Raw genomic sequence first — 57,671 nt, forward strand, 5'->3', positions numbered from 1 at the left:
TTGCAGGTCCTTCAATAAAAATATCTAATAAGGAGCTAATAATTGAGTAAGTACGATCTTTAAAGGCTAAGATTTCCGAAATTTTGGAATCTGAGATTTCATAATCTTCTTTGCTACTATTTATTGCTTCAATCAATAAAGAAATACGCTCAACTAATGACAGGAGAGGTGTTATTACATTTCGTTGCAATAAGTTAATAGTCTGATTTTCATTAATTATTTTAGTAATTTTACCTATAATTATAAAATTTCCATCATTTAACTGAGATTTAATTTTATTCGGTTGATGATTCTCCAAATCTAGATCAATTACTCCGATACATTTACCATCAATACTCATTAGCATCTCTAATAAGTTGGATTCCAAATAATTTGTTTCTAGTTCAGAGATTAAGTTTTTAATAATTTCTATTAGATCATTATTAAGCTGATTTTGTACAGGTGACTGTTTTTTTGTTTGTTGACTAGAGCTATTTTTATTAAGAAAAGCTGTTATATATTTCAATTGTGGAGTTAGCATTTTTAAAATTTGCAACAATTCAAAGAAGTCTACTGGTTGCAAATCAGCTTTAATTCCGATGTAAGGGCTTTGTTTTAAATCTTTATTAAAATCATAAAAGTTTAGAATTAATTTTTCTTCTTGTAATTTTTTCAGTACTTTCATATGTAAAGCACCAAGAGTTAAATATTTACTTGTATTCTTTGAATAACTATTAGTATTTTGTAGATCTAATTTACCTTCTAAACTCCCTTCGGCTTTAGCTAACCATTCAAGAATTCCACTAGCTCCTATGCCACCAGAGCCTGATACAGTTTTAGTGGATTGATCATTGTTGGATTCAGAAATATTTGTAGATGTTTCAACTCCATCAAATAAGTATCCAGCGCAGTTAAGTAGCATTTTTTCATTGAGATAAATGGGTTCTAATAATTCTTTCATTTGAAATCATAAAGGGCTGAATAATCAGCCCTTTATACTACAAATTAGATTAAATTAACAACACCTTAAAGCGCTGCAATCTGATCCATATTCGCTTTAATCTTCACTAATTGGTCAGCAAACTCAGCCAGTTTCACTTTTTCACCTTCAACCACAGCCACAGGTGCTTTCGCCACAAAACCTTCATTGCTCAATTTAGTCGCAATTTGGTCATGCTGTTTTTGCACTTTGTCTAAGTCTTTCTGTAGACGACCCAATTCCGCTTTCGGGTCAATCAAGCCCTTCATTGGAACGAATACAGACGCATGTCCAACCACAGATGAAGAAGACAATGGAGGTTGCTCGCCGTCAGCCAAGAAGGTAATGCTTTCTACTTTCGCCAAGGCTTTAAACAACGCTTCAATACGAGTGATTTGTGCTTTTTCAGCTTCCGTCGTGTTTTGTAGAAGCACTGGTAATAAACGCGCATTACCTAAGCCCATTTCACCACGGATGTTACGTACCGCACCAATCAAACCTTGAAGCCATTGCATATCGGCTTCAGCCTGTTCGTTTACACGCTCAGGGTTGGCAACAGGGTATTGCGCCAGCATGATGGTTTCGCCAGAAATACCAAGCTTCGGCGCAAGCGTCTGCCAAATTTCTTCAGTCAAATACGGCATGATTGGGTGTGCAAGACGTAAAGACGCTTCCATCACAGCAAGGAGTACACGACGAACTTCAGCTTTACGCTCAACCGATACATTTTCATCATTCAGAACAGGTTTGGTCAGCTCAACATACCAGTCACAGTATTCATTCCAAATGAACTCGTAAATTGCTTGTGCAGCCAAGTCTAAACGGTAAGTCGCAAAAGCTTGTTGTACCGCAGCTTCGGCTTTTTGCAGACGGCTCACGATCCACTGTTCAGGCAATTCCCAAAGGTCTTGGCGAACTTCAGTGCCAATCACTTGCTCTTCACAGTTCATCATCACGAAACGGGTTGCGTTCCAGATTTTGTTGGCAAAGTTACGGTAACCTTCAACACGTTTCATGTCGAACTTAATGTCACGACCCGTGTTCGCAAGCGCACAGAACGTGAAACGAACCGCATCCGTACCATAGGCTTGAATGCCTTCTGGGAATTCTTTACGGGTTGATTTTTCAATCTTCGCCGCTTGTTTCGGATTCATCAGACCTGTAGTACGTTTTTGTACTAAAGTCTCAAGGTCAACACCGTCAATCAAATCTAATGGGTCAAGCACGTTGCCTTTCGACTTCGACATTTTTTGACCTTCGCCATCACGGACTAGACCGTGAACATAGACCGTTTTAAACGGAACTTGTGGCGTACCATCTTCATTTTTCATGAAGTGCATCGTAAACATAATCATACGAGCAACCCAGAAGAAGATGATGTCAAAACCAGTCACCAATACATCCGTTGGGTGGAAGGTATTGAGGAAATAGTTTTCCGCATCTTTCTTGGCATCGCCAGTCCAACCTAAAGTTGAGAACGTCCATAGCGCAGAAGAGAACCATGTGTCGAGTACGTCTTCGTCTTGGCTAAGCGCAACATCAGCAGGGATGTTATTTTTGGTACGTACTTCAGCTTCGTCACGACCGACATAGATGTTACCTTCAGCATCGTACCAAGCTGGGATACGGTGACCCCACCAAAGTTGACGAGAGATACACCAGTCTTGGATGTTGTTCATCCACGCCATGTACATGTTGCTGTATTGCTCAGGCACGAACTTGATGCGACCGTCTTGAACCGCTTCAATGGCAGGTTGAGCCAATGGTGCAATTTTCACATACCATTGATCGGTCAATAATGGCTCAACGATTACGCCTGAACGGTCACCGCGAGGTGGTTTAAGCGTATAAGGTTGGATTTGATCTAACCAGCCTTCAGCTTCGGCTTGTTCAACCAGTTTTTTACGTGCTTCAAAACGCTCTAAACCAATATAGTCCGCAGGCGCAGGGATGGTTTTAGAAATTTGCTCACCCGCTTTGGCGATGTATTCAAACTCAGCCAATATTTCTGCATTTTTGTTGAAGATATTGATGATCGGCAATTCACAACGCTTACCAACTTCATAGTCGTTAAAGTCATGAGCAGGCGTGATTTTCACACAGCCTGTACCGAATTCTTTATCGACATATTCGTCTTTCACGATTGGAACAGCACGACCTGTAATTGGCAGGATAATGTTCTGACCCACAAGGTGCGTATAGCGTTCATCATCCAGTGCCACAGCAACCGCAGTATCACCGAGCAATGTTTCAGGGCGTGTGGTCGCTACAACGATGTGGTCTTTACCATCATGGGTACGTAGGTTTTTATCTTCAAAGAAATATTTGAAGTGCCACAATGAACCTGCTTCTTCTTTATCTGACTCAACTTCGAGGTCAGAAAGCGCCGTTTGTAATTTTGGATCCCAGTTCACCAAACGTTTGCCACGGTAAATCAAACCGTCTTCGTGCAGTTTAACGAACACTTCTTTGACCGCATTCGATAGACCTTCATCCATGGTAAAGCGTTCACGCGACCAGTCCACTGAAGAACCTAGTCGACGGATTTGACGAGTAATCGTGCCGCCTGATTGTTCTTTCCATTCCCAAACTTTTTCAATGAATTTTTCACGGCCGAGGTCATGACGGCTGACACCCTGAGCGCCCAATTGACGTTCAACCACCATTTGCGTTGCAATACCCGCATGGTCTGTACCTGGCTGCCATAAGGTATTTTTACCTGACATGCGGTTGTAGCGAGTTAACGCATCCATAATGGCATTGTTAAAACCATGACCCATGTGCAAGCTACCGGTGACGTTTGGTGGCGGAATCATGATACAAAATGACTCACCTTTTTCAGAGGGCTTAAAATAGCCACGCTCTTCCCAAGTTTGGTACCATTTTTTCTCGATCTCGGTTGGATCGTAAGTTGTAGCAATATTTTGCGCTGAATCAGTCATAGTTCAAACAGTTCAAAAGTAGATAAAAAATTGCATCTATTGTAGCAAAGAAATCGTAAATGGGGGCATGTAAAGCAAATGCGTTGATCTAGCAATTGCGACATGAAGCAGAGCGCTTTATGATGTGTTTACACCTAGAGTGCGCATTGTTCGCAGTAAAAATCAAAAAAAAAGGGGGATCACGATGACTTATCAAATTTCTTTAAAATTAAAACCCGAAACTCACCAGCGCTTTACCCATATTCATCAACAGCTCAATGCTGGCGAAAGCCAAAATTTAGCAAAACCACTCGGTGAAGTTCTAGCAGATATTTCGTGTGAAGTAATTGATCAGGTCTTTGGGGATTTAGCCCGACTCTCAACTTCGGGCGATGGAGAGTCGGAAAAAGTCATCAAGCAGATTGTGGATACGATGCGTAAGTACATGCCGTGGTCGGTCTCCTTTTTTTCTAATGATCGCCTAACGCCTATGGTGAATTATTTAGATCGTATGATGTACGATGCTGAAGGAACCCATTTTCTAAGTTATCCTGTCGAAAAGACTTTGGTGAATGAGCTTTTGGGTTGTGCGGACCAGATGGATAAAGGCAATAATCAATATGTATCACCTGCTTTAAAAGCATTTACTCAAATTGTGGATCAGGGGGTGACCAGTTTGATCCGTGAACCGAAGAAAATGTTGAAATTTAATGTAGTGGTGGATAAAACACTCAATGGGGTGATTAGCTTTACCACTCAATTGGGTTATAAACGCTTTGACAAATTAGGTCGTATTTATGATGCGCAGATGATGAGTCAATATTTTGATCATTTTCTAACTTTTTTAAATGATCAACCTACAAATAAAACTTCGGTATGAGGCAATAAGGACATGGCACAGTTAAACAGTTTAGATGCGAAAGTGGTGTGGATTACAGGAGCATCTTCAGGGTTAGGGGAAGCACTGGCTAAAGAATGTGCCTTACAGGGGGCTGAGGTCGTACTCACGGCAAGACGTTTGGATGAACTCGAAAAAGTCCGTGTAGGGCTGCTTAATCCAGATCAACACATTTCTATTTGTGCCGACATTACCGATGAGACGCAGGTCCGTCACGCCTATGAGCAAGTGCTCCAGAAAAAAGGTCGGATTGACTGGCTGATTAATAATGCCGGTTTAAGTCAACGTGCCTTGATTGCCGACACGACTATGCAAACTGAACGCGCAATTATGGAAGTCGATTATTTCTCGCAAGTGTTTTTAACCAAAACAGTTCTGCCGACATTCTTAGCACAAAAATCAGGTCGTATTGCCTTTGTGTCAAGTGTGGCGGGTTTATTGGGGACGCAGTATCGTGCCAGTTATTCAGCGGCCAAGGCTGCTATTCACATGTGGGCAAATAGCCTACGTGCCGAAGTGGCCAATGAAGGTGTAGATGTTTCGGTGATTTTCCCAGGTTTTGTTAAAACCAATGTCTCGTTTAATGCTTTAAATGGCGCAGGTAAACCGCAAGGTCATCAAGATGAAGCGATTGAAAATGGTTTAGAACCGGATATTTTTGCGCAAACCGTAGTAAGTGCTTTGCTCAAAGGTGAAGAATACATCGTAGTCGGTGGACGTAAGGAGAAAATGGGTGTTCTTGTGTCTCGTTTATCACCTAAAACATTGTATAAAATGATTCGTAAGATGAAAGTGAAGTAAAGTGAAACGGGCAGGGAGAAATATGTTCCCTGCCCGTTGAATTGATGTTTTCTTATGGATATAGTTTGGGATCGGACTTTTACTTACTGATTTTATTTAAATAATTTAAAAATAATTCCGCATTTTTCCCACGCACTTGCCAAGACATACAACGCACGCCACCGCCCATATGACAGACATTAGCAGACTGTACTGGAATCACGGTACGTTTGGTAACGCTACGAATTTGCTTTAAAGCGATAGCATCCTCTTTAATGCCAAATTGCGGGAAGTAAATTCGCTCAGGTGTGACCAGCATGTTGGTGTATAAGCCACATGCAGAACCAAACTTTTCATCATAAATCTCACTGCCATCATAAGGAGTGATGATTTCACGAATTTTTACATTGGGAATGCCGCGTTTTAGATCTGCTTTAAGCTGCTTGGCATAGTCGGGATCTTCAGGGTAGGAGTTAATCACCAAGGTGTTTTGGTCGACAAAACTGACCACACCGTCCGCATGTTCCAAGCCGCCTTGTTCATCGGCTTCAATGAATGCAATTTGTTTGGCTCCTGTCAGTGCCATGAGTTTCTTACGCGCTTCGTTTTCGGTTAGCTTGTTATCTGCTAGAAACTTGGTGCTGAGGACGACATTGCCATACCCATCTTCCACCCAATTACCACCATCATTCAACAGTTTGGTCTGAGTAAACTGTAAGCCTGCTTTTTGACTGTAGTATTTAAATTCATCCTGCACTTCATCTGAAATAGCCTGCCCCTTTTTAGCCCCACCTTGTCCTGCGGCCGTGTAGCGGAACATGACGGGTTGAGCTGGATTGGCGCTGGTGAAGTCACGCATCCAAATGTCATGCATCGGTGCGATTGCTACATGCTTTTTTCCCAAAGCTTTGACATAGTCGGGGTAGAGCTGTTTGTCTGTCAGAACAACGACATTGTCTCCGTTTTTAATAATTTTTTTTGCATAATCGACGTGGAAATCAAAAATATCATCAATCATTTTTGCATAGTAAGCATCATTACTTTGAGGGGATGCCAGTACAATTAATTCAGCTTTGGCTACAAGTGGGATCATGCTGAGTACAGCCATACTTATTTTTAGTGCTAAAGATTTCATTATTTGTGACCTATTTACAGTGTAGGTGAAGTCCATTTTTATTTTGTTCAGTGTAGAGAATTATGCTCTAGCGAGCAATCTAGCATCAAGCTGTACGATAGAAGGTGACCGAGCATGAGCGATTTTGTGCACTCATGCTGTTTGAGTTTAGTGAATGGTGGATTGGTTCATAGTCGCTGTTTAAGGAATTTGAATGGCGGTCCCATAAGCAAAGACTTCGACCATACCGCCTTGCATCCCCATTTCTGTAGTCGCCAGTCGAATACAAGCGATGTGTGTTGCGCCGTGCTTTTCTGCTTCAAGCTTAAGTCGGACAATAGCTTCACGACGGGCACGATCTACCACACTTTCATAACTGGTCAGCCGACCGCCCAAAAAGTTTTGCACAGTGGCCAGTACGTATTTGAAGTAATCATGTGAAATCACCACATTGCTACTGATCATGTGTCCAGACTGTGCAAAATTCACTTTGCGCAGATTACCCACAGTGATGTAGGCAAGTCGCTTTTCATTCTGTTCAAGTTCCGCCAAATGTTTGCGTTCGTTATAACGACCAAAACCAAAACCGACGCTAAACAGCACCGCAAAAATCAGCAGTTGGAAAATTAAGCTTTCCATCGTTTAGGCCTGCTTTGGAAAAGGGTCAGGGAGATGGTTGTTTAACGGTGTGACACGGACGGCAGTGCCATACACAAATAATTCTGATGCACCTTGGGCAATATTTGAAGTTGAAAAACGAATTCCTACGATGGCATTTGCACCTAGGCCTTGTGCTTTTGCAATCATACGATTCATAGCTTCTTGGCGTGATTCTTCTAAAAGTTCAGTATAGGCCGTGAGTTCACCCCCGACGATATTTTTCAGGCCTGCCAGAAAATCGCGTCCGACATGTTTACTCCGAACTGTACTCCCATAAACCACGTCCAGTTGCTGAGAAATCGTATGTCCAGGTACAGACTCAAGGTTACTTAAAAGCATAATGTCCATTATTTAAAAGTGAGTATTGTCTTTGAAGATAGGAAAAAGCCGATGAAAAAGCAATAAAAAAGCCCACCGAAGTGAGCTTTTCATACCGCAAGCGTTAGTTTGCAGTTTTGTTATATTTTACATCTGAAGAAGAGGGCTGTTTCGCCACTTGATCAGCTGTATTGGCTTTCACACCACCACCAAGCGTTTTATACACTTCAACTTGGTTATTTAAGTTTGCTTGTTCAAGCAATAACAGACCTTGTTCCGCCGAGTACGAAGTACGCTGAGCATCGAGTACTGTTAAGTAGTTGTCGATCCCTGCACGGAAGCGTGCTGTTGACAGCTTATAGGTGGTATTGGTGGCATCCACAAGACGACGTTGTGCAGATAGACGATCACCAATATTTTCACGTACAGCTAATGCATCATTCACTTCACGGAAAGCCGTTTGAATGGTTTTTTCATAATCTGACAACGCAATTTTTTGGTCAGTTTCTGAAATCTTCACATTGGCACGACGTGTACCCCAGTCAAAGATAGGGATATCTAAGCTTGGGCCAAGTGACCAAACGAAGGCACCTGATTTAAACAAGTCGCTTAAATCTGTCGATGCATAACCTGCTGTACCTGTTAAGCTAATTGTTGGGAATAATTGTGCTTTTGCCGCACCAATATTGGCACCTGCAGCAGACAATTGATACTCAGCAGAGCGAACATCAGGACGGTTATTCAACAAGTCACTTGGTAATCCAGCAGTTAAAGCTGTACTTTGAGTAATGCGTTTAACTGGTTGCGGTGCCAATAAGTTAGCTGGTACAGCCTGACCCACCAACAAGTTCAATAAATTCTGCGCTTGGGCCACTTGAGTCTTGTAGTTGGCAACATCATTACGTGCAGTTTCAACTGAAATTTGCGCTTGACGAACGGGAACTTCACTGTCGATACCAACATCAAAACGTTTTTTGTTCAGATTGTATGACTCAAGCTGTGCTTTAAGCGTTTGATCTGCCAGTTTTAAGTTAGCATTGGCAAATGAATAGCTGAGCCATGCTTGCGCAACTTGACCAATCAACGAAATTTGTGTTGCATCACGCGCACTTTGGGTCGCTAAATAGCTGTCCAAAGCATTGTCTTTTAAGCTACGTACACGCCCCCAAAAGTCTAACTCATAAGCGGTGACACCAAGGCCAACATTATAGGTTGTGACTGGCTTAGTCGTACTTAACGTATCTTGACGAAGCACACTACCACTTGCCCCAATAGTGGGTAGTTGGTTGTTTTCAGTAATTTGATACGCTTGTTGTGCACGTTGAATATTTAAAGTTGCAGTGCGTAGGTCACGGTTATTGGCCAAAGCCATTTCAATGACTTGTACCAATCGTGCATCAGCAAAAAAATCTTTATAACCTTGCTCAGCAATAGACGGTCCTGTAGCTGAACCAATATATCCTGTTGGGATATCCGCTTGAACGACGGGTTCTGGACCACGCATGCTTTGACATGCAGTCAAAGCAAGCGCAAGTGCAGATACCGCAATGCTACGACCTGAAATAGACCATACTTTTTGCATCACGATGTTTGCTCCTGATTATTTTGTTTCTTCGGTTTGTATTTGAAAATGCTGCGAATCCAAACAAAGAATACTGGAATGAAGAAAATACCCAAAAGTGTAGAACTAATTACACCACCAAGTACACCATAACCGACAGAGTGTTGACTACCTGCACCTGCACCTGCTGAAAGGGCAAGAGGGAGTACACCAAAACCGAAGGCAAGGGTGGTCATAATGATTGGGCGTAAACGCATTTTTGCAGCATGAAGGGTTGCATCAAATAAGTCTTCACCTTTTTCTTGCAACTCTTTTGCAAACTCTACAATCAAGATTGCATTTTTCGCAGAAAGACCAATTACGGCAACAATTGCGACTTGGAAGTAGATGTTAAATGACAGGTTTGGATCGCCTTTGATGATCATACCTAACCACGTTAAAGTAAATGCACCAATAATACCAAGTGGTACAACCAGCAATACTGAAACAGGGATAGACCAACTTTCATATAAAGCTGAAAGACAAAGGAATACGATCAACATTGAAAGAATGAGTAATGGTCCTGTTTGACTACCAGAATCACGTTCTTCTAAAGATAAACCCGTCCATTCATAGTCGAAGCCATCTAAGCCCATTGACGGTAACTTGCCAATAATTTCTTCCATTGCAATCATGGCATCACCCGAACTAACGCCTGGTGCAGGAGTACCTTGGATGTTGACTGATGATACGCCGTTATAACGCTCTAGACGTGGGGAACCATAAGTCCATTCGCCTGTTGCAAATGCTGAGAATGGAACCATTGTGCCGCTACTATTACGTACGTACCACTTGTTCAAGTCTTCAGGCATCATACGTGCATTTGCTTCGCCTTGCACATAGACTTTTTTCACACGACCACGGTCTACGAAGTCATTAATATACGAACCACCCCAAGCGATACTCATGGTTGTATTGATATCAGCAATACTTACACCCATTGCGCCTGCTTGTGCTTGGTCAATACTAATTTGATACTGAGGCGTATCTTCTTGACCATTTGGACGCACACCTGCAAGGCGTTTATCCTGTGCTGCCATACCTAGAATCGCATTACGTGCAGCAATCAGTTTTTCATGACCTTGACCACTCGCATCTTTTAATTGGATGTCAAAACCAGCAGATACACCTAATTCAGGCATTGCAGGTAACTGTAATGGCATGATGTAAGAGGCATCTTTCACGATCATATTCAATGCCATACCACGTTGGATGATGGCACCAATTTGTGATTCAGGTGAGGTACGCTCACTCCAGTCCTTCAGCTTGATAAACGCAAGACCTGCGTTTTGACCAACACCTGTGAATGAGAAACCAGAAACAGTAAAGATGGACTCTACATGTTCTTTTTCTTTATTCATGAAATAGTCTGTCATTGTGGTGATGACTTTATCGGTACGTTCAAGGCTTGCACTTGGTGGAAGCTGTACGAGTGTCATTACCACACCTTGGTCTTCGTCAGGCAAGAATGATGATGGTAAAGCTTTATATAGGCCAACTAAGCCTGCAATCACCAGTAAATAAACCACACCAGAAAATACTTTATGATGGGTCATACGGTTGACACCACCTTGGTATTTTACGGATAGCTTTTCAAAGCTGTTGTTAAACCAACGGAAGAAACGCGCAAAAATATTATTACTTTCTGGTTTGTTTGCATCATGTTGTTTTAACAAGGTTGCACATAAGGCAGGGGTGAATGTTAATGCGACGATCAATGACAGAATCATTGCTGTCACAAGTGTAATCGAGAACTGACGGTAAATAACACCAGTAGTACCACCGAAGAAAGCCATCGGTACGAATACGGCTGTTAACACACTGGTAATACCGACTAAGGCACCAGAAATCTGTTGCATTGACTTTTCAGTGGCAACAACAGGGTCGAGATGCTCTTCTTGCATGACACGTTCGACGTTTTCCACCACAACAATCGCATCATCGACCAGAAGACCAATCGCTAAGACCATTGCAAACATGGTGAGTGTGTTGATGGAGAAACCGAAAATGTTAATGACAGCAAAGGTACCCAATACAACCACAGGAACAGCAAGTGTTGGGATAATCGTTGCACGCCAGTTCTGTAGGAACAAGAACATGACAATGAACACCAAAATTATGGCTTCAATTAAAGTGTGAACCACACTTTCAATCGAAAGCTTAATAAATGGAGTTGTGTCATAAGCCAGTTTATCTTTTAAACCATCTGGATAGTTCTTACGAAGTTCACTGAGGCGCTTTTCTACAGCTGCTGCTGTATCTAGTGCATTTGCACCAGTTGCCAGTTTAATCGCTACACCACCAGCAGGTTTGCCATTGAATTTAGAGTCAAATTGATAGTTATCTGAACCAAGTTCAACACGTGCAACATCAGATAAGCGCACTTGAGCGCCAGATGCTGTATTTTTGAGGAAAATATTTCTAAATTGCTCAGGGGTCTGCAACATACTTTGCGCATTGACCGTAGCATTCAGAACTTGTCCCTGAATTGATGGAGCACCACCGAGTTGACCCACAGCAACTTGTGAGTTCTGCGCATTAATGGCAGTTGCAATATCACTTGGTGTAACTTGCAGACTGGTCATTTTCGCTGGATCAAGCCAAATACGCATCGCGTATGAACCACCAAAAACTTGTACTTCACCCACCCCAGCAACACGACTGAGCGGTTCGGAAATGTTGGAGTTTACATAGTCTTTAATGTCAGATGCAGAAAGGCTTTCATCTGGAGAATAGAATGCCACAACTTGCATAAAGCTTGCGCCAGATTTGGTGACTTTGACACCTTGGCGTTGCACATCTTCAGGTAAGAGTGCAGTTGCAGATTGTAGCTTGTTCTGTACTTGAACTTGTGCAATGTCTGGATCAATGCCTTGCTCAAAGTTCAAGTTAATAGATGCCTGACCATTGCCAGCACTGTTAGAAGAGATATAACGTAAGCCATCTAGACCATTCATTTGTTGTTCAATGATCTGAGTCACGGTATTTTCAACCGTTTGTGCAGAAGCACCTGGGTACGTTGCAGAAATTGTCACCGTGGGCGGTGCAATCGTCGGATACTGGGCAACTGGCATATTGGTTAGCGTAATAACACCCGCCAACATAATCACCAGTGCAATCACCCACGCAAAAATGGGGCGATGAATAAAAAATTGAGCCATTCAGTCTACCCCTTATGTGTTTGAAGTAGCTTTTTGTTCTGTTTTCGCACCAGCTTCTGTCTTTTTAGCCTCAGTTGTTGGAGCTTGAGGCGCTGCTGCTTGAGGTTGATACGGTTTCGTAACAACTTTTTGTTCAGCTTTAACTTTCGCTATACCGTCAACAATAACTTTTTCACCTGTTTTAAGACCTTGAGTCACAATCCAGTTTTGGCCTTGAATGCCAGATGTGGTGATTGGGCGAGACTCAACAACACCTTTGTCATTCACAATCATCGCGATGGCTTGACCAGTAGGTGTACGTGTCACAGCAATTTGTGGCACTAAAATCGCATTTGGGATCACCCCTTGCACGATTTGAGCGTTGGCAAACATACCAGGAAGTAATAAGTGATTTGGGTTCGGGAACACTGCACGGATGGTTACAGTCCCTGTATCTGGATTGACACTTGCATCAGAGAACGCTAAACGTCCTTCGACTGGGTACTCACTTCCATCTTCTAGTTTAAGTTTTACGCGAGTGTTATTACTGCTGTCTAAACTACCTTTGCTTAGTTGTTGGCGTAAGCGTAGAAGTTCAGAACTTGACTGGTTGATATCAACATAGATTGGGTCTAAACGCTGAATCGTCACCAAAGGGTCAGTTTGATTTGCTGTAACCAATGCGCCTGCTGTAACTGTTGAACGGTTCGTTTGACCTGAAATAGGTGAACGAATGGTTGAGTAGCCTAAATCTACTTCAGCATTTTTAACTTGTGCACGTGCAGCAGCGACTTGTGCTTCTGCAACATTCACTTGACCGACTAAGTCATCATAATCTTGTTTCGCAACAGCATTGCTTGAAACCAGTTGTTGATAACGATTGAGTTTGGTTTTAAGTGAGCTTAGATTTGCTTCTTGTTGTAATAATGCTGCTTTGGCATTATCAAATGTTGCGCGATTAGTACGAGAATCAAGTTCATAAAGTGCCTGTCCTTCACGTACATAGCTGCCTTCCGCAAACAAACGTTTTAGAATAATTCCACTCGTTTGTGGGCGAACTTCAGAGACTTCAAATGCCGTGGTTCTGCCAGATAACTCTACAGATTGTTCTACATTTTGCGGTTGTGCAACAATGACACCGACTTCAGTAGGTGGTATTTGTTGAGAAGCGCCTGCTTGCTGCGCATCCTTTGGGTCTTTGCTACAACCAACAAGTGCAATACTCGTTGCTAATGCGCAAGCGGTAAGGGCTGGGGCCCAAAGCTTTGCCGACATCATTGTTCCACCTCGATTAGATTTTTATCTAAAAATAATTTGTATTTGATTGGTTGTATCTGCCATACATAATGTAGAGCAGTGAAATCCATATAATACTGATACTCCATCCCGCAAGGACATCGGACGGGAAATGTACCCCAAGATAGACTCTTGAAATTCCCATCATCAGCATCCATAAAAGAGCAATGCAGACAATAAAACGATGTGCAGGAAATGGGCGACTTAAGAAAATGGCAAGACACGCCAAAGTGGCAGCATACATACTGTGCGCACTTGGAAAGGAAGCACCATAGCTCGTCACTAGGTGAAACATTTCTGGTGGGCGTGGTCTTGAAATTAAAAATTTAAGTAGCCAAACAGAAGCAATGCTTCCAACTACGCCTAAACCTATAAAAATGACATCTTTATACTTTTTATACCATGCACGATGGAAACACCATAGACAGGTTAAAAATAATACAAATGGCATGCCGCCGAGTGCAGATAAAAGTATTGCAAACTTATTTATAGGCTCAGTTCTCAACGTACTGAAATTTTCAACTATTGTTAAATCTAGCGATGTTAATGGTTGAAAAAATAATACTAATATGCTGATTATAAATAGAATAATACCGATAAAAAGCAACAAATAAGGCATGCTAAAACTCGTGTCATTTGAACCGATTTGAGCGCGGTTATTTACTGGGTTAAAGTGTACTCATCAGTACACTTTAATTCAAGTGTTGATTAATAATGCATAAAATTTTGTTCATAGTCTAACAAGTGCTCAAAATGGGTACAAAATCATTTTGTATGGTGTTTTGTACTGTTTGAACTTTCTTCAACTTCAAGTGGTACTTTTGGGGGCCAAAAGAAATCACTTGGGCGAGTCAGAAAATGGGTGAGTACCAATTTTGCTAAAGGTTTCCATTGTTCAAAACGAACTCGACGTGCACGTAAAGCCACAATAATAGTCAAGGTAAAACTGACGAATAAGTTTGTTAGACCAATGCACAATACCCCAAGGAAAGATACAATAATCAAGCCAATTTCAGGACTGCCATTAATATTCATTAGCCCTTGAATAAAGTTTGCTGAAGCAAAGGCAATGTGTCGAATATCTAAAGGTAACCCCAAAATGTAGCCAATGGTTCCCATACTTCCTAGCATAATCCCGAATAAGAAATTACCTGCCAACGCACCTAAGTTACGTTCTATATAACCTGCAAATTTATCGAGCCGTTCTTGTCGCATGATGGTTTTGAGACGGGGGTGTGCTTTTAAGCGAGGACCAACTTTGCGGTAGACGGCCATATTATCGAAATAGCCCGCCAGCAGACCTGACAAAAATAAACATACGCCAGCAATAGCAGCATGGGGAATGGCTAAAGAGGTAAATGGATTCAGGTCGTGTAGTGCTTTGCTGGCTTTTGCATGTGTCATCAGAGGTTCGTGTAGCCCCGTTGCCCAAGCCCATGCAATAAAGGCTGCAACGGGTATGGCAATCGAGATATTACCCAAAATAGCAATGAACTGGGTACGGATAATATTGATAATCAATGCTGCTAATTCAGCAATTTGCGCGGTTTTAGAACCTTTGCGGTGTTGTACTGTTGCTGCAAGGGCTGCAGCAGTCATCGCGGGTTGTTTAGTCGCTACAGTAAAGTGCAAGACATGAATCAGCATAAAACCTAGTGAGTAATTCATACTGTAAATAAAGGCTTGCATGAGTGGTGCCATGACCATACGTGCCGACAAGGTTTTGAGCGTTGCCATAATGGCAATAATAACCCCTGCACCTGCTGCCGATTTGTACATGGCCAAAAAGCCTTGTTTGTCTGTACTTACATAGTGTTCACCTGTTTTACTGGCATTTTCAGTTACCTGTAACGCAATGAGTTCACTGTTGGTAGTGAGTAGAGAACGAACACTGCGTTCGCTATAAATTGCAGCGGTAATATCGACCAGAAGGTTGCTAATGGCTTTATAGTGCGCTTCACCTTCTTCTACAATCAAATTGAGCAACAGTTCAACGCGGTCTAAGCACTGTTCTAATAAGGATATGAGATAAGTTAGGCTCACACTTACCCCAATGCGTTTGGTTGAGCGACGAATTTTTAGAACTACATCACGACACTGCTCAATCATAACCAATGCCTGAGATGCATCGGGTGGTGCAACCACACTGGAAACATCGGCGTCGTGATGAGCTTTTTTATACTGTTGAATGAATTCGATCATTTCGCGATTCTGAACTAAGAAAGGCGATTCATATTCAGTCAGTTCAGGATGTGCATTAATAAATTCAGGATATAAACCAATACCACTAATCCGATAAGACAGCACCGTGATGGCTTTAATCACTTCACTGCGAATTTTGACTTTTTCTTTTTGATTGGCATGGCCATGATTGAGCAGGTTCAGCAGTTGTAGCCAGTCACTGTCTTTGATGTTATCAAGCCAATATTTATCACTTCGGTTGGGGAAAACACGACGGACTAAATCTTGCAACTGCGTCTCGTCGTTAATCAGCGGTAAAAAATGTGCGCCTAAACGCTGCGACAATTGATTCCAAAAACCATCTAAAGACAAAATGCCAGTATCGGCATACAGACTGGTTTGTTTGTATTGGGAAATCAGGCCTAAGATGAAGCTTTGCAATGTTGAGCCTGCATCAGGCGTAATCAACAAAGCATGAATTAATGCTTGTATTTTTTGATGAATTTCATCAGTTTGATATGAGTCAGTAGGGCGAATACGTTCCACCAACTCAATTAAAAGTTGGTCATTTAAAGCAACTTGAGGATGCTCAAGTTGCTGCTGCATTTGAGAGAAAAGATCATTAAATTGTATATGCATAAGCAAGTTAAAAACGTTCTAAGGCATGATTTGTTATTGAATTCGATGCAAAGCCAGTTGGGTTAGATTAACCAAAGCTTGACGATATTGGCTTTCAGGTAAAGCCTGTAAAGCGTCTAAAGCAGCTTCGGTTTCTTCGTGCGCACGCTGACGACAATAGTCCAGTGCACCAGAATTGTTCACAATTGCAATGACTTGTTCAAGATCTGCCGTTCCACCTGTGGCAATACTTCTACGAACGACATCATGCTCTGCGCCCGTTGTGTTTTTCAATGCTGAGATTAAAGGTAAAGTTGGTTTACCTTCCATCAAATCATCACCAATATTTTTACCTAATGTTTCAGCATCTGAGGTGTAATCTAAAATATCATCAATAATTTGGAAGGCATTGCCGAAGTGACCTGCGAATAAACGCAGTGCTTCTCGATACTGTGGCGTACCTGAAAGAATAGCAGCACCTTCAGTTGCCAGTTCAAATAAACGTGACGTTTTACCGTGAATAATATCTAAATAAGTTTGTTCTGTGGTTTCAGGCTGATGTTGGGCTTGAAGCTGTAGTACTTCACCTTCCGCAATTTCACAGGTTCCTGTAGAAAAATCTTTGAGTAAAGTCATGTCGCCCAAATCGACCAACAGATCAAAGGCACGTGAAATGAGGAAGTCACCGACCAGAACTGCAGTCTGATTGTTCCAAGTCGCGTTCGCTGTTGGTCGACCACGACGTAAACCAGACTCGTCCACTACATCGTCATGAACTAGAGTTGCGGTATGAAGCATTTCAATGATTGCAGCAAGTTTACGTTGACGTTCTAAATCTTCTGCACCACAGGCTTTTGCTGCTAATAAACACATAATTGGACGCATGCGTTTACCACCTGCTTCAACCACATGTTTACTCACTGCCATGACTAGAGCCACTTTAGAGGTAATTCCTTCATTAATAAATGTGTCCATCATGGCAAAGTCTTGAGCTACTGGGGCGAGAATATCTTGCTTAAAATCGACGGTCATTTGAAGAGAAGCCTCATCTATATAAAGTGATAAAAATCAGCAATACAATTATGGTTTAAAATAAGGACACATGTCTAAATCATTCATTTCAATCATAAATAAGGCTAGCATTGTGCGAGGCTATATTTTAGAAAGACAGTTCCTTATTTCCCCGATGTATAAGCGTACCGTATTTGTACGTCTATTTATACCTTCGAATCAATTCCTTCATACTATAGCGAATTGATTTTAAAAATCTATTTCATTGTAAGCAAACTCTAGCCAGAGTTGAACTGTAATTTGTTGATTGAGTTTTTCCCGATTATTAAATAATCGTTAATTTAGTCGAATAAGTTTGGCAAATCTCTTGTTGTTTGATCAAATATCACTTAAAATCCTTGCCCTTGATTAACCCCAGTGGCGTTCGTATTAAGATCGGTATATTCCTTTATCGGCACGACGACACGGGCATGTTTGGAGTACATTATGTACGCAGTAATCCAAAGCGGTGGTAAACAGCACCGTGTTGTAGAGGGTGAAACCCTTAAAGTTGAATTGTTGAAAGCTGAAACTGGCGCAACTATTACGTTTGATGACGTACTAATGCTAGTAAATGGCGACAGCATTCAAATCGGTGCTCCAGTTGTTGCTGGTGCGACTGTAACTGCTGAAGTAGTTAGCCATGGTCGTCACGACAAAATCCGTATTGTAAAAATGCGTCGTCGTAAACACTACCGTAAACAACAAGGTCACCGTCAATGGTTCACTGAGTTGAAAATTACAGCTATTTCAGGCTAATCACGAGGAGTAATGAGACATGGCAACTAAAAAAGCCGGTGGTTCGACTAAGAACGGTCGTGATTCGAACCCTAAAATGCTTGGTGTTAAAGTTTACGGTGGTCAAACTGTAACTGCTGGTAACATCATCGTTCGTCAACGTGGTACAGAATTCCACGCTGGTACAAACGTAGGTATGGGCCGTGACCATACTTTGTTTGCTACTGCTGATGGCGTAGTTAAATTCGAAGTGAAAGGTCAATTTGGCCGTCGCTACGTAACTGTTGAAGCGTAAGTTTTAATAGTAAAAAAGCCCACAATTTAGTGGGCTTTTTTTTGTCTTTTAATAACAAGGATCTGTTCTTTACTTCTGCTTTCCTGTAATTTAAGTCTCAAAATCACAGTAAATAGTGATGTGTATCACATAGAATAAGCGTGTAATAGAACTGTAAAACTAGAAGAAAAGGCAGATAGATATGGACAGAATAGATAAAAATGTCTGGCCTGATTCAGGCAGCCATATGGCAGAAACTCTTGGGCATAAGTTCAAACAAGAGCAAAGCCATATCAGTGCCGCAGTAAAAGACATTATTCAGCGACGTTGTTTTTTATTTCATCATGATTTTCATCGAGAAAAATTCACTTTAAAAGCAGTTTTGTTGGGTGCGATGCTCATTACAGCACATGGTGTGTGGGCTGGTGGGAGTGAAAATAATTGCTATTTTAAGAATGACTATTGTGGTGGTCAGGTTGGACCTGCTGGGCCTGCGGGTGCAGATGGTCAAGATGGAGATAGTGCCTATCAAATTGCTTTAAATAATGGATTTGTAGGAACTGAGCAAGAATGGTTATTAAGCTTGCAAGGAGCGGATGGTATAGATGGTCTTAATGGTAAAGATGGTATCAATGGGGCTGACGGTCTAGATGGACAAAATGGTGCAAGCGCTTATCAAGTTGCAGTCAATAATGGATTTGAAGGTAGTGAAACACAATGGCTTGAAAGTCTACAGGGTGATACAGGAGCTACAGGCGCACAAGGTATCCAAGGTGTGAAAGGTGATACTGGGGCAACAGGCGCAACTGGAGCGCAAGGTGAACAGGGTCTCCAAGGCTTACAGGGCGAACAAGGCCTCCAAGGCTTACAGGGTGAACAAGGCATCCAAGGTGTGAAAGGAGATACTGGGGCAACAGGCGCGACTGGGATGCAAGGTGAACAGGGTCTTCAGGGCTTACAGGGCGAACAAGGTATCCAAGGTGTGAAAGGTGACACTGGTGCAACTGGGATGCAAGGTGAACAGGGTCTCCAAGGCTTACAGGGTGAACAAGGCATCCAAGGTGTGAAAGGTGACACTGGTGCAACAGGTGTGACTGGGATGCAAGGTGTGAAAGGAGATACTGGTACAACAGGCGCAATGGGTTACAGTGCTTACCAAGTTGCGCAAGTAAATGGTTTTGATGGCACAATTACCGAGTGGCTTGCCAGCTTAAAAGGTGATACAGGTAACACGGGTATGACTGGTGCTTCGGGGTTTAGTGCCTATCAAGTTGCTGTTGGGGATGGTTTTGATGGAACTGTAACCCAATGGTTGGCTAGCCTTAAAGGTGCAGATGGCACAAATGGCATAACAAAAGAGGTGATGGATGCAGCGGATACCTACATCCTTAATGAAGCAAAAACCTATGTGAACCAAGTCGGGGAGCAAACTCTCAATCAAGCGAATGCATATACTGATAGTCGTGTAAATGCTTTGAATCGAGACATGCGAAAACTTGAGGACCGAACCTATGCAGCAGTTGCATCAAGTATTGCGATAGCATCTTTACCGCAACCGACAGATGCAGGTTACAATATGTTGAGTGCTGGTGTGGGGACTTGGGAAGGTGAACAAGGCTATGCTTTCGGTCTTAGTGGTGTGACCGAAAACAATAAATATGTGTACAAAGTCGCAGTGACAACCAATAGTGAAGGTGACTTCGGCGCAGGTGCTGCAATTGGTTGGCAATGGAAATAACAATGATTGATCTTGATTTAAGCTAAAAAGCCTCTGCTTATTCAGAGGCTTTTTAATGTCTAAAATACAACTAAGTTCTCCATCATGATGGATATTTCACAACACTAAGCACCAATAAATATACAAATCTTCTTATATTCTCAATTATTAGCCATAAAATTTGATTTAAGATAGCTCATCTAACAAATTGCGGCTGCGCAAATTATAAAAGGTGAAATTATGAAAATGCTTCGTAAGACTTTATGTGCGATGACAGTAGGCGTGGTAGCGCTGGGCCCTGTTATGAGCAGTACAGTATTTGCAGCTTCGGTTGCAGCATCGGAGCAACAAGCGACGACGAGTTTAGTCAAGCAGTTGAGTGGTATTCAAAGTATCAGCTCTAATTTTGAGCAAACCACTAAAGTGACGAATGCATCTAAGGCGCCGAAGAAACAAGGTTTATCTGCTCAGCACATGAATCAGACCTTTAAAGGGGTGATGAAAGTTGAGCGTCCTGGAAAATTCTATTGGGAAACCACCAGTCCTGCGAAACAAACGATTGTTACCTCGGGTAAAACGGTTTGGATTTATGATCCAGACTTACAGCAAGCAGTTCGTCAGACTTTAGATGAACAGGTGGCGAATACACCTGCACTATTATTGTCAGGGAATACCGAGCAAATCCGTAAGTCGTATCGTATTACTCAACCAAATAAGAGCAAAACCTACTATACCTTATATCCAAAGAGTGATGATGGTGCATTTCAAAGCTTGACGATCAGTTTTGGTGCAAAAAGCGCACCAACGCTAATGATCTTAGAAGACTCTTTGGGGCAAACGACTTATGTGCGGTTTAATAACACTAAAGTCAATGCCAGCATTCCAGCTTCAACCTTTAATTTTACACCGCCTAAAGGCACCGACATTATTGATCAATAATGTTGAACAGTCCGTGAAAACCACCTTTGGGTGGTTTTTTTATCGGATGCAGTCCAGTTACATAACGTGGTGGGAAGTTTTTCCTGTGCTTTGTATAGTCTTTGATAAATGAATATATGACTGAGGAAAAGTAATGACATCACTTCATAACAATAAAATGCGATCAGTCTTTGCTGTGGTGCTATGCGGGGGGTTACTCAGTGCTTGTCAGCCACAAAATGACAGTGCTGCGGCAAAAAGTGAAGAGACCGCTAAGCCAGCTAAAGTTGCACAGAGCTTACCGCTGATTGAGGCAAAAGTTAGACCATTACCATTGGCGCATTCTATTGCTTGTGATGAAGAAGGTTGTACCCAATACCAGTTGTACAGTTTGGAAACCAATGTTCCGTGGATCAATGAGTATTTTGATGAACGGATGAAAAAAGCCAATCCTGTGGCATTTGAAAAAACCAAGCAGTCAGTAAAGCAGCCAGACGAAAGTATGCTTAGTGAAACTTTGTCGGATGTCCGTTATGTGGCGCAGCGTGGCAAATATGCAGATTTTGTTTTGATGGATTATTACTATCCAGCACGTGCGGCGCACGGTATGTATCATAACGAATACATTACTTTAGATTTAGCAACTCGAAAACGGGTTGCACTGAGTGATATTGTGGTGGAGAAGACCGAGTCTAAACTATTAGATGCATTGTATAGTGCCAACAGCATGTGGTTGTCCGAGCATAATATTTCACGCGAGCAATTGAAGCTAACAGACAATTATTATATGAGTGCTAAGGGTATTGTCTTTGTTTATCCCTTATATGAATTAGCCTCTTATGCAGAAGGGATGTCTGAATTGGTTTTACCGTATCCACAAGCCAGCGGCTTAATTAAGTCGGAATATTTACCAAGTTTTGTCGATTATGCCGCTGAGCGAGAAAAAGCGGGTAAAGAAAAGCCATGAAAATTGCTGTAATAAGCCACAGCTAGTGATCGCGTGACTGTATTTTTTGGCTTGAAGCGCTTACACTATAGCCAGTTTTTTTCTTTGCAAAAGATTGGCTATGATCGACCCGAAATTACTCAGAAATAATATTGAGGCTGTAAATTTAGCCTTAGCAAAACGTGGTGTACAACTGAATGTTGAAGAATGGGCATCACTAGAAGCTCGCCGTAAAGAGATTCAATCCAAAACTGAATCTCTTCAGGCAGAACGTAATTCGGGTGCAAAACAAGTTGGCCAAATTAAGAAAGCTGGTGGCGATGCATCTGAAATTATGGCGCGCATGTCAGCAATTGGTGATGAAATCAAAGCGGCGGAAGTGGCTTTGTCTGAATTACAAGCTGAACTTGAAGCGAAATCACTTAGCATTCCAAACTTGCCAGATGAGTCTGTTCCAGAAGGAAAAGACGAAAGTGATAACGTGGAAATCCTCACATGGGGTACGCCACGTACGTTTGACTTCGAAATTAAAGATCACACTGACTTAGGTGAGTGGATGGGCGGTCTTGAGTTTGAAACAGCGACCAAATTGACAGGTTCTCGTTTCAGTGTGCTTAAAGGGCCACTTGCACGTCTACAACGTGCGATTACCCAGTTTATGTTGAATACGCATACCTTGGAAAATGGTTATACCGAAGCGTATGTGCCGTATTTAGTCAATGCTGACTCACTCCGTGGTACAGGCCAATTGCCTAAATTTGAAGAAGATTTGTTCAAATTACAAGGTGAAAAAGAGTATTACCTCATTCCAACTGCGGAAGTGCCTGTAACTAACTTCGTGCGTGATGAAATCATTGATGCAGATCGTTTACCACTGAAATATGCAGCACATACCCCATGTTTCCGTAGTGAAGCGGGTTCGTATGGGCGTGATACACGTGGTTTGATTCGTCAGCACCAATTCGACAAAGTAGAAATGGTGCAAATTGTTAAACCTGAAGACTCAATGCAAGCACTTGAAGAGCTTACAGGTCATGCTGAAGGGATCTTGAAAGCACTAGGTTTGCCATACCGTAAGATCATTCTTTGTGGTGGTGATATGGGCTTTGGTGCAACTAAAACTTACGATCTTGAAGTTTGGGTGCCAAGCCAAAATACGTATCGCGAAATTTCTTCATGTTCAAACATGGGTGACTTCCAAGCGCGTCGTATGAAAGCACGCTATCGTGCAGACCAAAAGAAAACTGAGTTTGTCCATACGCTGAATGGTTCAGGTTTGGCTGTGGGTCGTACTTTACTTGCGGTCATGGAAAACTACCAACGTGCTGATGGTTCGATTGAAATTCCGACCGTGCTTCGTCCATATATGGGCGGTGCTGAGTACATTGACTAATAAAGTCGATGTACTGCACCATTTTGTGCACAATAATTGCTTTAAGACAGTCAGATAAAACTCATTGAGGTCGTGTGTGGATATTTTTCCAATCTCTTTAAAGTTGCAGCAGCAACCTTGTCTGATTGTCGGTGGTGGGCATATTGCTTACCGTAAGGCAGTGTTGTTACATAAAGCAGGCGCGGTGATTCATATCATCGCTCCTGATATTGATGCAAATTTATTGCAACTGGTTGAAGAAAGCCAAGGGCAATATATCCAAGCGCTATATCCTGCGCAGATTCAACTCAATGACTATCGTTTAGTGATTGCTGCAACAGATGATTATGCGGTGAATACTCAAGTCTTTGAGGACTGTGAAGCGCTGAAAATACTGGTCAACAGTGTTGATGATCCACCGCATTGTCGTTTTATGGTTCCTGCCATTGTTGATCGTTCCCCTTTGGTGATTTCAGTTGCCAGCAATGGGACATCTCCTGTTTTATCTCGCCAAATTCGTACCCAGCTTGAAACCAGTATTCCACATGGGATGGGCAAGTTGGCTGAGTTTTCAGGAAAATGGCGTGCAGCGGTGAAAGCGAAAATTTCCAGTCCTGATGAGCGCCGTGTTTTTTGGGAAGACTTATATGCAAGTCCGCTGAAAGAACAGGTTTTTCATGACAACCTTGCTGAAGCAGACCGTTTAATCGAACAAGCGTTGGCAGAGTGGAAAACACCAAAAGGTGAGGTGTATTTGGTGGGAGCAGGTCCTGGTGATCCTGAGCTGCTGACCCTCAAGGCTTTGCGTTTGATGCAACAAGCTGATGTGGTGATCTATGATCGTTTGGTTTCCCCTGCGATTATGGAACTTTGCCGCCGTGATGCAACTAAGATTTATGTGGGTAAAGCGCGATCTAACCATGCTGTGCCACAAGAAGGTATCAATGCCTTGTTGGTGGAATATGCTTCGAAAGGTCAGCGTGTTTGTCGTTTAAAAGGTGGTGATCCATTTATTTTTGGGCGTGGTGGCGAAGAAATTCAAGAACTTTTTGCCTCGGGTGTACCATTTCAAGTGGTTCCAGGGATTACCGCAGCTTCAGGCTGTTCCGCTTATGCAGGCATTCCACTTACCCATCGTGATTATGCACAAAGCGTACGTTTCCTTACGGGGCACTTAAAAGAGGGTTCACCTGAATTACCGTGGGATGAGTTGGTTTATCAAAATCAAACACTTGTATTGTACATGGGCTTGGTTGGTTTAGAAAAAATTTGTGAAAAACTGATTGCGCATGGTCAACGCCCAGACATGCCAGTTGCGTTGATCTCGAAAGGAACAACGCCTGAGCAAAAAGTCGTAGTAGGTACTTTGGCCGATATTGCATCTAAAGTTGAAGAGCATCATATTCAAGCACCTACATTGACCATCATTGGCGATGTAGTGAGTTTGCGTGAACAATTACAATGGCAAGATTAACTTTTGCCAAATTGAAAAAGTAGAGAAAAGCTGTGATCCATGTTGTTTTATACGAGCCTGAAATTCCTGCAAACACAGGAAATATCATTCGTTTATGTGCTAATACTGGAGCGCAGCTACATTTGGTAAAACCATTGGGCTTTGAACTAGATGATAAAAAGCTCAAACGTGCGGGTTTGGACTATCACGAGTGGGCACGCATGCAAATTTGGGAAACATTCGATGAGTGTTTAGCAAATTTGGCAGAAAAGGGGGTTGATCTAAATGCGATTTATCCTTTAACCACTAAAGGAACAGAAACACCGCATACTTCGGATTTGAATCGACCCGTGGCTTTACTCATGGGGCCTGAGACGCGTGGTTTGCCTGAACAGGTTCGTATGTTATTTCCAAAAGAGCATTGGATTCGTTTGCCCATGGCTGAAAACTCGCGCAGTTTGAACTTATCCAATGCGACAGCTGTAATTGTTTATGAAGCATGGCGTCAGCAGGGTTTTAAGCCTTTAGCCTAATCAAATTGCTGTGACAGAGCCTGCTTAAGCAGGCTCTGTTTTTTCTAGCTTTTGATCGAATCCCGCTCTGGATTTTAAAACTTTAAGCATATTGGCTTCGACCCAATCTTTCATTTGATAGGCATTTTGAGCAAAGTCTTTGCCAATCTCAGTTAAGGCATACTCCACTCGTATCACGTTATCTTCATGAATGGTTCGCGTCAGAAAACCATCGCGCTCTAATATCTTCAATTTTTGCGAAAGCACTTTAGGTGAAATACCTAAAACGTTTTTCTTGAGCTCATTAAAGTGCTGCGATTCTTGATCCAACGTATATACAATCAATAAAATCCACTTGTCTGCAAATTTTTCAAAAAAAAGACGAGCAGGGCAGTTTGGATGAAAAATATTAAATTTCATGGGTTTATTCATCTGTAAATATGTTCCTTTTACGTTCTATCTTCATCTGAAACAGTGAATTTGACCAGTTACCAAGTGGTAACTAATTGATACTAGGTTTCATAAGTGTATCATAAATACAGACTTAATGCAGCGTTGTCATTAGACGATGCTTTCGCAAGATACTGGCTAATTGGATGGATCATAGGATGAATGTTTCAGAGGCGGTTGTTTTTATTACGGGTGGAAATCGTGGCTTGGGACTAGCCATCGCTCGGGAAGCTCGTCGTCAGGGCGCTAAAAAAATTTATGTAGGGATGCGTCAGATCGGTAGTTTTCACGAAGAAGGCTTAATCCCGATTCAACTCGATGTGAATGATGAGGGATCTATACAGCAGGCTGCCGAACAATGTGCAGATACCACGATTCTTGTGAATAATGCAGGCATTGCACTTTTGAATGAGCATCCTGTTGACGCCAATATCATTACAACTACGCAAAAGATTTTGGAAACTAATTTATTGGGTTTGATGCGAGTGACCCAAATTTTTGCTCCAATCTTGCAAAAGAGCCAACAGGCTTATGTGGTCAACATTCTCTCAGATGTGTCATGGGAGCCAAGCACTGTTTTGACTAGTTATGCTATTTCCAAAGCAGCAGCATGGTCCTATACCAACTCAAGTCGCCAGTGGTTGTCTCAATTTAATATTCAGGTGATGGGCGTACATGTGGGTTTTATTGATACCGATCTGACTCGTTCATTACCTATTCCGAAGATTGCACCGGAAACAGTGGCTCAAGAAATTTTCCACGGCATCCAGCAAAATGCTTATGAGGTTTTAGTTGGAGAAAAGACTCAACAGCTTAAACAAGGTTTAAGTGCTGAAGTGGCAAGTTATGTGAAACTTAAGCCTGATCAGGCAAGCGTTTAAAATATTACATATGATTTATTTTTAATGGTTTACATGGTGCGATGTCACAATTGATTGGCCCATGCAAATGATGTGATTTAAAAGAGGAAACTAAAATGTCGAAAATTTCTGTTGTTTATTTTTCAGGTTATGGTCATACCAAAGTGATTGCTCAAACGTTTGCGCAAGAAATTGGTGCAAATCTGGTAGAGATTGATCCAAATGGAGACATTCAGGAGCAAGATTGGCTGACACTGGATCAATCTGATGCAATTGTATTTGGTGCACCGACTTATATGGGCACTGCACCGTGGCAGTTTAAAAAGTTTGCTGATGCATCTTCAAAGAAATGGTTTACCCGCGCATGGCAAGATAAGATTTTTGGTGGATTTACCAATAGTGCAAGCCTCAATGGGGATAAGCAAGTGACCTTAATCCAATTGCAAACACTTGCGTCGCAGCATGGTGGTATTTGGGTGAGCTTGGGTTTATTGCCAGCCAACAGCAAAGCTGCAACCCGTCAAGATGTGAATAACTTGGGTGGTTCTGTCGGCTTATTGGTGCAAACGCCTTCAGATGCAAGTGTGGATGAGATCCCAACAGGGGATTTAGAGACTGCAAAAGTTTATGCACAACGCATTGCCAAAATTACTCAACAATTTAAGGGTTAGTTTTTTAGCCATATCCTTAAAAAGAAAAAGACGCACTTGGCGTCTTTTTCTTTTTGAATGAGAGATTATGGGTGATCATCAAATTCATTATGTTGTGGTGCTGGTTGCTTAAAGCCTTTGGTTTTATAACCTAAGTATAAAATACCAAACATTGCCCACCACAAACCGAATTTCAATGCAGTTTCTTCAATCTCTAACCACATGGCAAAGATACTGAGGAATCCACACATTGGAATGACCACAAAGCTCAAGATATCTTTAATATTCTTTGTGCGACCATCACGCAGAGCATAACGCGAAATAACGGATAAGTTTACAAAGGTAAATGCCGTTAAAGCCCCGAAACTGATCATCGAAATGACGATGTCCAAGTCCATGAAGCCCGCGGTTAATGCCACAGCACCTACAATTAAAATATTATAAGATGGTGTGAAGCTTTTCGGACTAATATGACCAAAAATCTTCTTGTTAATCACGCCATCACGGCCCATTACATACATTAAACGTGAAACGCCTGCATGTGCCGAAATACCCGATGCCATAACGGTTACAATCGCGAAGTACAGCACCACCGTTTTAAACGCCACGCCACCAACGGCTTGTAAAATGTCAGGCTGTGTTGCAGCAACATCTTCAAAGTAGGTCTTAGGATCGTTCGGGAAGTAAATCTGCATGAAGTAGGTGCTGATAATAAAGATCACACCTGCAAAGAGTGCTGTTAAGAAAATCGCTTTAGGTAGAGTTTTCTCGGTATCTTTTGTTTCTTCTGCAAGTGAGCTAAGTGAGTCGAAACCAGTGAATGAGAAGCACAGTAAAGTCGCACCAGTAATTAGGGGACCCAGTGTAGTAAGTTCATTCCAAAATGGCTCTAAGCTCCATAACTGATATTTCGCATTGACCAAAGTACCATCTGCATTGATGCCACTTGCAAGTAAGCTGTAAACCATCCAGGTAAAGTATGCGATAACTGCTAACTGTACCAAAACGATTAAGCCATTAAAGTTTGCAACGAAGCGTGCACCGCGTAAGTTGACCGCCGTCATAAATGCAGTTAAGCCTACTACCCAAACCCAATGGTTTACATCAGGGAATAAGGCTTCTAGGTAAATCACAGCAAGAATGATGTTGACCATTGGAGACAATAAATAGTCTAACCATGATGACCAACCCACCATAAATCCAACATTTGGATGGATGGATTTTTGTGCATAGGTGTAGGCTGAACCCGAGGAAGGGTAGCGACGAATCATGTGACCATAACTGATCGACGTGAATAAAATTGCGATTAAAGCAATGATGTATGACGTCGGCACATGATAATGACTTTCTTCTGATACTAAACCGAAAGTATCAAATAATGTCATTGGTTGAATATAAGCTAAACCAATAATAATGATGTGCCAGAGACCTAGCGTTTTTTGCAGTTTAGCTGCCGATTGAGTCCCAGAAATATTAGTCAACGGCGTTATCCTCTTTATCGTTGATCAAGGATCAGTCATGTTTATAAGGATCGTTTGAGACGAACGATCCCCCCTATGTTTAATTTCAAAAGTGCGCCAATCTACATTAATTTGGCATCTTTTGTCAGTAACTTTTTCAGATTTTTTAGCAGTTTTTATGCCAATAAGTCTATGCATAGCATTATTCCTTATGGCAAATAAAAGCCCGATGTTTAAAAAAGCATCAGGCTAAGATTGTCGCTATATTGGCTGATTTTATGCCAATTACCAAGCTTTTTCTAAAATTGCTTTTAAATCTTTTAAGCTGGCTTCTTTCGGGTTGTAAATAATTGAACCATCGTTGAGGGCTTTTTCTGCGACCTCATCGAGTTGTTCTAAGGTCACTTTTCCTGTTTCACTCAACGTACGCGGTAATTTGGTTAATGTGAATAAGCGATCACGCATCGTGAGTAATGTACTAATGGCTTTGTCTGCACGTAAGTGAGCAGGAGTCTGTGCATAGATATCTGGCCCTGCAAGCGGTAATAGGAGGTCTGCAATCTTGTCTCCATTCACTTCTTTATTAAACTCAAGCACATAAGGAAGGAACAGGTTCATACATAGTCCATGCGGTAAGTGGGCAACTGCACCTAAAGCATGGCCTAGAGAGTGAACGAGACCGACCATTGAGTTTGAAAATGCAATACCTGCCATAGTGGAGGCTTGAGCCAATTCTAAGCGACCGTTCGCGTCGCTTGGATTATCCAGTACATTAAACAAATGATTGCTGACTTTTTTAATTGCAGCCGTAGCATAGGCATCTGAAATCGGATTATGTGCCATGCAAGTATAGGCTTCGACAGCATGGGTCATGGCATCCATTGCGGTCATCGCGGTTAGGTGTGGTGGCAAGGTTTGGGTCATGCGTGGATCAAGAATCGCAGCATGTGGCATTAAATAGTACGATGCGAAAGGTAGTTTGACATTTTTCTCTGGATCAGACACCACCGCGACCATGGTAACTTCAGAACCTGTGCCTGACGTGGTTGGAATCACAAAAAAGGGTTTAAGTGGCTTAGGTAAGTTGTGTGCCCCAGAGTATTTGAGTAAATCATCGCCACCTTCAGACACCAAAATATTGGTGGCTTTAGAGGTATCAATCACTGAACCCCCACCGACAGCAATAATGGCATCACACTGGTGTTCACGGTATAAATTGGCCGCTTTACGTACTGTCTCTAAGCTTGAATCAGGCGGAACATCATCAAAAATAGCACCAATCACTGCGTCGGTGGATTCAAAAGCTGCTTCAATCGGTGTAAGTAAATTGTTGGCACGTACGCCTTTGTCAGTAATGATTAAAGGTCGGGTTGCCCCTAATGTTGCTAGTTCAAACGGAATGTGTTCCAAAGCAGCATGACCAGCGATCACTTTTACAGGACAAAAAAATTCGTAATAAGGCTTCGCCATGTTATGCACTCTGTTTTAAATATGATTGGGCTACTTTGAGGTAAATATTTGCGGCGCCTGTGAGTTTTTCTTTTAAGCTCAGTTCCGTTGGGTATTCTTTGACTGCAAGTTCTGCAACCATTTTTGGCAAAATCAAGGATTCCATTTTATTTAGACAGCGGACGAGGCGAATTGCATAAGAAATATCGCCATCTGCGATCATACGATCATGGGCAAATGCTTGTGCTGTACTTTCTTGAAATGAAAATACTAAAAAGGCATGACTTAAATGTTTAAACGTAATCGTTAAATCTGCTTTTAGACTGCCAGGTGTCAGCAGTTCAAGTTGATGGTCTTCGGTCACTTTGGCTAAAAAAGCAGGCCCATTTGGAAAAACATTCATAGATAGAGTGAAATTGGCTGGAAATTTTGCAACTTCTTGCTGAATTTCACTATCGACTTGGCTGGCCATGACCAATCCTCGGCCAATCACATCCATCATAAGTTTGACATAGGTTAATTGCAGAGCGGGTTTCACTGAATTGAGGTTAATCACTCGCTGTCCTTTCTAAAAATAATTATTAGTTTAGAGTAAATACTCTAATTTATTTTTCCATGAAAAGCAAAGCCTTTATACATGCTGTACTTGAACATCTTTAAAGTAACCGCTGTGCTTTAAAGTTTCAATAATATCGGCACATAAGTTTTCAAAACGTGGGTAGTCGGTTTTGAGGTCTGAGATACGCACCATTTCCAAACCTGCATAACCACATGGATTGATGGTCTGAAATCCGAACAAATCGCAGTCAATATTTAAGGATAAACCGTGATAACTACGGCCTTTACGTATTTTAAAACCTAGTGAGCCAATTTTACGTCCATCAACGTAGACGCCAGGTGCATCAGCTTTGGCATAGGCTTCAATCTCATATTTTTTGAGTAACTCAATCATTAAGTTTTCAGCATAAGATACTAAAGTACGGACGTTCCAGCCAAGACGGTTGAGGTCAAACATAAAATAGGCAACCAATTGACCGGGACCATGCCATGTCACTTGACCACCACGGTCGGATTGAACAACAGGGATCTTGCTGTTCATCAAAATATGTTCAGGTTTTCCTGCTTGACCTTGGGTGAGAACATCATGATGTTGCAGTATCCAAAGTTCATCAGGCGTATCCACATCACGTTGTTCAGTCAATGTCTTCATTTCAATAAAGCGGTCAGCATAGGGAGTTAGGCCATCAAACTGACGAATAATGAGTTGTGGTTTGAGAACGACATCTGACGACACGGCACTTGCGTCCTTATAAAACAAAAAGTATGGGTTAAATTATAAAGAAAAGATCAATAGTGTAGGGGGATTTCTTTAGTGAATAAGTTGAATTCTTGAGATTAAAATATAGGCACAAAAAAAACACGCTCGTAAGCGTGTCTCATTGATACATCATTTGAATTACAGTGCAGTCTTAATTAACGGACAAGCTGCAAGATCTGCATATAACTGATGCACTTGTTCTAACTCTTCAAAACGCAATTGTGCAGTCAAAGAGTGATATTTACCAGTACGTGATGGCTGAGTTTGAACCGATTCAGCATCAAACTCTGGAAAATGTTTTACTAAAATTTCAACTACAGCAACACGTAAGTCATCGCCAGCAAGGCCAATGAGTTTAATTGGGTAGTCCATAGGAAATACCCAAAGATGTTCTTGTAATTCACGAGATGGTGTGCGGTCTAACATAGTCATGAGCGTCAGTCCCCCCTTTATTTCAAACGCCTGCGAAAGTGCAGGCGTTAGGTGTTGCGCTTAAAGACTTAATGGAGACAATTGATAAAATTTCAAGTCTCCATCGCGTCCATATAAATTAGTCGTTTTCCAAGAATGAACGTAAGTGTTCTGAGCGAGAAGGGTGGCGAAGCTTACGTAATGCTTTCGCTTCAATCTGACGGATACGCTCACGCGTTACATCAAACTGTTTACCTACTTCTTCTAAAGTATGGTCGGTTGGCATGTCGATACCAAAACGCATTTTTAGAACTTTCGCTTCACGTTCAGTCAAGTTTTCAAGTACTTCACGTGTCGCTTCTTTTAAGCCTTCAGACGTTGCAGCATCGACAGGTGAAGTGATGTTTGAGTCCTCAATGAAGTCACCCAAATGCGAATCTTCATCATCGCCAATCGGTGTTTCCATTGAAATCGGTTCTTTGGCAATTTTCAGCACTTTACGCACTTTAACTTCGTCCATTTCCAGACGTTCACCGAGTTCTTCAGGTGTTGGTTCACGGCCCATTTCTTGTAGAAGTTGGCGTGATACACGGTTGATCTTGTTAATGGTTTCGATCATGTGTACTGGAATACGAATGGTACGCGCTTGGTCGGCAATCGAACGAGTAATGGCCTGACGAATCCACCACGTTGCATAAGTCGAGAACTTATAACCACGACGGTATTCAAACTTGTCTACCGCTTTCATCAAACCGATGTTACCTTCTTGGATCAAGTCCAAGAATTGTAAGCCACGGTTGGTATATTTTTTCGCAATCGAAATTACCAAACGTAAGTTCGCTTCTACCATTTCTTTTTTCGCGCGGCGTGCTTTTGCTTCGCCTACAGCCATACGTTTTGAAATGTCTTTGATGCCTTTAACATCAAGGCCCAAATCTTTTTCAATGTCTGCGATTTTTTGTTGGAACGCTAAAACATCTGGACGTACTTTTTCAAGATAGCCTTTTTGATCTGGCGACGCTTTCGCAATTTGTTCATCCAACCAAGCAAAGTTTGATTCTTGACCTGGGAAAGAGGTGCGGAATTGCGTGCGATCCATACGACCACGGCGAACTGCATAGCGCATTACTTCACGTTCAGAGGTGCGAATTTGTTCATGCGTACCACGAATCATTTCTGAAATGATGTCAAATAAACGAGGTGTAAATTTGAACATCATAAACACAGTTGCTAGTGCTTCTAATGCATCTTCAGCTGGTTTGCTTGAACGACCGTGCTTTTCGATTACCGCTTGGGTATTTTTCCAAGCGGCTGCCAATTCGTCAAAACGAACTTTTGCAATTTCAGGATCTGGACCAGACTCGCCTTCAGAATCATCATCACCTTCAGACTCTTCTTCTTCCTCGTCATCATCCAGTTTCACATCTTTGGTTGATTTGCTCGAAGACTCTTCTTCGTCATCAATCTCAGATTCTTCTTCGAGGACTTCTGGAATGTCTTCATCTGTTTCTGGATCTAAATAACCAGAAAGGATATCTGCAAGGCGACGTTCGCCTGCTTCATAATCTTTGTATTCTTGTAATACCACTTCAACCGCATTCGGCCAGTAAGCAATCGAATGAAGAACGTCGCGAATGCCTTCTTCAATACGTTTAGCAATGCTGATTTCGCCTTCACGCGTTAACAGTTCAACTGTACCCATTTCACGCATATACATGCGGACTGGATCTGTAGTACGACCAGGTTCATTTTCTACAGAAGCGAGAACAGCTGCGGCTTCTTCTTCAGCAACTTCATCGGCAGCTTCATTACCACCTTCAAACATTGCATCGTCAGATTCAGGTGCACGCTCATGCACAGGAATACCCACGTCTTGAAGCATTTGAATAATGTCTTCAATCTGTTCGCTTTCAGTAATCGAGTCTGGGAGATGATCGTTAACCTCAGCGTAAGTTAGGTAACCTTGCTCTTTGCCTCGGCTAATCAGAGCCGCTACTTGCGAAGTAGGGGAAGTCATATCGCTCATCTTTGCTTACTCTTTGTTGAATCTGTGGCAGTGGAAAACCGTGCATTTTAGCACAATTTGCTTCATAAATTTAGCTGTCAATAGCTGTCTATTTCATCAGGATAATTCAGCAAAAGTGCGACCTGATAAAATATTAAAATATAAATTCAGTAATTTAGATGGGGGTGAAATTGTTGTTTTCAAGTTCATCCCTCACGCGCTTAAGTTTAAAACCCAAATATGAAATAAAGGATATTTGGCGTTTATTCGACACAAACAAGCCGTAAAACTAAACAGACGCAAGGTGGATTATATCATGCCATAAAAATTGCTTAAAAATAAAGAGCAAAAATCGAATTAATTGCTCTAAATGCAAATAAAACTTGACAAGGTTCTGTAACCCATATAAATAGCGCCTAAGACCCTTCACATTTTTTCACTATGAGGTAGTTTTAGTGTCTTCTACAGATTTTGAACTAGATGATAACTACGCTGATGATGATGTTAATTTTGATGAGTCATCAAGTAAAATTAGTGCGAAAGAATCATTAGAAAAACGTCGCCTGATTGATGACCTTCTTGCACAGCGCCGTTTGGAACGTGAGCTTAAAGATTTTGATTACGACATCGACGATGACGACGATTTTGACGACGAAGAAGACTAAAATCAGATGTAGCATCGTGTCTGAAAATGCTATGCTAATGCCCTAATCAGTTTCTGAATTTGGATTTGAAATGAGTGCTTTAGATTTAGACTTATTGAGTGAATATCTAGATGGTGACCAAAATGAGTATGGTCTAGATTTTGCAGCGACTCATGGTTTTTTGTGTGCAATTGCAGTTGGTCCTACTTTTGCAAAATGGTTGGATGAACTTTTTGATAATAATCAAAAGAAAGTGCCTGCCGAAATCATCGTGCAAGTGAAAGCTTGGCTTGAGTCTATTCGTCAAAACCTTGCCAATGAAGAGGGAATTGAGTTTCCTTTTGAAATTGAAGAAGCAGATGTAGAATCAAGCTTGGGCGACTGGAGCGTTGGTTTTGTTGATGCAATGTTTTTAAACGAAGATGCTTGGTTCACGCCTGAGTTTGAAGAACAGCTGGTCGATCTTACCTTACCAATTATGGTGTTTAGTGGGATTGATGAAGAAGACCCGCAGATGGAAACCTTCCGTCGTAACGGTCAGTTAATGGATGAACTTGCAGAAGAAATTCCAGAGAACTTAAATGAACTTTATTTGATGTATCACACACCAAATTAAGCTAAACATTTATTTTATATTTAACTCGGGTAGCGAGCGCTTTGTTGTGCTATCCGAGATTAGCCATGTATGCAGTCAACTCCTCCACAACCACGCGAACACGCGTTGGTAGTAATTTTTGTGATGGCCATATTGCATAAATATCACGAACAGGTGTTTGCCACTCAGGTAACACTTTTATCAAGCGTCCTGACACTATTTCCGCTTTACACACATTTTCTGGTAAATAGCACAAGCCTAAGCCATGTAAGGCTAAATCTGTACAAATCTGCATTTCATTTGTAATCTGCGCTCTAAAATTTTCTAATTTGAACTCTATTTGTTCATGATTACGTTGTAATTTTATAGTGGATAATGGTTGCGCGATGATCCAGCTATGATTTTTTAAATCGTTCGGATGATAAATATTTGGGGCTTGAGCAAGATATTGCGGTGAGGCCACAATCATCGTTTGAAGACTACAAATATATTTTTGAATATACGAAGTATCTTGCTGTTGACCTATTCGTAAAGCTAAATCTGCCCCCGTACTTAAAAGATGATCCTTTTTGTTGTCTAAACAAATTTCTAAGCGGATATCTGGGTATTTATGTAAAAAACTCGCCCAGAAAGCTTTAAGAATTGTATTGGCGAGATTGATTGGTGCTAATAATTTTACTTGACCAATAGGGTCTAAAATATGATGGCTTAGTTCTTGAGTCGCTTGCTGCAAACTAGAAATAAGGGGTTGGCATCTTTCGTAATAGCTTTGTCCCTCATGGGTAAGTTGAATACCTCGTGTTGTGCGGTGCAGTAGTTTAAATCCTAATGTTTTTTCGAGCTGTTGTAGGCGTCGGGTTAATGTTGCTGTTGGAATAGACTGATTTTTAGCGGCTTGACTCAAGCTGCCTGCTGCAACGATAGCAATAAAGAGTGAAAGATCATCAAGCATTTCATTTTTGGAATTAATGTTTTAATTTATAGCGATTCTATCAAATATGAAATTAAGTCACAATTTCTCAGTCGTTGATTGAGGAAAAAAATATGACACTCAGATTTCGCTTGCTTAATACAGCTTTAATGTCAATGCTATTGTCTTTCTTGATGACATTATGGGTGACTTGGCTAAATTTAGGCTTCATTACCGACTTTATCCAACATTGGTTACATGCATGGTTAATGGCTTGGCCTGCTGCTTTCATTTGTGTAATGCTTTTAGCACGGCCTGTATTGTTAATCAGCCAAAAGGTTTTGGGTGTACAAAAGTAGTCTAAAAATGGACATGCTCAAGTTTTATTTCGATAGGTTATGTCCATTATTCAGCCTAATGGTTATGTTTTTGATCATAAAATGTTGCATACCATCCATAAGCAATATGGAAAATAGCACCATGAATCGCGACCATACACAACATCACTACTGCTGTGAGTCCGATGCCAGCATTATCGACAGATTTCATAATGGCTTCAGCATTGGGATTCATCACAACTAAGAATAGGACAAAAAAACTGCCAATGATAATGGCAACAGCACTTGAGCCCCACACCAGCTGAATCTTTTCATGATTACTTGGAACGCGTTTTTCTTTTTTAACGAAATGTCCCACAGTGATCAAAGCACAGGCTACTAAGGTTGGAATTAAGGTAAAACCACCAAGGTTTAAACCAAAGATGAGTACTGTGATTAAGAGTACTAAAGCAATGCTATATACTGCGGCGAAGTGCAGTAAGTAGTGTTTCATGTATTTCCCCAAAAATAAAAAATTAACTGCGAGTTTTGCGTAAATGTTTGCGGTATAGAATCCATGAAATAAGCACAGCAACAATGGTAATAATCACATAACCGACTTTACTAAAAATTTGATGCATCAATGCTTGGTTTTCACCAAAGTAATAACCGACTGTTGCTAAAAATGTTGTCCAGATAATCGTACCGAGTCCACTATAAAACATGAACTTCCAAAAGGGCATACGGCTCATCCCTGCGGGAATACTGATTAGTGAACGTACCGCAGGTATCATCCGACCAAAGAACACAATGCGATGTCCATATTGTTCAAACCAGTCTAAAGATTTTTTGATATCGCTGGATTTAATAAATAAGTATTTTCCATAGCGGTCAACCCATCTAAAGATGCTGTCTTGTTTAAACTGATAACCAACCCAATACAGTAGAGCTGCTGCAAGCAATGAACCGATACATCCTGCAATAATGACCCCAGTTAAAATGAGCTGCCCCTGAGATGCTGAGTAACCTGCAGAGGGCATAATGATCTCGGATGGGATGGGCGGGAAGACATTATCAAGGAACATGAGTAGGGCAATTCCGACATAGCCCAATTGTTCCATGATAGCGATGATCCACTCGGTGAGATTCATAAAATGTGTGAAAAATAAATGCGATAAGTTATCTTAAGGACTTATCGCATGTGGGTAAAGATTTGCAATGTATTGTTTTGCTATTCATCAAAACGCGTATGTGTCAGGGTGTGAATATATACTTTGCGTAAAGTGTAAGCGAATACAATCGGAATAAGAATGAGTAGCCCATAATTGAAGATCGTTGAGTCTAAGTGATAGCCAATCCCAAGTGAGATACTTGAACCAATCAACATGCCCAAAACCACAATAAACAAATGTGTACGTTGTTCAAGCTTGGCTTTAATCTGATTGAAACTGGTATGGTGATATTGTTCAATACGGTTGGCTGCAGCATTACGAATTAGATCGCGATGGCGCGAAAGGATCATTTTATGCATAGCAATTATCCTATGTTTCGTCGTTTAGGAACGTCATTTTTATTGTTATGTGGAGACTTTTAGTACACCACTTTAGGTTATTATTTGTACAGTATGAATTAGATTTATCAGAACGCCATGACAAAATTGTTAAATAATTTTAAAAACGTGAACTATATAAAAAAATAAGCCCTCAAATGAGGGCTTATTTGGATAAAGCGAGCAAATGATCAAAGGCGTTTACGTTTTGCTGCTGCAATTTGTGACTGGCGCATACGGAAGCCTTCTTTTTGTTTTTCAGTGGTTTTATCAATGCAGTATTTGCATGATACGCCGTGTTCATAACTGGTTTCTTCAGCTTCTACTGGAAGAAGTGGCCAACCACAAGCATGGCATTTAATGTTTAGACCTTCTTCGACACCATGTGTGACAGCTGTACGACCATCAAATACGAAACATTCACCTTCCCACATGCTTTCCTCAGCAGGGGTTTCTTCTAAGTACTTTAAGATCCCGCCTTTAAGATGGTAAACCTCGTTGAAACCTTCTTGAAGAAGTAATGATGTAGATTTTTCACAGCGGATACCGCCTGTACAGAACATCGCAATTTTTTTATCTTTATGCTGTTCTAAGTTTTGTTTTACATAATCAGGGAATTCGCGGAAGGTTTCCGTTTTCGGGTCAATGGCACCTTTGAACGTTCCTGCTTTATATTCATAGTCATTACGGGTATCGACCAAAATGACATCATCGCGTGCAATCAGTTCATTCCATTCTTTCGGATCAAGGTAGTGACCGACTAAATCGCGTGGTTTAACTTCCACACCTAAAGTGACGATTTCTTTTTTAAGTTTGATTTTCATCTTACGAAATGGTTTGTCTGCACTGTCAGACTCTTTGTATTCCATATCGTTGAAACCTTCATTTAGAAGGAACTGATGAATAGTGTTAATCGAAGCGCGATCACCAGCAACCGTACCGTTAATACCTTCGCCAGCAACAATCAGAGTACCACATAGGTTGATGGTTTTTACCAAGTCTAAAAGACGTTGTTGCAGATCAGCAGGATCTAGAACTTCTTTGAATTGATAAAGTGCGGCAACAACCCAACCAGTCGTCGCTTGCTGTTCTACAGGTGCAAGCTGTTCTACAGTAGCGTTCATGGAGTACTCCAATGTATTTTGATAGATAATTTTAAGGCCCACATTTTACATGGAATTCAACCAAGATGCGAGATAAGTAAACATTTTAAATGGCTTCTCAAGTTGTAGGTGAGCGTGTATATTCAGTTGCCGAAGACAAAATCTATTTTGTTTTGGTAGATTGCTTATCAGGAGTATGTTTTGAGTACAGATCGTCGAATTGCCTCTTTGACCCCATGTGCAGGGCGTTGTTCAACGGTATTTGGTGATTCTGTGTGTCGTGGCTGCCGTCGTTTTAATCATGAGGTAATTCAGTGGAATACCTACACTTCGGAGCAGCATAGTTCAGTTTGGCAACGCTTAGATGCACAACTAGATCAAATTTTAGTACCGATGTTGCCATTTGCAGATGTACAGCAGGTCGAAGCTTTTGTTTTATCCAAACGTGTTCGTTTGCGTCCCGATGCATCAAAAGGACGTAAGCTTTATCATGCTTTGAAAGTGTGTGAAAAGAATAAGAGTTTTACAGAAGAGAGTGGTTTGGGTATTCAGGCACAGCAAGTGAAACCACTTTGGCAAGAATTTGAACGCCGTGTTCTTGCCCTTGCGACAGCCAGTTATGATTTGGCTTTTTTACGCGCTGATGCCATTCGGCAACATCTCATCCATATCGAAGAGGACGAATAAGTCCTCTTTGTTTTTGTATAAAAAAGAATACTCATGTCACTGAAATAGAGTATGTGAGCGTGGGCTGGGGGAAAGGGTTTTTAGATGGTAAATGTATTTGAACTCATGCTGTACTGTATGGCTGTGGTGGTCATGATTGCAACACCTGGCCCAGTGATGTTACTGGTTGCCAGTGCGGGTCTAAAAGGTGGATATAAACAAGCCTTAAAAACCATTTTTGGGACGAACTTAGCCTCTTTAGTCCTTATTGTTTTGTCAGTGCTGATTTTAAAAGGCTTTTTAAATATTGCAGAGCATTGGCTAAATGCCATTAAAGTTTTAGGCTGCTTATATATTGCCTATTTAGGCTTTCAAATTTTAAAAGAAGCTGTTGCGCAAGAACCTGATACTACACCTGTGCAGTTAACTTCGGTACAGGGAGGTTTTAAGCAAGGTTTCTTGGTGGGTATTTCCAATCCGAAAGATATTATTTTCTTTGCTTCATTTTTCCCACAGTTCATCGGGGTTACCAGCGATGTCGATGTCAGCCTTGTACTATTGACCATTCTCTGGATTATTCTAGACTTCAGCACCTTGTCTTTGGTTTATTTGGGTTTTAATAAACTCTCGCAGTCCGCTTTGTACAATAAGTTGTTAGGTGTTTGTGGCGCGATATTGGTCAGCATTGCGCTCTATGGTATTTATACTGTCTTTGCTTGATGTTGATGGTACTGTATCAAAAAGCCTCCAACACGGAGGCTTTTTGATTGTGAGCTTAAAAATTAGACTCCGTGTTTAATGCGATACTGCACCAATTCTTCAATGGTGATTACGGTCAACTGATGCGTTTGTGCATAAGCCAACACTTGAATGCCTGAGGCCATAGTTCCATCAGCATTGGTCAGTTCACACAAGACACCTGCTGGCTTCAAGCCTGCTAAACGTGCTAAATCAATTGTCCCTTCGGTATGACCACGACGGGTGAGCACACCGCCTTGGCGTGCACGAAGTGGGAATACATGACCAGGGCGGTTTAAGTCGTTGGCAATAGCCCCATCCTTAATCGCGGCTTTGACTGTGGTAGTGCGGTCTTGTGCAGACACACCAGTAGTCACGCCAGTTGCAGCTTCAATGGTTACAGTGAATGCTGTTTTAAACTGACTCGAGTTATCTGACACCATAGGCACAAGCTCTAAGTGATCGGCCAATTCATCGGTCAGACATAAACAGACAATGCCAGAACCATCACGAATCATACGTGCCATTGTTTCGACAGTGAGAGTTTCGGCAGCCACAATCAGGTCGGCTTCGTTTTCGCGGTCAAAGTCATCCATCACCAAAACAGGTTTGCCTTTGCGGATATCTTCTAAAGCTTGTTGGATACGTTGTTCAGCTGGAGAAAGGGCTGAAAAGAAAATTTCGGGTTGAATCAAACTAGACATTGAAACGCTCGCGTAAAATTAAAGTACGGTTGAACATTTCAGGACTTTGAAAAATTGGCGTAGCAATAAATCCTCACAGGTTCGCACCTGAGATTCTATTGGTCACGTCGTCTTCTTTCATCCGGACTATACCGTCGGCTTTGGAATTGCACCAAATCTGCGAGCCAAACAGATGATTTCTGCTTGGCTGGCTCGTGGGCTGATTCAGTCTGAGTGATTCAACTGAACTTACCACCGGTGGGGAATTGCACCCCGCCCTGAAGCGATGTAACTCCATTATAGTGCTAAATATTTATAAAAACAGGGGGCATTTTAGAATGATCAGTTTTATACATAGAACAATTTTTGCTATAGGGTTGTTTATGTTCTTGGTTTGCTAAAGACCAACACTCTCTGTGTATGATTTCACTTAGTATGAGTTTAATGTTTAAAAATGAATACTTGAGAAGAACCATAAACATGAATAAGACGTTTTCTACAGATTGAATGATTTGAAATGATCAAAATAAAAATAAGAGAGGGGGTGGGAGTGATTAAAATTCAACAATACGATTATCCTTGGAATGCTGAGTCCTTCATCAAGCATCTTCAAGTTTTTGGTTTTACACTGATTGCGGTCAGTATGTTGTATTTGGTTGCTGCCAATTGGTTTATGTTGCCAAAGAATATTCAACTGGCTATTCCTCAGTTGTTATTATTCCTCGGTGCGGTTTTTAGCTTGTGGCTGACAAAACATGATTTTCTAGTGCAGTGTTTACATAGTATCTGTGGTTTGATGATTGGTTTAAGCTTGGCTGTGATTGGTCAAATTTATCAAACGGGTGCTGACAGCTATTTATTATTTCTACTTTGGTCTGTGCTGCTTTTACCGTGGTTATATCGTCCGAATATCGGGATGTTTTTCCTTTTATGTATTACCAGCCAATTGGCATTGTTTCTGTTTTTTATTCAAACCTTTTGGGGAGATCAATATCCAGATCTTTTCTTAATCAGTATTCATGTATTTGCACTGATTCAATTCTATCTCTGCAATAAATATTATTCGAAACTCCGTTATTTATTCTTGCTGTGGTTTGCCATTCTCTCGGTTTGGCATATGGCGATGTATCTCTATGCAGATAAAAACATTCTTTATTTCATCGTGTCTTTTCTCTTGTTGGGCATTTCACTGGCTTACTATTATCAAAATAAAGATCAGCTATGTAGCGCACTTTCAGCCGTTGGCTTGGGCATTAGCTTTACCTTGGTCATTGTGAAAGCGGTGACGGAGTGGTTTGGTCAGAATGAAATTTTTGAATTATTTTTTATCGCACTGATTATTTTTGCGTGGTTTGCTTCTATCACTTATCTGTTGATTAAATTTATTCCACATAGTCGCTTCAATGCTATTCCACTTGCGGTAGGAGCTTGGATTGCGGGCATCGTCTTTGCTACGTTGATGCTGACCTTTTGGGGGAATTTCTCTTTAATTATGGGTATTGTCTTTGTAGCTTTAGCAGCTTATTTGTTGAAAGCTAAACAAAGTTTGTTTTTAAGACAATTTGCTTATTGTCTCTGGGTTGCAGGGCAAATTGCGGTGATTTTTCACACCGTTGATTTGATGAATCAAATTATACCTATTCTATTTTTACAATTGGTGATGCTTGCACTCGCCTATTTTATGCGTACACATTGGTTCTTTGTTTTTGTTCAAATTTTGGGTTTATATGCAGCAGGTGTGGCGTGTATTTGGGATATTAATGCACATCTCAGTTGGCGTAATATTGTTGAGAATTTTGTCTATTTAGCGCTTTGGAATTATGTTTTTTATCTGGGAATTCTGGCTATAAAATTTATACAGCCAACTGAATATCAACGTAGTGTATTACTTGCAGCACTTGGAGTTATTCTATTTTCCATGGGCTTTTATACTTTATTTGGGAAATATGAATTAGCGAAAATTGAGCACATTCCGATATTGGCTTTTGGTCTGCCGATTTTATGGTTTGTACTTTTTGTCTTGTTACATATTCAAAAGCAGTTTCATTTATTTGCGCACTTCATTTTGGTTGCTTTCGCAGCAGGACTGATTTTTTATGGCTATTTCGATATTTTTATTTGTTTGGCCATCATTTCATGGGCATTAAAAACACAAGATAAAGTGATCTATGGATTTGCACTGGCAACTTTCGCTGTAATTTTAGGGTTTTTATATTATTCCCTTGATGTGACCTTTCTGATTAAAAGTTTAAGCATGTTTTTATCAGGGCTGATGTTGCTCTTACTGACATTGAGCTTGACTATATTTAAGCAAAAAGAGGAGTTTGGGGTATGAAAAAAATGATTCCTCTTGTTTTGGCACTACTTAGCATCGCAGTATTTTTAGGCTTAATCTTTAAAAATGAATGGCACATAAACCATAGTCAAAGCATATATGTGCGTTTGCAACCTGTAGACCCCCGTTCGATTATTCAGGGTGATTATATGGCACTAAATTATCAACTTTATTTTGCGCCACAGCATTCAAACCCAGAAAGTAACAACCAAGCCAACATCAATCAGCAAGATCAGATTTTTTCAGGTCATTATTTTGATGAAGTGATTAACAACAAGTCTTCGGTGCTCACTTATGTTGAACTCGATGCACATAGGCGCGTGATCCATAGCTATTTTGAGTCGCCTAAAAATGTTCGGACAGCTCGACTGATTTTACAAAACCCGAATAATCGTTATAACCAGCTTTATCCTGCATCGAGAAGTTTTTTATTTGCAGAAGGTTTAGCCGATTGTTATCAGCAGGCAGAATATGCTGAGTTTAAAGTCGATGAGCAGGGCAATGCGATACTTACGGCATTGAAAGGTAATCAGCTACAAGATTTAGGCTGTGAGAGTAAATGGGATTGGCTGAGCGGATTTCGTTCCGATCCAACTTGATACAATGGTATGATTCTGCTGATAAAAAAATCCGCACGCAGCGGATTTTTTTAATCTATTGGGTTTAAGCCACTTGTACTGGAATACAGTTTGCCATGTGACTTACAGTGTTATCTGGATTTGCATAAACCAAGCGTGGTTTATGTGCATTTGCTTCAGCTTCTGTAAAATCACCAAAGGTCGCGATAATCATTAGGTCGCCTACATCAGCTTGATGTGCTGCGCCACCATTGACTGAAATGATGCCAGAACCTTCTTCACCACGAATTGCATAGGTACTGAAACGCTTACCATTTGTCACGTTCCACATGTGAATTTCTTCATATTCGCGGATACCGGCTAAATCCAATAAAAGACCGTCAATTGCACATGAACCTTCATAATGGAGTTCAGCTTGAGTAACAACACAACGGTGGATTTTTGCTTTTAATAAACGAGATAGCATGACGAGCGTCTCCTGAGTGGACCTAAGATCGTTATCTTATGGTTAAATCAAACTGAACTTGCTGGATAAGCAATCAGGCAAGCGCATTTTGCCTTTAAAAAGACACTATGGCAAGCAGTAGCGTTCAACAAATTTTTGACTTATCAGTTCGGTTTGTAAGCATTGATTTGATTCATGGCTGGCTGAATCTCACCATTCACTAGCATTTTAGTGCGAGCTAATGCGTGATGGATTGCGTCATCCATTAAATTTTGTTCATTGCTTGGTGCTTTGCTCAGGACATGTCCTGAAACACGTTCTTTTGAGCCTGGATGGCCAATTCCAATGCGTAAGCGATGGAAGTTTGGGCCGATATGAGGAACTATGTCACGTAAACCATTATGTCCACCATGACCACCACCTGTTTTTAGGCGAATGACACCAGGGTTCATATCGAGTTCATCGTGAGCAATCAGTATTGCTTCTGGAGCAATATTGTAGAATTTTGCGAAGGGAACAACACTTTTACCAACAAGGTTCATAAAGGTTGTGGGTAATAACAGACGGACGTCTTGACCTTCGATATTACCACGCCCACTCATTCCATTGAATTTTGGGTCTTTTTTAAGGGTAATGCCATATTGTCCTGCAAGGCGTTCAACAAACCAAAAGCCTGCATTATGGCGGGTTTGGGCATACTCAGAACCTGGGTTGCCCAAACCAACAATCAGTGAAATATTTGACACTAATTACACCAATAACACTTATGCGCGAACGAAGTCAGCGTGCATAGGTGTGTTTTTAGCTGGGTGACGTTGTAACGCTTTGATTTTAACGCTTTCAACTTTGTCGCCAACTTTGATTTCAACAACTTCTTCGAAGAAAGCATTGCTTTCTAAAGCTTTAACAAGCTCACGAAGTTCTAAAGTAACAGCTACAGGTTCAGCAGCACCACCGTAGATGATTGCTGGAACTTGAGCAGCATGACGAAGGCGGCGGCTCGCACCTTTCCCTTGGTTAGCTGCTTCACGCGCTTGAGCGTTTAATACGAAGTTTGCCATGATAGACATCCTTAATTTAAGTTTTAAATAAACTAGATCTGCGACCGACCTAGTGAGACAAAGCCCTGCACAGAGCAGGGCTTTTAAAATTCAGCGCTATATTATAGATAAGAATCAAACATTGCGCTAATAGATTCTTCGTTGTTAATACGACGAATTGTTTCAGCAACCATACTCGCAACTGAAACTTGGCGAATCTTACCAAGAGCTTGAGCTTCTTCAGAAAGAGGAATGGTGTCTGTAACAACCAATTCATCAATCACAGAATTTTTCAAGTTTTCGATAGCCTTACCTGATAAAACAGGGTGAGTTGCATAAGCAACCACTTTGCGCGCACCAAATGTTTTCAATGCATCAGCAGCTTTACATAACGTACCAGCAGTATCCACCATGTCATCTACGATCACGCAGTCACGGCCTTTAACATCACCAATCAAGTGCATGACTTGTGATTCATTTGCCTTTTGACGACGTTTGTCGATGATAGCAAGGTCAATATCGCCCATTTGTTTAGCAACAGCACGGGCACGAACGACACCACCAACGTCTGGAGAAACCACCATGAGGTTATCATGTGATTGTTGACGAAGGTCAGCTAAAAGCGCTGGTGTACCGTAGATGTTGTCTACAGGGATATCGAAGAAACCTTGGATTTGGTCAGCGTGAAGGTCGATCATTACCACACGGTCAATTCCTACAGTTGTCAGCATATCTGCGACAACTTTTGCAGTAATTGGAACACGTGATGAACGAGGACGACGATCTTGACGCGCATAACCGAAATAAGGAATCACTGCGGTAATACGGCCAGCACTTGCACGACGCAAAGCATCGGCCATGACGAGGATTTCCATAAGGTTATCATTCGTTGGGGCGCAAGTAGGCTGTACGATAAATACGTCTTTACCACGAACATTTTCAGTAATTTCGACAGCAATTTCACCGTCAGAAAATTGACCTACAGATGCAGCACCTAGAGGGATGTGCAGGTGGCTTACGACTTTTTGGGCGAATTGTGGATGTGCAGATCCACTAAAAACGACAAGATTGGGCATGAAGCACCCTTGGCGGTTGGCAATTTGGAAATTAGATGGCAGGGGTAGCTGGATTCGAACCAACGGATGCCGATATCAAAAACCGGTGCCTTACCACTTGGCGATACCCCTAATGCGGCAGAACTTTAATATTTTTGCGTCTTTTTGTCAAGGTAAATTAACAGTCAAACAGCAAAGTGATGTTCTGTCTTTTTTAGAAAATGGCAGGGGTAGCTGGATTCGAACCAACGGATGCCGATATCAAAAACCGGTGCCTTACCACTTGGCGATACCCCTAAATTTGATCACTGTAAAATGGCAGGGGTAGCTGGATTCGAACCAACGGATGCCGATATCAAAAACCGGTGCCTTACCACTTGGCGATACCCCTAGTACAGTCATCTACAGGTGAAATAAAATGGCAGGGGTAGCTGGATTCGAACCAACGGATGCCGATATCAAAAACCGGTGCCTTACCACTTGGCGATACCCCTATCAGGTAACTTTGAAATGTCGCATTGGTGACTCGTTCAAACTATTGACCAAGTAAGCTTTACATGGTGCATTTGCCAGAACATCATCAATGTTTATATCATTCGTTACTTCAGTAAAAACACAAGCACCTGTACCTGTAAGTTTTGCAACACCGAACTGGTCGAGATATTGCATCGCTTCATCTACTTCTGGATATAAACTTCTTGCCAAAGGCTCAAAATTATTTCCAAAATCAGACGGCTTTAACTGATAGGCGCAAAATGTAGAGCTCTTCGTGTTTCTTGTCAACGTTTTTTGTGAAAAAAGCAGTTGAGTGCTGATAAAACAGTCAGGTTTTAACACAATGTATTGTTTTTGATCTAAGTCTATGAATGTTAAGTGTTCACCGATACCTTCAGCCCATGCATTTAAGCCATGTACAAAGATGGGAACGTCCGCACCCAACTGAACGGCTAAGTCTGCTAATTGTTCAGTATTGAGTCCGCACTGCCACAGTTGATTGACCACGATTAATGTCGTTGCAGCATCCGATGAACCTCCACCTAAGCCTGCACCCATTGGAATATTTTTTTCAAGATGAATAGATAAACCCGTAGCTGTTTGTGCATACAGTTTAAGTATCTGCGTCGCTTTATAAATCAAATTTTGATTCAAATCGACACTGTTTAAGCCTTCAATATAAATCTGTTGATCCGGACGAGACTCAAATTCTAACCAATCACATAAATCGACCAGTTGGAAAATACTTTGCAACTCGTGGTAGCCGTTTTCACGTCGACCTGTAATGTGCAAAAACAAATTCAGTTTTGATGGAGCTGGGACACGGATCATAACGAAGCAAATTAACGGTTTTGAATGACCATTGTAATACGGTTTTCTGCACCATTTTCAAGTGCTTGTTTTAAAATCAACCGATTTGGCATTTTAGCTTGCTCGTTATAGCTCAGTTCCACGTTCCAGCCATCTTCAACAATTTGAGTTGCACGTTTTTCAGCATCTCTTTTTATTTGAGCCTGAACTGTCGCAGGTTTGGCTTGAACCCAATTGACCAAATGGGTGATCGGTGCTTGCCAACCTGTGGCTATTTTTAAGAGTTCTTCGGGGGTTTCTGCTTGAATCAACCCAGTTTTAGCACTATTGAGGCTGACTTCACCCGGACGGCCTGTAATTTGTGTTTTACCCACACCTAAAATGCCACTCAGTTCAATATCAAACTCTTGTTGCTGTTGTACCCAGGTAAAAAAAGCACTACCTGTTTGTTCAGGTGTACGTACCCCAATTTTACCTTGTAAGCTAAATTGTTGATCTGTTTCGGTTTGTATGGTGTTTGGATCAAGCTGCGGTTTGGTAAATTGTTGACAGCCTGTTAGTGCCAAGCTACTTGCAGCAAGTAGGCTTAAACTCAGATTTGAGAAAATACGCATAAAAACTATGAGCTCTTTTTCAGTTGTTGGGGTAACAATAAAGTATTGAGTTGATCCAATTGAGGATCATTTGGATGTTTTTGTTTGAGTTGTTGTAACACCGTAGAGAATTTTTGCAGATCACCTAACATATATACAGAACGTGCATAACGCACTCCAATATTGACACTGCCACTGAGAATGTAGGCTTTTTCTAAGACTCTGGCTGAGGTGCTAAAGTCATTTTGTAAATAACAAATAAAGCCTAGAGTATCTAAGATGGAAGCTTGCTCAGGTGCATACTCTAAAGCGTGTTCAACAAATCTTCGAGCATCATCTAAGCGTCTGTTTTGTAATGCTAAAGTGTAAGCGTATGCATTTAAGTATGTCGGGCTATTGGGCTCAATGCTTAAAAGTTGATTGAGCAGTTTTTCAAGTTTTTCCTTGTCTGTATGTGCATCTAGCATCAGCACTTCAGAATAGACCAGCTCAGGGTCATCTGGTATGTTTTTAATCGCTTCATCCAATAGACGCATAGCAGCAGCTTTGTTATTCATACGCTTTAATATATCGGCTTGTGCTTGATACAAAAAACTTGCATGTTGCGGATAATTGACCCGTTCTTGGGTTAAAAAACGCAGTGCGTCATTGAGTTTATTTTGTTCACTATAAATACTGATGAGGCTACGACGTGACACCGTATACAAGCTACCATCGACTAAACGATAGTAGGCCTTTGCTGTTTCAAAGTGTTGCTTTCGTTCAGCATTTACAGCAAGGTAGTAGTAGGCTTCATTTTGATATTCGGCTGAATTCCGTAGTTCAACCAAATATTTTTCTGCTTTTTCGTACTGTTTTAGGTCAATACTGGTTAAACCGGCAATAAATAAGGCATCTTCATTATCAGGCCACTTTTTAATAAGACTTTCAAGTTTGCCTAAGGCTTCATTGGAAGCATTTACTTTAATTAAGTATTTAGCTTCTGCTAAGCGAACCTCGACATTGTCACGGTGCTTACGACTCGATTTTGCATACCAATTACGCGTTTCTTCCTCTAGACCCAGAGCACTGAGTAAATTGGCTTTCATAAGAATATAGCCTGTAACACGACCACGCTTTTTTAGGGCTTTATTGATTGTGATTAGTGCTTGTTCAAGCTGCCCATTTTGCGCTTCTAAACCTGCAATCAGAGCTAAAATAGAGGGGTTGTTGCGCTCTTTACTTGAACGCAAGGCTTGAATTAAGACTTCTTGATCTTCAGGTTCTTCTGGGGCAATTCCTGCAAAAATTTGTTCCAAATCGGCATTTGCGTCGATATTGAGAATTTTGTCTAATGTTTCAGCAGCAAGCTCATATTCATGCGCTTTCAGTGCAATGTGGGATAGATAAAATAATGCAGGAACGTCAGTGGGTTCTTGCACCACCCAATGCGTCGCAATGTCGAGTGCGGCACGTAAGTCATTTTGTTCAAGGGCAATATTTAAAGCGCGTTGTTTAATGGTCGTGGAATTACTTTTAATCGCAAGGACCGTATAATTATGCAATGCCGTTGCATTATCTTGGTAGGCCAGTGCAAATTCGGCAATCATACTTTGTTGAATTGCATCATAATTAGATAGCGAAAATTCTCCAGCTGCTCTAAGATGAGCACTAGATGCCATGCTACCGACGAGTAAGAATGTGGTAGAATATTGCTTAATTCTCGCGCCGCTCAGTCGGCAATGTGTTTGACGCAATTTTTCTTGATCCAAGTATGCTTTTTATGACACCGTTATTGCACAATAGCATAAATTTAGCGAAATGATGATCTGATATGTCTTTCTTTGCATTGGGTGTCAACCATCAAACCGCCTCCGTAGAGTTGCGTGAACAAATTGCATTTAACCCTGAAAAGTTAACGCAACTGCTTGAGCAACAAGGCCAAAACCATGACTTAAATGAAATGGTGGTGGTGTCTACGTGTAACAGAACAGAAGTGTATGCTATGTCTGAAAACTCAGATATGGTATTAAACTGGCTCGCCCAAGCAAATGGTATAGATGTTAAACAACTGTTGAATCATGTATATCGTTATGAAAATGCGCAGGCCGTGACACACTTAATGCGTGTTGCAAGTGGTTTAGACTCACTTATGCTTGGTGAGCCGCAAATTTTGGGACAGGTTAAATCTGCACTGTCGCTCGCTAAATCGGCACATACCGTTTCCCCGCACTTAAACCGAATTTTTGAATATGCTTTTTATGCAGCGAAGCGTGTGCGCTCGGAAACGGCAGTTGGCAGTCATGCTGTATCCATGGGGTATGCTGTTGCTCAGCTTGCTTTGCAAGTTTTTAGTAAACCTGAAAAGTTGACGGTCATGGTGGTTGCTGCGGGTGAAATGAATAGTTTGGTGGCAAAGCATTTAGCTGAAATGGGAGTCGCAAAAATCCTGATTTGTAACCGTACCCGTGAGCGGGCTGAAAGTTTAGCTCAGGAAATTGCACATCGGGTAGATGTTGAAATTATTGAGTTTGATCAACTGGCGAACAATCTTTCACGCGCAGATGTCATTTCTAGTTGTACGGGAAGCTTGCATCAAGTCATTCATTATCCAGATGTGAAGGCGGCCTTAAAAAAGCGTCGTTATCAACAAATGTTAATGGTGGATTTGGCTGTTCCGCGTGATATAGACCCGAAAGTTGAAAGTTTGGATGGCGTCTATTTATATGGCGTGGATGACTTGCAATCGGTGATTGATGAAAACCTTGCTCAGCGTCGTCAGGCGGCGGTTGAAGCTGAGGTGATGGTGAATCAACTGGCAACGGAGTTGGTGACACAGCAAAAAGTCAATCTAGCAGGCGAAACCATTCATGCCTATCGCGAGCAAGGTGAACAGTTCAGACTAGAAGAATTACAACTCGCATTAGCTCGTATTGCAAAAGGGGAACAAGCAGAACAGGTGATGCAGGATTTTGCACATCGTCTGACACAGAAATTACTGCATCCAACCTCGATTATGCTACGTGAAGCAGCTAAAGCTGAAGATCCAAGTTATTTTGAACATATGCAAAATTGTTTAAATGAGACTTTTGCTAAACGACGTAAAACTAAAAAGTAAATCCAAATACAAAAATCTAATAGGTTTAAGTAATTAGTCTTAAGCCTATTTTTTTGGTCAATTCATTTAGCTTTTGACGTAGATTACGTGATTCAACTAGGCTTAAAGGTGCTTTTAGTTTTTGGCGCAAATATTTTTCTTCAAGCGAGAGAGCATATTCGCTGGCCAGTTTATCGGCCATTTCAGGTGTTTTGGTCAGCACTTCAATATTGGTGCGCTGCATAATATCGGCAATTGCATTGGCATAACGGCTACACGCACCCAAAACATAATAGGTTGCCAGTTCTTGGTCATCGGGCAAATCATCAAAGATGCCATCTAAGACTTGTAGCACATGTGCCAAAAGTTCATCTTCAGGTAGATAAGCGCGCAAGGTTTCAAAGTGAATATACAAAAATGGATGGTGGATCAGAACGGCGAGCGCGAAGTCCTCATCTTTGGTGCGAATATTAAATGACAACGAGGCGTCGTTGCTAACTTGAGGCGTCCAACGGCGACCAAAACCGAGTTTTTCTTTAAAGGATTGATTCAATAAATAACGGAAAGAGCCTGTTTTTGGCAATAAATCTGTCAGTTGACGCAACTCACTCATGACCTGACTTTTGCCTTCAGGACTACTGATGTCATGGTTCTGCGTCAGGTGGGCAAAAACAAAGTCTGAAAGTAGAGGAGCTTGTTGCAATAGTTTATTAAAGTTTTCAATACCTTCACGACGAATCAATGAATCAGGATCATGATCACTCGGTAAAACAAAAAACTTCAGTTCACGACCATCATTGAGTAAAGGCAACGCGATTTCTAAAGTACGACGTGCTGCTTTTTGTCCCGCCAAGTCACCATCGAAGGCGATGGTAATACGGTTGTTTTGCTTAAACAGAATATTTAAATGTTCGGTGTTACTGGCAGTCCCTAAAGTCGCCACGGCACCTGCGATGCCATACTGCTGTAGCGCAATCACATCCATATAGCCTTCGACCATTAGCCAGTCTTGAGCCTTTTGTTTGCGACCTTCATATAAACCATAAAGTAACTGGTTTTTATGAAATACCTCAGAGTCTGGTGAGTTGATGTATTTGGGTTTGATTTCGTCATTCAGGGCACGACCACCGAAGCCCACTACACGACCTTTGGCATCACGAATCGGGAAAATAACGCGGTCACGGAGTAAGTCAAAGTCCCGTCCACTGTCACTGGTGCGAATCAGTCCGAGTAGCTTTAAGCCTTCGATATCTTGTGGAAAGGCTTTTTCTAAGTGTTGCCAGTCTTCAGGGGCATAGCCTAAACGCCAATATGCAATAGTATCTCGACTGAGTCCACGTTGTTTAAAATACTGCTGTGCGGTACGACTATGTGGGAGTTGTTGTTCATAGTACTGTGCAATATTTTCTAATAGGTCGTATAAATTACCTTCTTGAACAGGGGCGGTGTTAAAGCCCTCAAAAGCTTCAAAATCTGCATAGCTCTCTTGGTAGTCCATGGACTGAAATTCAGCAAATGGATCATGTTCAACCTGAAATTCGGCTTGTGCAGGAGTACGTTCAACCTTAGCTTCCGTCGCTTCTATTTTGGGTTGTTCGACAGGTTTGGCTTCGCGTTTATATACCAGTTTTTTCGACTCACGATTGTCTTTAGGCAGTTCGATGCCTGTTTGACTCGACAAATCCTTCATCACATCTATAAAACTACGACTGTCGATGTCCATTAAAAAACGAATGGCATTTCCATTGGCCTGACAACCAAAACAGTGAAAATACTGTTTGTCACGGTAAACGTGAAAAGATGGTGATTTTTCCTGATGGAATGGACAACAACCTGAATAGGTACGACCTGACTTTTTAAGTTTCACCCGTTGACCAATCAGGTCGACAATGTCGGTCCGATCTAGAATTTGATCAATAGTATGTTGAGGAATAGCCATGTCGAGTCGTCAATCGCTGAAGTCTTTAGAAACGTGAAAAAATAGAGAGATGGATGCTTTAAAAATGCAAAAAACCATCAAAGTTAAATTGTTTTGTATACCTTTTGAGCGTTTTGATCAAGCGAAAACAGCATAAAACAAAAGGGCAAGTATGATAACTTGCCCTTTGTAAAATAGCGAATATTTCAAATGAATTATTCAGCTCCAGTGCTTGCGTTGTCTGGTGTTTTAGGACGGTCGAGTAAACCTAAGCTGATGCGGTTGGTAAAACTGCGCTCAGTCATTTCTTTCGGTTGCTCAATTTTTTGCTCAGAACTATTTTGCTCTTCACGACCAAACACACCTAGAGTTGCACGGTTGATCCAACTTGCTTCTTTACGTGCTGCGCGTAAGTTTACTTCACCATTTGATTTTACTAAATTTGGATAATTCAGTTTGAGTACATCAATGTACTGTTGAGCGGTTTGTTTATCGCCCAATTGCGTATAAGAGTATGCCACTGTCGCTAAAGCTTCAGGTATTTGCGGGCTTTGAGGATAATGTTCAATCACCCATTGCGAACGCTCTAATGCTGCAACCCATGCTTTACGTTTGATATTAAAGCGTGCTGCATTCATTTCACTTTCAGCCAACTCATTGCTGATAAACTTCATACGCTGAGCTGCATCTACCGCATAAGTGCTTGAAGGATAGCGACGAATGAAATCTACAAAGTTTTGATAAGCAACTTTCAAATAACTCACGTCACGGTGTGACTGCTTTAAAGAAGTATAGCGTAGTAAACCATCATAGTTTTGCTCCATATTGGCTACACCACGTACATAGTAGGCATAGTCCACGTTTGGATGTTGAGGGTTTAAACGAATAAAACGGTCAGCCAGTGCAATGGTGCCTTCATAATCTTTCTGCTGGAATTTCACATAGAGCAATTCAAGTTGTGCTTGTTGTGCGTATTCGCCTGTTGGATAGTATGTATCTATGGCTTCTAGGTGTTTCGCAGCATCGGTATATTGACCACTTTTTAGTGCTGTTTCTGCTTTTTGAATATAAACCTGTTCACTCGATTGTGGACCGGTATCTACCACTTCTTTCTTGGGATTGCTGCTACAGCCTACCATTGCCGATGCAATGCCAACCGTAAGAGCAAGCATTGTCATTTTATAATGTGGTAGCGACATAAAAATTCCTCTGTTAATGCGGGCAATGAGCTACAATTGCACTATTAAATCACTTTTGTTTGAATGATCAAATGACTCAAGCACAATCTTCCGATCCAAATTTCCCTGAAACTGATTTCAATTTACTTGAAGATTCTGAGGATGCAGATAACCATACTTCAAGCTCTACTGCAACACGTTTATCGTTGCAATTTCAACTGGATGAATCTTATCTCGGACAGCGTATAGACCAAGTTGCAGCACTGATTTGGAGCGACTTTTCGCGTGAAAAGCTCAAACAGTGGCTGAAAGAAGGCCATTTGTTGGTAAATGGTAACAGTGTCAAACCTAAATATAAATGTGAAGGATTTGAACTGTTAACCCTTGACGTTGAACTAGAAGCACAAACTCGTAGCCTGCCTGAAGATATTCCACTGGATATCGTCTATGAAGATGATGACATTATTGTCGTGAATAAACCCGTTGGTATGGTGGTGCATCCAGGTGCTGGAAATTCATCAGGGACCTTGGTCAATGCATTGTTACATCACTATCCAAAATCGTCAGAACTGACTCGTGCGGGCTTGGTACATCGGATTGATAAAGATACGTCTGGTTTGTTGGTCGTTGCAAAAAACTTAGAAGCACAATTTTCACTGAGCAAGCAGTTGGCTAAAAAGTCGGTCTATCGCGTATATGACTTAATTGTATATGGCAATGTAATTGCGGGCGGTACGGTGGATGAACCGATTAAACGTCACCCTGTAGATCGTGTCAAAATGGCGGTATTGCCAGGCGGTAAAGATGCTGTAACACATTACAACGTGAAAGAACGCTTCCAACATTTCACCCGCATCCAAGCTCGTCTTGAAACTGGACGTACGCATCAAATTCGTGTGCATTTTAGTTATATTGGTTTTGGTTTAGTTGGTGATCCTGTGTATATGCCACGTGTACGTGTGCCTGCAGGTGCATCGGAGCTTTTAGATGAGACTTTACGTGGTTTCAGACGCCAAGCGTTACATGCAGCAGAGCTCGGTTTGAAACATCCTCGTACAGGGGAAGAAATGCTGTTTAAAGCGCCGTGGCCAGCAGACTTGGCGACCTTGGTCGATGTACTACGCACGGAAAATAAAGCTTACTGATTTATAGCTGAATCATCATAAGGACAGTATATGCAATTTGTTCAAGGACTTCCGGCAGGTGTTTTTGTGGGACAAACCCGTGTGCATCATGATCGTGCTTTAGAGACCACTCAAACTGAATTGCAAGGTTTTAATTTGGCTTTGCATGTACAGGATGATGCCGCACGTGTGCAACAGCATCGTATGATTTTGCTTGAAGAGTTTGCAGGCTATGGGGTCGATAAAATCACATGGATGACGCAAACTCACAGCACTATATGCCGGGTAGTGAATGAGCAAATTGACTTTGATGCTCAAGAAGGGGATGGTTTGGTGACACAGCGAGCAAACCATGCCCTGATGATGATGACTGCAGATTGTTTACCCGTAGTTTTAGGCAATGCTGACGGTACCGAGGTTGGGAACTTACATGCAGGTTGGCGTGGGTTGGCGCATGGCATTATTGAAAATACCATTGCCAGTATGAACACTCAGCCGACATGGGCTTGGTTGGGTGCAGCTATTAGCCAATCATGTTTTGAAATTGGCGCTGAAGTTAAAGATGCTTTTTGCTCAAAATATGCTGCGCTTGAATCTGCATTTCAAACAGGTGAGCAAGCTGGAAAGTATTATGCTGACTTATATGCAATCGCAAAATTCATTCTAAAACAGCACGGTGTTGAAGTAGTCTCTGGCGGTGATCAGTGTTCCTTTAGCCAGTCGGATGAGTACTATTCTTATCGACGTCATGCCAAAACTGGGCGTATGGCGACTTTTGTGTTTATGCAATAGTTTTGGCGTGTGATCAAGTGCTTGGCTGTTTTAATCCTTGTACTTACTCCCCACTCAGCGAGTGGAAGTGTTAAACTTAACTCAATTCTTTGCTCTTAAAAATTTCCATGTCTGTACCTGATCTTGTTTCTGTTGCACCTGTTCATGTGTGTGTGGTTTATCATAGCGCCTATGGTCATACGGCGAAAGTCGCTCAGTATATTGCACAAGGTGCAGAGCAGGCGGGTGCTGACGTGCATTTGATTTCTGTTGCTGCAGTACAATGGGACTTGTTAGATCAGGCCGATATTATTGTAATGGGTTGCCCAACCTATATGGGGAGTCTCACAGCGGCACTAAAACAGTTTATGGAAGATTCCTCTAAGCGTTGGTTAGCACGGGCTTGGCAAGGAAAATTAGCTGCAGGCTTTACCAATGGTGGTGGCTTAAGTGGCGATAAACTGGCGGTATTACAACAGATTAATCTATTTGCAATGCAACATGGTATGTTGTGGGCAGGTTTACCGTTTATGCCGACGGGACGTAGCCAACACGATATTAATCGGATGTCGAGCTTTTTAGGTTTGATGACTCAGTCAGACAATGCCAGTGTTGAAATAACCCCACCCGAAGGCGACTTGGAAACTGCTCGAAAGTTCGGAAAATATTTGGTCGAGCTAAAAGCGGATTATTAACAGTTCCAATAAGAAAAAACCTCCACATGGGAGGTTTTTTCTTACTTATGCATAATACGGGCTTTATCGCGTTGCCAGTCACGATCTTTTTCCGTGGCACGTTTGTCATGTAGCTGTTTGCCTTTCACTAAAGCGATTTCTAATTTCGCACGTGGCCCTTTCCAATAAGCAACAAGCGGAACGCATGAATAACCTTTTTGATTCACTGCGCCGAGTAACTTATCGAGTTCACGACGGTTCAACAGTAACTTACGGGTACGGGTCGCTTCAGGAACAATGTGCGTAG

General features: G+C 41.5%; 57 protein-coding genes, 4 tRNA genes and 1 riboswitch (1 of these 62 running past the window's edge). Of the genes, 23 read left to right on the forward strand and 38 right to left on the reverse strand.

Annotated features, from left to right (window positions below):
* A partial coding sequence (locus tag GBI16_RS06390) for a hypothetical protein (RefSeq protein ID WP_151706749.1) occupies positions 1-940 on the reverse strand: 940 nt, incomplete at its 3' end.
* A gap of 65 nt (positions 941-1,005) precedes the next feature.
* Positions 1,006-3,900, reverse strand: coding sequence for a valine--tRNA ligase (locus GBI16_RS06395; protein ID WP_151706750.1), 2,895 nt, complete (start codon positions 3,898-3,900; stop codon positions 1,006-1,008).
* 184 nt (positions 3,901-4,084) lie between these two features.
* Between GBI16_RS06395 and GBI16_RS06400 the strand changes: the two genes are divergently transcribed.
* A complete protein-coding gene (locus tag GBI16_RS06400) occupies positions 4,085-4,759 on the forward strand; it encodes a hypothetical protein (protein WP_151706751.1) in 675 nt (224 codons plus the stop codon).
* Between the two features lie 12 nt (positions 4,760-4,771).
* A complete protein-coding gene (locus GBI16_RS06405) occupies positions 4,772-5,578 on the forward strand; it encodes an SDR family NAD(P)-dependent oxidoreductase (RefSeq protein WP_110974400.1) in 807 nt (268 codons plus the stop codon).
* Positions 5,579-5,657: 79 nt separating this feature from the next.
* Here GBI16_RS06405 and GBI16_RS06410 read toward each other — a convergent pair whose 3' ends face one another.
* The 9 genes from GBI16_RS06410 to sdsA all read right to left on the reverse strand — a co-directional run bounded on the left by GBI16_RS06410 (position 5,658) and on the right by sdsA (position 17,516).
* On the reverse strand, positions 5,658-6,692 hold the full coding sequence (locus GBI16_RS06410; protein WP_151706752.1) for an agmatine deiminase family protein: 1,035 nt from the start codon (positions 6,690-6,692) through the stop codon (positions 5,658-5,660).
* 180 nt (positions 6,693-6,872) lie between these two features.
* Positions 6,873-7,310, reverse strand: coding sequence for a YbjQ family protein (locus GBI16_RS06415; protein WP_086208132.1), 438 nt, complete (start codon positions 7,308-7,310; stop codon positions 6,873-6,875).
* Between the two features lie 3 nt (positions 7,311-7,313).
* A complete protein-coding gene (locus GBI16_RS06420; RefSeq protein ID WP_086208131.1) occupies positions 7,314-7,670 on the reverse strand; it encodes a YbjQ family protein in 357 nt (118 codons plus the stop codon).
* Positions 7,671-7,773: 103 nt separating this feature from the next.
* Positions 7,774-9,231: a multidrug efflux RND transporter AdeIJK outer membrane channel subunit AdeK gene (gene adeK, locus GBI16_RS06425; RefSeq protein ID WP_086208130.1), complete on the reverse strand. Its 1,458-nt coding sequence runs from the start codon at positions 9,229-9,231 to the stop codon at positions 7,774-7,776.
* Positions 9,231-12,410 (reverse strand): multidrug efflux RND transporter permease subunit AdeJ, encoded by a 3,180-nt coding sequence (adeJ, locus tag GBI16_RS06430; RefSeq protein WP_086208129.1) that lies wholly within the window; start codon positions 12,408-12,410, stop codon positions 9,231-9,233. The genes adeK and adeJ overlap by 1 nt, the downstream gene beginning before the upstream one ends.
* A 12-nt stretch (positions 12,411-12,422) precedes the next feature.
* Positions 12,423-13,667 (reverse strand): efflux RND transporter periplasmic adaptor subunit, encoded by a 1,245-nt coding sequence (locus GBI16_RS06435; protein ID WP_151706753.1) that lies wholly within the window; start codon positions 13,665-13,667, stop codon positions 12,423-12,425.
* Between the two features lie 25 nt (positions 13,668-13,692).
* The gene (locus tag GBI16_RS06440) at positions 13,693-14,304 is read right to left on the reverse strand and encodes a phosphatase PAP2 family protein (RefSeq protein ID WP_086208127.1); all 612 of its coding nucleotides are present in this window, start codon (positions 14,302-14,304) and stop codon (positions 13,693-13,695) included.
* Positions 14,305-14,450: 146 nt separating this feature from the next.
* Complete coding sequence (locus tag GBI16_RS06445; RefSeq protein ID WP_086208126.1) at positions 14,451-16,505, reverse strand: site-specific recombinase; 2,055 nt, start codon at positions 16,503-16,505, stop codon at positions 14,451-14,453.
* 33 nt (positions 16,506-16,538) lie between these two features.
* A complete protein-coding gene (sdsA, locus tag GBI16_RS06450; RefSeq protein ID WP_086208125.1) occupies positions 16,539-17,516 on the reverse strand; it encodes an All-trans-nonaprenyl-diphosphate synthase in 978 nt (325 codons plus the stop codon).
* A 465-nt stretch (positions 17,517-17,981) separates the two neighbouring features.
* Between sdsA and rplU the strand changes: the two genes are divergently transcribed.
* From rplU to GBI16_RS06490, 8 genes are all read left to right on the forward strand, one after another.
* Positions 17,982-18,293, forward strand: coding sequence for a 50S ribosomal protein L21 (rplU, locus tag GBI16_RS06455; protein ID WP_004695441.1), 312 nt, complete (start codon positions 17,982-17,984; stop codon positions 18,291-18,293).
* 19 nt (positions 18,294-18,312) lie between these two features.
* Positions 18,313-18,567, forward strand: a complete 255-nt coding sequence (gene rpmA, locus GBI16_RS06460; RefSeq protein ID WP_086208124.1) for a 50S ribosomal protein L27 — start codon at positions 18,313-18,315, stop codon at positions 18,565-18,567.
* Positions 18,568-18,748: 181 nt separating this feature from the next.
* The gene (locus tag GBI16_RS18910; RefSeq protein ID WP_171494537.1) at positions 18,749-20,284 is read left to right on the forward strand and encodes a YadA-like family protein; all 1,536 of its coding nucleotides are present in this window, start codon (positions 18,749-18,751) and stop codon (positions 20,282-20,284) included.
* A 219-nt stretch (positions 20,285-20,503) separates the two neighbouring features.
* Positions 20,504-21,202 (forward strand): outer membrane lipoprotein chaperone LolA, encoded by a 699-nt coding sequence (lolA, locus tag GBI16_RS06470; RefSeq protein WP_086208123.1) that lies wholly within the window; start codon positions 20,504-20,506, stop codon positions 21,200-21,202.
* 133 nt (positions 21,203-21,335) lie between these two features.
* Positions 21,336-22,148, forward strand: a complete 813-nt coding sequence (locus GBI16_RS06475) for an RsiV family protein (protein ID WP_086208122.1) — start codon at positions 21,336-21,338, stop codon at positions 22,146-22,148.
* A gap of 100 nt (positions 22,149-22,248) precedes the next feature.
* Positions 22,249-23,520 (forward strand): serine--tRNA ligase, encoded by a 1,272-nt coding sequence (gene serS / locus GBI16_RS06480; protein WP_110974391.1) that lies wholly within the window; start codon positions 22,249-22,251, stop codon positions 23,518-23,520.
* A 76-nt stretch (positions 23,521-23,596) separates the two neighbouring features.
* Positions 23,597-24,973 (forward strand): siroheme synthase CysG, encoded by a 1,377-nt coding sequence (gene cysG, locus GBI16_RS06485; RefSeq protein WP_086208120.1) that lies wholly within the window; start codon positions 23,597-23,599, stop codon positions 24,971-24,973.
* A 32-nt stretch (positions 24,974-25,005) separates the two neighbouring features.
* Positions 25,006-25,485, forward strand: a complete 480-nt coding sequence (locus tag GBI16_RS06490) for a tRNA (cytidine(34)-2'-O)-methyltransferase (RefSeq protein ID WP_058870115.1) — start codon at positions 25,006-25,008, stop codon at positions 25,483-25,485.
* A gap of 24 nt (positions 25,486-25,509) precedes the next feature.
* Here the strand turns inward: GBI16_RS06490 and GBI16_RS06495 are convergent, their stop codons facing one another.
* Entirely contained in the window at positions 25,510-25,896 is a 387-nt protein-coding gene (locus tag GBI16_RS06495; RefSeq protein WP_086208119.1) for a helix-turn-helix domain-containing protein, read from the reverse strand.
* A gap of 176 nt (positions 25,897-26,072) precedes the next feature.
* On the opposite strand from GBI16_RS06495, the gene GBI16_RS06500 reads away from it, so the two are divergent.
* Together GBI16_RS06500 and GBI16_RS06505 are read left to right on the forward strand one after the other, a co-directional pair.
* On the forward strand, positions 26,073-26,795 hold the full coding sequence (locus tag GBI16_RS06500; protein ID WP_227509227.1) for an SDR family NAD(P)-dependent oxidoreductase: 723 nt from the start codon (positions 26,073-26,075) through the stop codon (positions 26,793-26,795).
* A 95-nt stretch (positions 26,796-26,890) separates the two neighbouring features.
* Positions 26,891-27,445 (forward strand): flavodoxin family protein, encoded by a 555-nt coding sequence (locus GBI16_RS06505; RefSeq protein WP_151706754.1) that lies wholly within the window; start codon positions 26,891-26,893, stop codon positions 27,443-27,445.
* 65 nt (positions 27,446-27,510) lie between these two features.
* Here the strand turns inward: GBI16_RS06505 and GBI16_RS06510 are convergent, their stop codons facing one another.
* The 6 genes from GBI16_RS06510 to rpoD all read right to left on the reverse strand — a co-directional run bounded on the left by GBI16_RS06510 (position 27,511) and on the right by rpoD (position 34,088).
* Positions 27,511-28,905, reverse strand: a complete 1,395-nt coding sequence (locus tag GBI16_RS06510; RefSeq protein ID WP_086208116.1) for an APC family permease — start codon at positions 28,903-28,905, stop codon at positions 27,511-27,513.
* A gap of 264 nt (positions 28,906-29,169) precedes the next feature.
* On the reverse strand, positions 29,170-30,354 hold the full coding sequence (locus GBI16_RS06515) for an iron-containing alcohol dehydrogenase (protein WP_151706755.1): 1,185 nt from the start codon (positions 30,352-30,354) through the stop codon (positions 29,170-29,172).
* A gap of 1 nt (position 30,355) precedes the next feature.
* Positions 30,356-30,835 (reverse strand): hypothetical protein, encoded by a 480-nt coding sequence (locus GBI16_RS06520; protein WP_404814583.1) that lies wholly within the window; start codon positions 30,833-30,835, stop codon positions 30,356-30,358.
* 129 nt (positions 30,836-30,964) lie between these two features.
* Positions 30,965-31,627, reverse strand: coding sequence for a lipoyl(octanoyl) transferase LipB (gene lipB, locus GBI16_RS06525; RefSeq protein WP_151706757.1), 663 nt, complete (start codon positions 31,625-31,627; stop codon positions 30,965-30,967).
* Between the two features lie 162 nt (positions 31,628-31,789).
* Positions 31,790-32,077, reverse strand: a complete 288-nt coding sequence (locus GBI16_RS06530) for a YbeD family protein (protein ID WP_086208112.1) — start codon at positions 32,075-32,077, stop codon at positions 31,790-31,792.
* A gap of 124 nt (positions 32,078-32,201) precedes the next feature.
* Positions 32,202-34,088 carry an RNA polymerase sigma factor RpoD gene (gene rpoD / locus GBI16_RS06535; protein WP_086208111.1) on the reverse strand — a complete coding sequence of 629 codons (1,887 nt, stop codon included), beginning with the start codon at positions 34,086-34,088 and terminating at the stop codon, positions 32,202-32,204.
* Positions 34,089-34,522: 434 nt separating this feature from the next.
* Here rpoD and GBI16_RS06540 point away from each other — a divergent pair, with 434 nt between their 5' ends.
* Together GBI16_RS06540 and GBI16_RS06545 are read left to right on the forward strand one after the other, a co-directional pair.
* Positions 34,523-34,732: a PA3496 family putative envelope integrity protein gene (locus GBI16_RS06540; protein WP_004982817.1), complete on the forward strand. Its 210-nt coding sequence runs from the start codon at positions 34,523-34,525 to the stop codon at positions 34,730-34,732.
* A 70-nt stretch (positions 34,733-34,802) separates the two neighbouring features.
* Positions 34,803-35,327, forward strand: a complete 525-nt coding sequence (locus GBI16_RS06545) for a YecA family protein (RefSeq protein ID WP_086208110.1) — start codon at positions 34,803-34,805, stop codon at positions 35,325-35,327.
* A gap of 49 nt (positions 35,328-35,376) precedes the next feature.
* On the opposite strand, the gene GBI16_RS06550 is transcribed toward GBI16_RS06545, so the two are convergent.
* Complete coding sequence (locus GBI16_RS06550; protein WP_151706758.1) at positions 35,377-36,258, reverse strand: LysR family transcriptional regulator; 882 nt, start codon at positions 36,256-36,258, stop codon at positions 35,377-35,379.
* A gap of 92 nt (positions 36,259-36,350) precedes the next feature.
* On the opposite strand from GBI16_RS06550, the gene GBI16_RS06555 reads away from it, so the two are divergent.
* Positions 36,351-36,575, forward strand: a complete 225-nt coding sequence (locus GBI16_RS06555; RefSeq protein ID WP_086208108.1) for a DUF2798 domain-containing protein — start codon at positions 36,351-36,353, stop codon at positions 36,573-36,575.
* A gap of 55 nt (positions 36,576-36,630) precedes the next feature.
* On the opposite strand, the gene GBI16_RS06560 is transcribed toward GBI16_RS06555, so the two are convergent.
* From GBI16_RS06560 to GBI16_RS06575, 4 genes are all read right to left on the reverse strand, one after another.
* Complete coding sequence (locus GBI16_RS06560; protein WP_086208107.1) at positions 36,631-37,047, reverse strand: ABZJ_00895 family protein; 417 nt, start codon at positions 37,045-37,047, stop codon at positions 36,631-36,633.
* A 22-nt stretch (positions 37,048-37,069) separates the two neighbouring features.
* Entirely contained in the window at positions 37,070-37,684 is a 615-nt protein-coding gene (locus GBI16_RS06565) for a DedA family protein (RefSeq protein WP_119063160.1), read from the reverse strand.
* Positions 37,685-37,764: 80 nt separating this feature from the next.
* Positions 37,765-38,064: a hypothetical protein gene (locus GBI16_RS06570; RefSeq protein ID WP_086208105.1), complete on the reverse strand. Its 300-nt coding sequence runs from the start codon at positions 38,062-38,064 to the stop codon at positions 37,765-37,767.
* Between the two features lie 209 nt (positions 38,065-38,273).
* Complete coding sequence (locus tag GBI16_RS06575) at positions 38,274-39,206, reverse strand: rhodanese-related sulfurtransferase (RefSeq protein WP_086208104.1); 933 nt, start codon at positions 39,204-39,206, stop codon at positions 38,274-38,276.
* A 180-nt stretch (positions 39,207-39,386) separates the two neighbouring features.
* Here GBI16_RS06575 and GBI16_RS06580 point away from each other — a divergent pair, with 180 nt between their 5' ends.
* Together GBI16_RS06580 and GBI16_RS06585 are read left to right on the forward strand one after the other, a co-directional pair.
* Positions 39,387-39,872, forward strand: coding sequence for a DUF1289 domain-containing protein (locus tag GBI16_RS06580; RefSeq protein ID WP_151706759.1), 486 nt, complete (start codon positions 39,387-39,389; stop codon positions 39,870-39,872).
* Positions 39,873-39,956: 84 nt separating this feature from the next.
* Complete coding sequence (locus GBI16_RS06585; protein WP_151706760.1) at positions 39,957-40,571, forward strand: LysE family translocator; 615 nt, start codon at positions 39,957-39,959, stop codon at positions 40,569-40,571.
* Positions 40,572-40,633: 62 nt separating this feature from the next.
* Here GBI16_RS06585 and ribB read toward each other — a convergent pair whose 3' ends face one another.
* Positions 40,634-41,293, reverse strand: a complete 660-nt coding sequence (gene ribB / locus GBI16_RS06590) for a 3,4-dihydroxy-2-butanone-4-phosphate synthase (protein WP_151706761.1) — start codon at positions 41,291-41,293, stop codon at positions 40,634-40,636.
* A gap of 105 nt (positions 41,294-41,398) precedes the next feature.
* A riboswitch (FMN riboswitch) is annotated at positions 41,399-41,561 on the reverse strand.
* A 261-nt stretch (positions 41,562-41,822) separates the two neighbouring features.
* Between ribB and GBI16_RS06595 the strand changes: the two genes are divergently transcribed.
* Together GBI16_RS06595 and GBI16_RS06600 are read left to right on the forward strand one after the other, a co-directional pair.
* Complete coding sequence (locus GBI16_RS06595; RefSeq protein WP_151706762.1) at positions 41,823-43,607, forward strand: DUF2157 domain-containing protein; 1,785 nt, start codon at positions 41,823-41,825, stop codon at positions 43,605-43,607.
* Positions 43,604-44,206 (forward strand): GDYXXLXY domain-containing protein, encoded by a 603-nt coding sequence (locus GBI16_RS06600; protein ID WP_151706763.1) that lies wholly within the window; start codon positions 43,604-43,606, stop codon positions 44,204-44,206. The genes GBI16_RS06595 and GBI16_RS06600 overlap by 4 nt, the downstream gene beginning before the upstream one ends.
* A 64-nt stretch (positions 44,207-44,270) precedes the next feature.
* On the opposite strand, the gene panD is transcribed toward GBI16_RS06600, so the two are convergent.
* The 11 genes from panD to GBI16_RS06655 form a co-directional block, all read right to left on the reverse strand.
* Positions 44,271-44,651, reverse strand: coding sequence for an aspartate 1-decarboxylase (panD, locus tag GBI16_RS06605; protein WP_004695506.1), 381 nt, complete (start codon positions 44,649-44,651; stop codon positions 44,271-44,273).
* Positions 44,652-44,794: 143 nt separating this feature from the next.
* The gene (gene pth / locus GBI16_RS06610) at positions 44,795-45,376 is read right to left on the reverse strand and encodes an aminoacyl-tRNA hydrolase (RefSeq protein ID WP_151706764.1); all 582 of its coding nucleotides are present in this window, start codon (positions 45,374-45,376) and stop codon (positions 44,795-44,797) included.
* 18 nt (positions 45,377-45,394) lie between these two features.
* Positions 45,395-45,691, reverse strand: a complete 297-nt coding sequence (gene rplY / locus GBI16_RS06615; RefSeq protein ID WP_058870099.1) for a 50S ribosomal protein L25 — start codon at positions 45,689-45,691, stop codon at positions 45,395-45,397.
* Between the two features lie 101 nt (positions 45,692-45,792).
* Positions 45,793-46,746: a ribose-phosphate pyrophosphokinase gene (locus tag GBI16_RS06620; RefSeq protein WP_086208099.1), complete on the reverse strand. Its 954-nt coding sequence runs from the start codon at positions 46,744-46,746 to the stop codon at positions 45,793-45,795.
* 36 nt (positions 46,747-46,782) lie between these two features.
* Positions 46,783-46,857, reverse strand: a tRNA-Gln gene (locus GBI16_RS06625).
* A gap of 90 nt (positions 46,858-46,947) precedes the next feature.
* Positions 46,948-47,022: transfer RNA gene (locus GBI16_RS06630), tRNA-Gln, on the reverse strand.
* A 19-nt stretch (positions 47,023-47,041) separates the two neighbouring features.
* Positions 47,042-47,116: transfer RNA gene (locus GBI16_RS06635), tRNA-Gln, on the reverse strand.
* Between the two features lie 28 nt (positions 47,117-47,144).
* Positions 47,145-47,219, reverse strand: a tRNA-Gln gene (locus GBI16_RS06640).
* Position 47,220: 1 nt separating this feature from the next.
* Complete coding sequence (gene ispE, locus GBI16_RS06645; RefSeq protein ID WP_151706765.1) at positions 47,221-48,051, reverse strand: 4-(cytidine 5'-diphospho)-2-C-methyl-D-erythritol kinase; 831 nt, start codon at positions 48,049-48,051, stop codon at positions 47,221-47,223.
* Between the two features lie 11 nt (positions 48,052-48,062).
* Positions 48,063-48,644, reverse strand: coding sequence for a lipoprotein insertase outer membrane protein LolB (lolB, locus tag GBI16_RS06650; protein ID WP_086208097.1), 582 nt, complete (start codon positions 48,642-48,644; stop codon positions 48,063-48,065).
* A gap of 5 nt (positions 48,645-48,649) precedes the next feature.
* Positions 48,650-50,359, reverse strand: coding sequence for a tetratricopeptide repeat protein (locus GBI16_RS06655; protein ID WP_086208256.1), 1,710 nt, complete (start codon positions 50,357-50,359; stop codon positions 48,650-48,652).
* Positions 50,360-50,436: 77 nt separating this feature from the next.
* Here GBI16_RS06655 and hemA point away from each other — a divergent pair, with 77 nt between their 5' ends.
* Positions 50,437-51,720 carry a glutamyl-tRNA reductase gene (gene hemA, locus GBI16_RS06660; protein ID WP_151706766.1) on the forward strand — a complete coding sequence of 428 codons (1,284 nt, stop codon included), beginning with the start codon at positions 50,437-50,439 and terminating at the stop codon, positions 51,718-51,720.
* Positions 51,721-51,745: 25 nt separating this feature from the next.
* Here hemA and GBI16_RS06665 read toward each other — a convergent pair whose 3' ends face one another.
* Positions 51,746-53,638: a DNA primase gene (locus GBI16_RS06665; protein WP_151706767.1), complete on the reverse strand. Its 1,893-nt coding sequence runs from the start codon at positions 53,636-53,638 to the stop codon at positions 51,746-51,748.
* Positions 53,639-53,832: 194 nt separating this feature from the next.
* The gene (locus GBI16_RS06670) at positions 53,833-54,816 is read right to left on the reverse strand and encodes an outer membrane protein assembly factor BamD (RefSeq protein WP_151706768.1); all 984 of its coding nucleotides are present in this window, start codon (positions 54,814-54,816) and stop codon (positions 53,833-53,835) included.
* Between the two features lie 71 nt (positions 54,817-54,887).
* Between GBI16_RS06670 and rluD the strand changes: the two genes are divergently transcribed.
* The 3 genes from rluD to GBI16_RS06685 all read left to right on the forward strand — a co-directional run bounded on the left by rluD (position 54,888) and on the right by GBI16_RS06685 (position 57,385).
* On the forward strand, positions 54,888-55,940 hold the full coding sequence (gene rluD / locus GBI16_RS06675) for a 23S rRNA pseudouridine(1911/1915/1917) synthase RluD (RefSeq protein WP_151706769.1): 1,053 nt from the start codon (positions 54,888-54,890) through the stop codon (positions 55,938-55,940).
* A gap of 30 nt (positions 55,941-55,970) precedes the next feature.
* On the forward strand, positions 55,971-56,711 hold the full coding sequence (pgeF, locus tag GBI16_RS06680; protein ID WP_086208092.1) for a peptidoglycan editing factor PgeF: 741 nt from the start codon (positions 55,971-55,973) through the stop codon (positions 56,709-56,711).
* A gap of 107 nt (positions 56,712-56,818) precedes the next feature.
* The gene (locus GBI16_RS06685; RefSeq protein ID WP_058870093.1) at positions 56,819-57,385 is read left to right on the forward strand and encodes a flavodoxin family protein; all 567 of its coding nucleotides are present in this window, start codon (positions 56,819-56,821) and stop codon (positions 57,383-57,385) included.
* 41 nt (positions 57,386-57,426) lie between these two features.
* Here the strand turns inward: GBI16_RS06685 and smpB are convergent, their stop codons facing one another.
* Positions 57,427-57,671 carry the 3' portion of an SsrA-binding protein SmpB gene (gene smpB, locus GBI16_RS06690; RefSeq protein ID WP_004695532.1) on the reverse strand. Its footprint extends 232 nt past the window's final position, so the window shows 245 of its 477 coding nt (coding positions 233-477); its start codon lies beyond the right edge, outside the window; it ends in the stop codon at positions 57,427-57,429.

Source organism: Acinetobacter sp. TUM15064 (genome assembly GCF_008980265.1).
Lineage (GTDB): Bacteria > Pseudomonadota > Gammaproteobacteria > Pseudomonadales > Moraxellaceae > Acinetobacter.

Bases quoted from the DNA above. Each gene is read 5' to 3' on its own strand.
- GBI16_RS06395 (WP_151706750.1), bottom strand. From the start codon at position 3,900: ATGACTGATTCAGCGCAAAATATTGCTACAACTTACGATCCAACCGAG.
- GBI16_RS06400 (WP_151706751.1), top strand. From the start codon at position 4,085: ATGACTTATCAAATTTCTTTAAAATTAAAACCCGAAACTCACCAGCGC.
- GBI16_RS06405 (WP_110974400.1), top strand. From the start codon at position 4,772: ATGGCACAGTTAAACAGTTTAGATGCGAAAGTGGTGTGGATTACAGGA.
- GBI16_RS06410 (WP_151706752.1), bottom strand. From the start codon at position 6,692: ATGAAATCTTTAGCACTAAAAATAAGTATGGCTGTACTCAGCATGATC.
- GBI16_RS06415 (WP_086208132.1), bottom strand. From the start codon at position 7,310: ATGGAAAGCTTAATTTTCCAACTGCTGATTTTTGCGGTGCTGTTTAGC.
- GBI16_RS06420 (WP_086208131.1), bottom strand. From the start codon at position 7,670: ATGCTTTTAAGTAACCTTGAGTCTGTACCTGGACATACGATTTCTCAG.
- adeK (WP_086208130.1), bottom strand. From the start codon at position 9,231: ATGCAAAAAGTATGGTCTATTTCAGGTCGTAGCATTGCGGTATCTGCA.
- adeJ (WP_086208129.1), bottom strand. From the start codon at position 12,410: ATGGCTCAATTTTTTATTCATCGCCCCATTTTTGCGTGGGTGATTGCA.
- GBI16_RS06435 (WP_151706753.1), bottom strand. From the start codon at position 13,667: ATGATGTCGGCAAAGCTTTGGGCCCCAGCCCTTACCGCTTGCGCATTA.
- GBI16_RS06440 (WP_086208127.1), bottom strand. From the start codon at position 14,304: ATGCCTTATTTGTTGCTTTTTATCGGTATTATTCTATTTATAATCAGC.
- GBI16_RS06445 (WP_086208126.1), bottom strand. From the start codon at position 16,505: ATGCATATACAATTTAATGATCTTTTCTCTCAAATGCAGCAGCAACTT.
- sdsA (WP_086208125.1), bottom strand. From the start codon at position 17,516: ATGACCGTCGATTTTAAGCAAGATATTCTCGCCCCAGTAGCTCAAGAC.
- rplU (WP_004695441.1), top strand. From the start codon at position 17,982: ATGTACGCAGTAATCCAAAGCGGTGGTAAACAGCACCGTGTTGTAGAG.
- rpmA (WP_086208124.1), top strand. From the start codon at position 18,313: ATGGCAACTAAAAAAGCCGGTGGTTCGACTAAGAACGGTCGTGATTCG.
- GBI16_RS18910 (WP_171494537.1), top strand. From the start codon at position 18,749: ATGGACAGAATAGATAAAAATGTCTGGCCTGATTCAGGCAGCCATATG.
- lolA (WP_086208123.1), top strand. From the start codon at position 20,504: ATGAAAATGCTTCGTAAGACTTTATGTGCGATGACAGTAGGCGTGGTA.
- GBI16_RS06475 (WP_086208122.1), top strand. From the start codon at position 21,336: ATGACATCACTTCATAACAATAAAATGCGATCAGTCTTTGCTGTGGTG.
- serS (WP_110974391.1), top strand. From the start codon at position 22,249: ATGATCGACCCGAAATTACTCAGAAATAATATTGAGGCTGTAAATTTA.
- GBI16_RS06495 (WP_086208119.1), bottom strand. From the start codon at position 25,896: ATGAATAAACCCATGAAATTTAATATTTTTCATCCAAACTGCCCTGCT.
- GBI16_RS06500 (WP_227509227.1), top strand. From the start codon at position 26,073: ATGAATGTTTCAGAGGCGGTTGTTTTTATTACGGGTGGAAATCGTGGC.
- GBI16_RS06505 (WP_151706754.1), top strand. From the start codon at position 26,891: ATGTCGAAAATTTCTGTTGTTTATTTTTCAGGTTATGGTCATACCAAA.
- GBI16_RS06515 (WP_151706755.1), bottom strand. From the start codon at position 30,354: ATGGCGAAGCCTTATTACGAATTTTTTTGTCCTGTAAAAGTGATCGCT.
- GBI16_RS06520 (WP_404814583.1), bottom strand. From the start codon at position 30,835: ATGATGGATGTGATTGGCCGAGGATTGGTCATGGCCAGCCAAGTCGAT.
- GBI16_RS06530 (WP_086208112.1), bottom strand. From the start codon at position 32,077: ATGTTAGACCGCACACCATCTCGTGAATTACAAGAACATCTTTGGGTA.
- rpoD (WP_086208111.1), bottom strand. From the start codon at position 34,088: ATGAGCGATATGACTTCCCCTACTTCGCAAGTAGCGGCTCTGATTAGC.
- GBI16_RS06545 (WP_086208110.1), top strand. From the start codon at position 34,803: ATGAGTGCTTTAGATTTAGACTTATTGAGTGAATATCTAGATGGTGAC.
- GBI16_RS06550 (WP_151706758.1), bottom strand. From the start codon at position 36,258: ATGCTTGATGATCTTTCACTCTTTATTGCTATCGTTGCAGCAGGCAGC.
- GBI16_RS06555 (WP_086208108.1), top strand. From the start codon at position 36,351: ATGACACTCAGATTTCGCTTGCTTAATACAGCTTTAATGTCAATGCTA.
- GBI16_RS06560 (WP_086208107.1), bottom strand. From the start codon at position 37,047: ATGAAACACTACTTACTGCACTTCGCCGCAGTATATAGCATTGCTTTA.
- GBI16_RS06565 (WP_119063160.1), bottom strand. From the start codon at position 37,684: ATGAATCTCACCGAGTGGATCATCGCTATCATGGAACAATTGGGCTAT.
- GBI16_RS06570 (WP_086208105.1), bottom strand. From the start codon at position 38,064: ATGCATAAAATGATCCTTTCGCGCCATCGCGATCTAATTCGTAATGCT.
- GBI16_RS06575 (WP_086208104.1), bottom strand. From the start codon at position 39,206: ATGAACGCTACTGTAGAACAGCTTGCACCTGTAGAACAGCAAGCGACG.
- GBI16_RS06585 (WP_151706760.1), top strand. From the start codon at position 39,957: ATGGTAAATGTATTTGAACTCATGCTGTACTGTATGGCTGTGGTGGTC.
- ribB (WP_151706761.1), bottom strand. From the start codon at position 41,293: ATGTCTAGTTTGATTCAACCCGAAATTTTCTTTTCAGCCCTTTCTCCA.
- GBI16_RS06600 (WP_151706763.1), top strand. From the start codon at position 43,604: ATGAAAAAAATGATTCCTCTTGTTTTGGCACTACTTAGCATCGCAGTA.
- panD (WP_004695506.1), bottom strand. From the start codon at position 44,651: ATGCTATCTCGTTTATTAAAAGCAAAAATCCACCGTTGTGTTGTTACT.
- rplY (WP_058870099.1), bottom strand. From the start codon at position 45,691: ATGGCAAACTTCGTATTAAACGCTCAAGCGCGTGAAGCAGCTAACCAA.
- GBI16_RS06620 (WP_086208099.1), bottom strand. From the start codon at position 46,746: ATGCCCAATCTTGTCGTTTTTAGTGGATCTGCACATCCACAATTCGCC.
- ispE (WP_151706765.1), bottom strand. From the start codon at position 48,051: ATGATCCGTGTCCCAGCTCCATCAAAACTGAATTTGTTTTTGCACATT.
- lolB (WP_086208097.1), bottom strand. From the start codon at position 48,644: ATGCGTATTTTCTCAAATCTGAGTTTAAGCCTACTTGCTGCAAGTAGC.
- hemA (WP_151706766.1), top strand. From the start codon at position 50,437: ATGTCTTTCTTTGCATTGGGTGTCAACCATCAAACCGCCTCCGTAGAG.
- GBI16_RS06665 (WP_151706767.1), bottom strand. From the start codon at position 53,638: ATGGCTATTCCTCAACATACTATTGATCAAATTCTAGATCGGACCGAC.
- GBI16_RS06670 (WP_151706768.1), bottom strand. From the start codon at position 54,816: ATGTCGCTACCACATTATAAAATGACAATGCTTGCTCTTACGGTTGGC.
- rluD (WP_151706769.1), top strand. From the start codon at position 54,888: ATGACTCAAGCACAATCTTCCGATCCAAATTTCCCTGAAACTGATTTC.
- pgeF (WP_086208092.1), top strand. From the start codon at position 55,971: ATGCAATTTGTTCAAGGACTTCCGGCAGGTGTTTTTGTGGGACAAACC.
- GBI16_RS06685 (WP_058870093.1), top strand. From the start codon at position 56,819: ATGTCTGTACCTGATCTTGTTTCTGTTGCACCTGTTCATGTGTGTGTG.